Genomic DNA, 56,513 nt, shown 5'->3' with positions numbered 1-56,513 from the left:
GTGTTGCTCGACGAACAGCGTCGGCCCCGGGTGCAAACCCCAGATCATCAGGCCACCGAGCATCACCGCCGCAGTCGCCGAACCGGGAATGCCCAGGGTCAGCATCGGCAGCAGGGCACTGGTGCCGGCCGCGTGGTCAGCGGTTTCCGGGGCGATCACACCTTCGAGTTCGCCTTTGCCGAAGTTGTCGCGGTTTTTCGAGAAACGCCGCGCCAGGCTGTAGCTCATGAACGACGCGGCAGTCGGTCCGCCAGGGGTGATGCCCATCCAGCAGCCAACCAGGGTGCTGCGCACAATCGTCCACCAGTAACGCGGCAATTTGGCCCAGGTGCGCAGGATCACCATCGGCGTGATCCGCGCATGTTCGCCGCGGAACACCAGCCCCTCTTCCACGGTGCAGAGGATTTCGCCGATGCCGAACAGGCCGATCACCGCCACTTCAAAGCTGATGCCGGTCATCAGGATTGGCTGGTCGAAGGTCAGGCGCAGGTTGCCGGACACGGTGTCCATGCCGACGGCGGCCATGGCGAAACCGATCATCATCGCCACCACGGTTTTCAGCGGCGGGTTCTTGCTCATGCCGATGAAGGTGCAGAACGCCAACAGGTACACCGCGAAGAACTCCGGCGAACTGAACGACATGGCGAACGCGGCGATTTTGGTCGACAGGAACGTCAGCAACAACACCCCGGCCAACGCACCCAGCAACGCCGAACTGAACGCGGCGGTCAGGGCTTCGGCGGCGCGGCCTTCGCGGGCCATCGGGTAACCGTCGAAGGTGGTTGCCACCGATGAGGGCTCACCGGGGATGTTGAACAGGATCGAGGTGATCGAACCGCCGAACAGCGCGCCCCAGTACATGCACGACAGCAGAATGATCGCCGACACCGGCGACATGGTGAACGTCAGCGGCAGCAGCAACGCCACCCCATTGGGGGCACCGAGACCGGGCAGTACGCCGACCAGAATGCCCAGCAGCACGCCGATTACCATCAGGCCGATATGGCCCGGCGTGAGGATCAGGTTCATGCCTTGCAGCAGGGAATCGAACTCGCTCATTTGAAATTTCTCCCGGCCAGGGCAATCCAGTCGCCCATTGGGCCGGCATCCAGCGGCACTTTGAACCACAGCGCGAAAATCAGGTAACTGGCCAGCACCGCGCCCAGGGACACGCTACCGATCATCCATTTGCCGTAAGGCTTGGCGCGGACCTTGTCACGCCACATGAACCAGGCAATGAAGCAGGCCGAAGCGACGTAGATGCCGGTGAACGGCATCGCACCGACGAATAGCGCGATGGGCACGAACACCGACAGCACTTGCCTGAACGCACTGCGGCTGACGAATGAAATGCTCAGGGCTTGCCAGCGCACCAGGGTCAACACGCCGTTGGCCACACTGGCGGCGCTCAACATCAGGCCAATGTAGAAGGGAAAGTAACCCGGCTCGGGGCCGGCATCACCCCAGCCGATACCTTGCTCAACGCTGCCGTACATCACCACCGCGCCGATCAGCGTGGTGAAGAGTGTCAGGCCGAGTTCGACCCAGCGTGTACCGACCAGCGGTGGTGAATCCGAAGAATGGGACATGAAAGCACCTCCAGAGGTGACGGCCGTACGCAGGGCGGGCGGCCGTGAGCAACTCAGTTTTTCAGCCAGCCGGCCTCTTTGAACACCGGCGTGACGCGGGCGGTGTCTTTTTCGATGTAGGCGGTCAGCGGCTCACCCTCGAGGAAGGTTGGCACCAGAGCGTTCTGCTTCACGTAAGCCTTGAACTCATCGGTCTGGGTGACTTTGCGCATCAACTCGACATAGAACGCGCGCTGCTCGGCGGTGACGTCGCCGGGCATGAACACGGTGCGCGGGAAGCGGTACTGATCAATGCCCAGGCCTTGTTCGTGACAGGTCGGGACGTCGGCCCAGGATTTGTCGCCGGCGACTTTATCGGTATAGCCCATGCGCTCCTTACTGAACACGCAGAGCGGCTCGACCTGATCGCCACGCCATTGGCTGATGCTCTCGCTTGGATTGTTGACGTTGGCGGCGATGTGCTTGCCGGCCAGTTGCGTCGCGGCTTCGCTGCCGCTCTTGAACGGGATGTACACCAGTTTGCTGTTGTTGGTCTGGTTCAGCAGCAGGGTCAGGGTCTGGTCGACGTCCTTGGACTGGCTGCCGCCCATGCGCAGGTTCGACGGGTCGGCCTTGACCGCTTCGTAGAAGCTTTTCGCGTCTTTCCATGGCGCACCCTTGTAGCTCCAGAGAATGAAGTCATCCTCGGCTACTGCGGCAATCGGGGTCAGCTCCTGCCATTCGTAGCCGAGTTTGGACACCAGCGGCAACAGGTAGATGTTGTTGGTGCCGATCACCAGTTTGTCGGCATCGCCCTTGCTCATTTTCAGGTCGAGAAAGGCTTCGGCGCCGTTGCCACCGCCCTTGTTGAGGACGATGGTATTCACGTCGAGCAGCTTGTGCGTGGTGATGATCGACTGGATCAGGCGACCGAGCTGGTCGGTACCGCCACCGGGACCACCGGCGACGACGATTTCGACGTTCTTGTCCGGTTGCCAGGCGGCGTTGGCGAGAGCGGGAAGGGTACCGGCGGCGATCAGTGCGCAGCCAAGAAACAGACGGGAGGTGCGACGGACGAATGCATTTCGCATGATGGAAGAGCCTCGTATTCATGTTCTTGTAATTGTTATGAGCGGCTTGTTTGCGTGGTAAAGCCGCAAGCCTGGCCCGAGTGTGTGAAGGTGCGGGCACGGCGTCTAGTCAAAACAATACATACACCGATAGCCTGGGGTTATAGCTCGGCAAATAGCTAACTACTGTAGGAGCGAGCTTGCTCGCGATGGACTCAAGGGCACCGCGTTAATTCAGGAACCACGTGTTTTCGTTGAAGACCATCGCGAGCAGGCTCGCTCCTACAGAAAAGCATGCGTGGCAACGTTGAAAGGTCGTTGAAAGCAGGGCATGACATAACCCGAGGCTATCGCCTGATTTCAAGTTTTGATTAGACGGTTATCAGCAAGCCTTCGATAGTGCTTATCAACGTCTGCATCTCCACAAAAATAATAAACGAGGCATGCACCATGGTTCGTCCCAGTGCTTCCCTGCATCTGCCCGGCGCAGTTGCCCAGCCTAACGAAGCGGCCATGCCGGTGGCCGGTACCGCCAAAGCCAGCAGCGTGCGCTGGCGGATCTTCGCGATCATCTTCGCGCTGACCATGGTCAACCTGATCGACCGGGTGTCGCTGTCCATTGCGATGCCGACCATCGCCCATGAGTATTCCCTGTCACCGAGCCTGCAAGGGCTGATCCTCAGCAGCTTTTTCTGGGCCTACGCACTGTTGCAGATTCCCGGCGGCTGGCTGATCGACCGCTTCGGCGCGCATCGGGTCATCAGTTGGTCCACCGGGTTGTGGGGCACGTTTCAGGTGCTGGCGGCGTTCGCCACCGGCGGCTTGTCTTTGTTGTTTGCCCGGGTTGCACTGGGCGCCGCCGAAGCACCGCTGTTCCCGTCGGGCGGCAAGCTGATTTCCCTGTGGCTGGCCCCGAGCGAGCGCAGTCGCGGCGCGGTATTGATGGACAGCGGCAGCCCGTTGGGCGTGGCCCTTGGCGGGTTGATCATTGCCTGGCTGATAGCCTCGCTGGACTCCTGGCGCCTGGCCTTCGTGATCGCCGGCATCGCCACCCTGGTGCTGGCCTGGCTGGCACGGCGTTATCTGCGCGATGACCCGGCCGGTCACCCGCAAGTCAATGCGGCGGAGCTTGAGAAAATCAACGCCGGCCGTGCAACGCCCGCCGCCGAAGCGGCCCGGGCGCCGGTCAAGGGGCTGGGTATTGCGCCACGCTCGCTCAGCGGTTTGCTGATCGGACGGGCAAGTTGGGCGATGGTGTATTTCGGCCTGCTGACCTGGGGCCCGAGTTACCTGGCCCAGGCCCGGGGTTTCGATATCAAGGGGATTGGTGCGGCGACCTTCGTGATTTTTGTCTGCGGTGCACTGGGTTCGTTGACCGGTGGTTTCCTCTGTGATGGCTTGATTCGCAAAGGCGTGAGTCGCGCGGTGGCGGTCAAGAGCCTGCTGGCGTTTTCCGGGCTGGTGGCCCTCGGCGCATTCCTGTTGCTGCCGACGTTGAGCAATCCTTTTGCGGCGGTGGCGCTGCTGGCCATGACCGCGTTCTTCCTGATGTGGGGCAGCCTCTACTGGAGCTTCCCGGCGCTGCTGGCGGCGCCGGCGCGGGTCGGTTTGATCGGCGGCGTGATGAACATGGCCGGCAGCTGCGGCGGCATCGCGGTGCCTATCCTGGTGGGGGTGATTCTGCAGGCGACCGGTGGCTTCGCCCCGGTACTCGGGTTCTTCGCGGCGTGCTCGGCAGTCTTCGTGCTCGCGACCTTGTTCATCAGCCTGGATGAGGTGCGCCATGACTAATGCCTTGTGGAACGGCCCGATCATCGACGCCCATCATCACTTCTGGGACCCGACCGTCAACGACCACCCATGGCTTGCCCCCGAGGCCAACATACCCTTTCGCTACGGAGACTACAGCGCGATCAAGCGCCGCTATTTTCCCGAGGATTACTTCGCCGATGCGGGTTCCCATAACGTCGTGCAAACGGTGTACGTCGAGACCGAGTGGAACCCGCAGGACCCGATTGGCGAAACCCGTTTCATCGAGCAACTGGCCGCCCGCTACGGCGTGCCCAATGCGGTCGTGGCGCAAGCCTGGCTCGATCATCCGGACGCTATCGATGTGCTCACCGAACAGGCGCGTTTCAAGCATGTGCGCAGCGTGCGCCACAAACCCGGTGGCCCGATCGCGCCGGCGCAGGTGGGGCACATGCGCAGCCTGATGAGTGACGAACACTGGCGCCGCAGTTACGCCGCGCTCGAAGGGCTGGGGCTGCATTTCGATTTGCAGACGCCCTGGTGGAACCTGCACGAGGCCGAACGCCTGGCCCGGGATTTTCCTGGTATCACGCTGATTCTCAACCACGCCGGTTTGCCCAATGACCGTAGCGCCGAAGGCCTGGCGGGCTGGCGTCTGGCGCTGGCGCGGCTGGCGCAGTGGCCGAACGTGCAGGTGAAGATTTCCGGCCTGGGGCAGGGTGGCCAGCGCTGGCGCGCCAAGGACAACACCTGGATCGTGCGCGAGGTGATCGCCATGTTCGGCAGCCACCGGGCGATGTTCGCCAGCAACTTCCCCGTGGACAGCCTGTGCGGCTCGTTCGATGACATCTACAGCGGTTTCAAATCCATCGTCGCCGATCTGCCGACAGCCGATCAGGAGCGACTTTTCTACAGCAACGCGCAGCGGGTCTATCGCTGCGAGCCTTGCGCCAACGACCGGGCGCAGCCTGAACCCTTGAGGAGTGAAGCATGAGCAAATCCACCATCGCGATGGTCCTGGGGGACCCGGCGGGCATCGGCCCTGAGCTGATTGCGCGCCTGCTGGGCGAGCCTGAAGTGCGTGCCCAGGCCAATGTGATCCTGATCGCCGACGAAGCGGAAATGCGTCGCGGCATGCGCATTGCCGGGATGGAATTTCCCTATCGTCGCGTCGAGTCCCTGGAGCAGCTGGCATTCGTCGATGACACGCCGCTGTTCTATGACTTTCGCGGTGACACTATCGGTGAGTTTGCGCGTAGCGAGGCCAGCGTCATCGGTGGCCGCTACAGCCTCGACACCCTGGAAAAGGCCCTGCGTCTGACCGAAGCGGGCATCACCGACGCGGTGTTGTTCGGGCCATTGAACAAGACTTCACTGCACATGGCCGGCATGGCCCACAGCGATGAGCTGCACTGGTTCGCCGAGCTGCTGGATTTCCATGGACCGTTCTGCGAATTCAACGTGCTCGACAATCTCTGGACTTCGCGGGTGACCTCCCATGTGGCCCTGGCCGATGTGCCGGGCCTGCTCAGCCAGCAACGGGTGGTCGAAGCGATTCAACTGATCGACACCGCGCTCAAGCGCAACGGGCTGGAAAAGCCGCGCATCGGCGTCTGCGGGCTGAATCCGCATAACGGAGATAACGGTTCGTTCGGTCGCGAGGAACTGGACATCATCGGCCCGGCGGTGCGTTCGGCGCAGGCACTGGGGATCGCGGCGGACGGGCCTTATCCGGCCGACACGATCTTCCTCAAGGTCCAGGGCGATGCCAGTGCCTTTGACGCGGTCGTCACGATGTACCACGACCAGGGCCAGATCGCGATCAAGCTGATGGGCTTCTCCCGTGGCGTCACGGTGCAGGGCGGACTGCCGATCCCGATCACCACCCCGGCCCATGGCACCGCCTTCGATATCGCCGGGCAGGGCAAGGCCAACGTCGGCGCGATTCGCCAGGCGTTCGAGATCGCGTGCCGGATGGGGCGCAACCGCCACTGATCCCGGATTTCTAAAACAACAACAATCCCCTGTGGGAGCGGGCTTGCTCGCGAATGCGGTGGGTCAGACGACCGATACGTCGACTGACCCACCGCATTCGCGAGCAAGCCCGCTCCCACTTTTGTTTTGTGTCACCCGATAACCCGAAACGCACAATAACCGAATTCAGCTATCACTCCAGGTTATCGCCGGATACGCATAAGTGATTATCCGCAGCCCTTGGCCGCTGGCTAAAGTCGCTCCATCGAATGCGCAAGACAGCCGCCCGAGCGGCAGTGCGCAGCGACTCACAATGACAAGAAGCCGGCAGCGCAAGGAAACTGTATTCATGAAAATCAAAGCGATCCGTACCCGCGTTTTCGAGTGGAAAGGCAAGGTCGTGCCACCCCAGGCGCACTTCTGCACCAACGCCAGCGACATCCTGTTCGAGCGCGGCGACGCCATGGGCTCGTTCCGTTTCCACGGCTGGCTGGTGGTGGAAGTCGAGACCGACACCGGTCTCGTCGGCATCGGTAACTGCGCCCTGGCGCCGCGCGTGGCCAAGGAAATCATCGACACCTACCTGGCGCCGATCGCCATTGGCGAAGACCCGTTCGACAACGAATACATCTGGCAGAAAATGTACCGCCAGAGCCACGCCTGGGGCCGCAAGGGCATCGGCATGGCGGCGATCTCGGCCATCGACATTGCGATCTGGGACATCATGGGCAAAGCAGTGAACAAGCCGGTGTTCAAGCTGCTCGGCGGGCGCACCAAGGAAAAGATCTGGACCTACGCGTCCAAGCTCTACGCCAACGACAACCTCGACCTGTTCCTTGAAGAAGCCCAAGGCTACCTGAGCCAGGGGTTCACCGCGCTGAAGATGCGTTTCGGCTACGGCCCGAAGGACGGTCCGGCTGGCATGCGCCGCAACATCGAACAAGTGCGCGCCCTGCGTGAGCTGGCCGGCCCCGACGTCGACATCATGCTCGAGTGCTACATGGGCTGGACCCTCGAGTATGCCCGGCGCATGTTGCCGAAACTGGCCGAGTTCGAACCGCGCTGGCTCGAAGAACCGGTGATCGCCGACGACATCGAAGGCTACATCGAGCTGAAGAAGATGGGGATCATGCCGATCTCCGGCGGCGAGCACGAATTCACTTCCTACGGCTTCAAGGACCTGCTGGAACGCCGCGCCGTCGACGTGATCCAGTACGACACCAACCGCGTCGGCGGCATCACCGCCGCGCGCAAGATCAACGCCATGGCCGAGGCTTGGTCGGTGCCGGTCATCCCGCATGCCGGGCAGATGCACAACTACCACCTGACCATGTCCACTACGGCTTCGCCTATGGCCGAGTTCTTCCCGGTGTTCGATGTCGAAGTCGGCAACGAGCTCTTCTACTACGTGTTCAAGGGCGAGCCGCAACCGGTCAACGGCTACATCCAGCTGGATGACAACAAGCCGGGCCTGGGCCTGGAAATCTCCGATGAGTACCTGAGCGATTTCAACATTATCGAGTGACCGTCCGGCGCCGCTCTCTCGCGGCGCCCACCACGACTTTTCGGAGGGCCGACATGCGCCTGATTCAGTTTGAAAACACCGACGGGCAACGCCAGGTTGGCGTGGTTGAGGGCACTCGCGTCCAGGTACTGCGCGATACCCGCAGTACCCGTGAACTGGCCCTGGCCGCCATCCGTGCCCAGTGCAGCCTGCAAGAAGAAATCGCCCGGCGCGGCAGCGAACCCGGTCCGGATTACGCGCAGCTATTGCAGCAACACAAGGTCCTGCCGCCGCTGGACCACGAAGACCCCGCCCATTGCCTGATCAGCGGCACCGGCCTGACCCATCTGGGCAGCGCCGCGACGCGGGACAAAATGCACCAGCACGACGGTGAAGTCGAAGCCGGCATGACCGACACCATGCGCATGTTCAAGTGGGGGTTGGAGGGCGGCAAACCGGCGGCGGAGCAGGTCGGCGCGCAACCGGAGTGGTTCTACAAGGGCGACGGCAGCATCGTCGTGCGTCCCGGTGCGGACTTCCCGGTGCCGCCGTTTGCCGAGGACGCCGGTGAGGAGCCGGAACTGACCGGCCTGTATGTGATCGGCGACGACGGCCAGCCGTACCGTGTCGGTTACGCGCTGGGTAACGAGTTCTCCGACCACGTCATGGAGCGGCGCAACTACCTGTATCTCGCTCATTCGAAACTGCGTTGCTGCTCCTTCGGCCCGGAGCTGCGCGTCGGTGAGTTGCCCAGACATCTGGTCGGCACCAGCCGCATCACGCGCAACGGCCAGACGATCTGGGAAAAAGAGTTTCTCAGCGGCGAAGACAACATGTGCCACAGCCTGGCCAATCTCGAATTTCATCACTTCAAGTACGCGCAGTTTTTGCGTCCCGGCGATGTTCACGTGCACTACTTCGGTACTGCCACGCTGTCGTTTGCCGACGGTGTGAAGACCCAGCCGGGGGACAGCTTCCAGATCAGTCTCGATGAGTTCGGTGCGCCTTTGGTCAACGGCATCGGCGAGAGCGCCCAGCCGCTGGCTATCGGTCAGGTACGCACACTCTGACCCCTGCAGGTCTTTAACCGATCAAGGAATCCACATGAGCCTGTTTCCTGGACACAACTACATCGGCGGCCGCCGCAGCGCCAACGGCACGTTGCAGCTGCAAAGCCTCGACGCCACCACCGGCGAACCCTTGCCCGGAACGTTCTTCCAGGCCAGCGAAGCCGAAGTGGATGCCGCTGCCAAGGCGGCGGCTGCGGCATACCCGACCTACCGTAACCTGAGTGCGGAAAAACGCGCGCGGTTTCTCGACGCCATCGCCGATGAAATCGACGGGTTGGGCGATGAGTTTGTCGCCACCGTGTGTCGCGAGACAGCGTTGCCGGCCGGGCGTATTCAAGGTGAGCGTGGCCGCACCAGCGGCCAGTTGCGCCTGTTTGCCAAGGTGCTTCGTCGCGGCGACTTCTATGGTGCGCGCATCGATCGCGCATTGCCGGATCGCCAGCCGCTGCCGCGTCCGGATCTGCGTCAGTACCGCATCGCCCTGGGGCCGGTGGCGGTGTTCGGCGCGAGCAACTTCCCGCTGGCCTTTTCCACCGCCGGTGGCGATACCGCCTCGGCACTGGCCGCCGGTTGCCCGGTGGTGTTCAAGGCCCACAGCGGGCACATGGCAACCGCACAGTGGGTGGCTGACGCGATCATCCGTGCCGCGGAAAAAACCGATATGCCAGCCGGTGTGTTCAACATGATCTACGGCGGTGGTGTCGGCGAATGGCTGGTGAAGCATCCGGCGATTCAGGCGGTGGGCTTCACCGGTTCGCTCAAGGGCGGCAACGCCCTGAGCCACATGGCTGCAAACCGGCCGCAGCCGATCCCGGTGTTCGCCGAGATGTCGAGCATCAATCCGGTGTTCCTGCTGCCGCAAGCCCTCGAGGTGCGCGGTGAGCAGATCGCGGCGCAATTGGCAGGTTCCGTCACCCTGGGCTGTGGCCAGTTCTGCACCAATCCCGGGTTGGTCATTGGTGTGCGCTCGCCGCAGTTCAGTGCTTTTCTTGAGGTTTTTTTGCGCCCACATGAACCAGCAGCCGGCGCAAACCATGCTCAATGCCGGCACGCTGGCCAGCTACAACCGGGGCCTTGGCGAATTGCACGAACATCCGGGCCTGAGCCATCTGGCGGGCCGGCCGCAACAGGGCAATCAGGCGCAGCCGCAGGTGTTCAAGGCCGATGCCAGCCTGTTGCTCAAGGGCGATCAATTACTGCAGGAGGAAGTGTTCGGGCCCACCACCATCGTCATCGAGGTCGAGGATCGGGCGCAGTTGGCGGCAGCATTGCAGGGCTTGCGCGGGCAATTGACCGCGACCTTGATTGGCGAGGCCGACGAACTGCTGGAGTACCGCTGGCTGGCGGAACTGTTGCAAGAGAAGGTCGGACGGATCCTGCTCAACGGCTATCCGACCGGGGTCGAAGTTTGCGAGTCCATGGTGCATGGCGGGCCGTATCCGGCGACATCCGACTCGCGGGGCACTTCGGTCGGCACCCTGGCGATCGATCGCTTCCTGCGGCCGGTGTGCTTCCAGAATTATCCGGATGCGCTGCTGCCCGAGGCGTTGCAGAACGGCAATCCGCTGGGGATTCGGCGGCTGGTGGATGGGGAGGTGAGTGATTCAGCCTTGTAGTGCCTGATCTGCCGCTTTCGCGAGCAGGCTCGCTCCCACAAGGGATCTTCGGTGAACACATGATTTGTGAGCCCCCCGGATCAAATGTGGGAGCGAGCCTGCTCGCGAAGGCGTTATCGGCAACGCAACAATTCTACCGCTCAGCCACCAAGCTCGGCTTCACCGCAGCCGGCTTCAACACCAGCCACAACGCCAGCGCAATCAACACCCCACCATAGATATGCGCCATCGACAGCGGCTCATCGAGAAACAGCGCCCCCCACAACACGCCAAACAGCGGGATCAGGAAGGTCGTGGTCATCGATTTCACCGGACCGATCGAGCTCAGCAGCCGGAAGTAAATAATGTAGGCAAACGCCGTGCAGCCCAGCCCCAACCCCAGCAACGACAGCCACACGCTCCAGCCGCCCCAGCTCGCCGGTGGCTGGCTGATCACGCTGTAGCCAAACAGCGGCAACAGGAACAAGGTCGCGCCGAGCATGCTGCCCAGCGCCGACAAACGGCTATCGAGACCGCCGGCCTGATCGAGCCAGCGGCGGGCCAGGAATCCGGCAAATCCGTAGCACGTGGTGGCGAGCAGGCAGGCGACGGCCCCCATCAGCAGTGCCATATCGAACGCCACCGGACCGGCACGGGTCAGCACGCCCACGCCGAACAATCCCAGGAACACGCCGCCGAGCTTGGCGCCAGTGAGCCTTTCATGGAAAAACAGGCCGCCGATCAGCACGCCCATCAAGGGTGTCGTGGCATTGAAAATCGACGAATAACCGGCAGGCAGCACCTGCGCGGCAACGGAGTACAGGGTCGCCGGGATGCCGGAATTGATCACCCCGAGCAGCATCACGGTCTTGAGTTTGCCCTTGAAATCCCAGCTGATGCGCATCAGGCCAAGAATCACCAGCAACCCGACGGCGGCAATCGATACGCGGAAAAACGCGGTGGGCAGGGAGCCGATCACTGGGGCGATGATGCGCATGAACAGAAAACTCGCACCCCAAATGGCCGCCAGGGACAGTAAACGGAAAATATCGACGGGGTTCACAGCGCGGTCCTTCCATGATGAAGGGGCGAAAGTGTTGCTGAGTGCGTGATCGATGGCAACCGAAAACCGGGCATTGAACTCTTCAGGGTGTCGATGACGCGGCGCCTGGAAAATTACGCTTCTCCTGCACCCGCTTCACTGGCTAAGCTCAAGCCTCCCGAATTCCCGCAGAGGTCTCACCATGCCGCAGCAATGGCCAGCCGCCGACATCGCCCGCTTGATCCTCGATGGCTTTGACGATTACCGCGAGCATTTCCGGCAGATCACCGACGGTGCCCGGGCCCGCTTCGAACAGGCCCGGTGGCAAGAGACACAATCGGCGTCGGCAGCGCGGATCAATCTGTACGAAGATAAAGTCAGTGAAACGGTGGAGCGACTGCGCACCGCGTTTGACGCCGAAACCCTGGACGTCAGTTGCTGGCCACTGGTGAAAAGTGCCTACATCAGCCTGATCGACCTGCGCTTCGACGATGAATTGTCCGAGACCTGGTACAACTCGATCTTCTGCGGGCTGTTCAGCCATGACCTGATCAGCGACGGCTGCATGTTCATCCATACCACCCGGCCGAGCCTGCGCCGGGCAAGGGCCGCGCAAACCCGCACCTACAAGCCGCAAGGCCAATTGTCGGCGATGCTTGCCAGCATCTTCGCCGACTACCGCTTCAGCGAGGATTACGCCGACCTGTCCGGTGACTTGAAGCGCCTCGAAGCGCAACTGCGCGAGAACCTGCCGGACTGGGTGTGCAAGGACCCGGAGCTGAGCGTCGAGCTGTTTTCCTCGGTGCTGTACCGCAATAAAGGTGCGTACCTTGTGGGGCGCATCTACACCGCCGACGAGCAATGGCCGCTGGCAATTCCCTTGCTGCACCTGGAAGGTCGCGGCATCCAGATCGATGCGCTGATCACCGACGAAGCAGACGTGTCGATCATTTTCTCCTTCACCCGCTCGTATTTCATGGTGGATGTGCCGGTGCCGGCGGAGTTCATCGGCTTCCTGCGGCGCATCCTGCCGGGCAAGCACATCGCCGAACTGTACACCTCGATCGGCTTCTACAAGCACGGCAAGTCGGAGTTCTACCGGGCGCTGATCAATCACCTGGCCAACACCGACGACCAGTTCATCATGGCCCCCGGCGTGCGCGGCATGGTCATGAGCGTGTTCACCCTGCCGGGGTTCAACACCGTGTTCAAAATCATCAAGGACCGTTTCTCGCCGTCGAAAAACGTCGACCGCGCCACGGTGATCGAAAAGTACCGCCTGGTGAAAAGCGTCGACCGGGTGGGGCGCATGGCCGATACCCAGGAGTTCGCCGACTTCCGTTTCCCGCTGATCAAGTTCGACCCGGCGTGCCTGGAGGAACTGCTTGACGTCGCGCCGTCCACGGTGTCGGTCGAAGGCGACACGGTGCTGATCCGTCACTGCTGGACCGAACGGCGCATGACCCCGCTTAACCTGTACCTGGAAAACGCCAACGAAGCGCAGGTGCGCGAAGCACTGGAAGATTACGGCCTGGCGATCAAGCAACTGGCGGCGGCCAACATCTTTCCCGGTGACATGCTGCTGAAGAACTTTGGCGTCACCCGTCACGGCCGGGTGGTGTTCTACGACTACGACGAAATCTGCTTTCTCACCGAGGCCAACTTCCGCCACATTCCACAACCGCGCACGCCGGAAGACGAGATGGCGTCCGAACCCTGGTACTCGATCGGGCCGCTGGATGTGTTCCCGGAAGAGTTTCCGCCGTTCCTGTTTGCCGACTCGGGGCAGCGCAAGTTGTTCGATCAGTTGCATGGCGAGTTGTACAACGCCGATTACTGGAAAAGCCTGCAGGAGGCGATTCGGGCGGGGAAGGTGATTGATGTGTTTCCGTATCGGCGCAAGGGCCTCGATAACGAGTAGTTCTCTGCGATTGCTTCGCAATCGATCGCGAGCAAGCTCGCTCCCACATTTGACCGTGGCGTGCCCCGATTTTGTGGTCGCTATAGATCCAGTGTGGGAGCGAGCCTGCTCGCGATCGGCCGCGCAGCGGTCGTAAAATCTGCGACAATCGCCACCCTGCGCCACTAGACGACTGAATTGCGTACCCGATGACCGACGAATCGCCCTCCATCGACAAACTGCTGAAAAACCTCGATCACGCCATGCTCGCCGACCGCCACCGGCTGCGGCGGCAGTTGCTTGAGCTGCGCAAGAAACCCGATGAGGCCAAACTGGGCCAGTGGGTGGCGCGCATGCAGGCGTCCTGTGACCAGGTGCTGGCGCGCCGCGCCAGCCTGCCGGTGATTCGTTACGACGACAGTTTGCCGATTGCCGCCAAGCGCGACGAAATCAAGAAGGCGCTGGAAAAGCATCAGGTGCTGATCATCGCCGGCGAGACCGGCTCGGGTAAAACCACCCAGTTACCGAAGATCTGCCTGGAAATCGGTCGCGGCCAGCATGGCTTGATCGGTCACACCCAGCCACGGCGGATCGCCGCGCGCAGCGTGGCCAGCCGGGTCGCCGAAGAGCTGGGCACGCCGTTGGGCGCACTGGTCGGCTATCAGGTGCGCTTCGAGGACCAGAGCGATTCCAATACCCTGATCAAACTGATGACCGACGGCATCCTGCTGGCGGAAACCCAGAACGACCGCTATCTGGAACGCTACGACACGATCATCGTCGACGAAGCCCACGAACGCAGCCTCAACATCGACTTCCTTCTCGGCTACCTGAAAACCCTGCTGCCGCGCCGTCCCGACCTGAAGGTCATCATCACCTCGGCGACCATCGACCTTGAGCGTTTCTCCAAGCATTTCGACGATGCTCCGATTGTCGAGGTGTCCGGCCGTACGTTCCCGGTGGACACCTGGTATCGCCCGCTGACCCTGGAGCAGGACGAAGAGGGTAACCGCGTCGAGGACGACCTGACGGTGGATCAGGCGATTCTCGCCACCCTCGACGAAATCGCCGCTTATGAGCGCAGTGAACGCCGCAGTCCCGGTGACGTGCTGGTGTTCCTGCCCGGTGAGCGCGAGATTCGCGACGCCGCCGACATGCTGCGCAAGGCCCAGCTCAAGCACACCGAAATCCTGCCGTTGTACGCGCGCCTGTCGCCGGCCGAGCAGCAGCGGATTTTCCAGTCGCACCCGGGGCGTCGCGTGGTGCTGGCGACCAACGTCGCGGAAACCTCGCTGACGGTGCCGGGCATCCGCTACGTGATCGACAGCGGCACCGCGCGCATCAGCCGCTACAGCTACCGGGCCAAGGTCCAGCGCCTGCCGATCGAAGCCGTTTCCCAGGCCAGCGCCAACCAGCGCAAGGGCCGTTGTGGACGGGTCGAGCCGGGTATTTGCGTGCGCCTGTACAGCGAAGAGGATTTCCTCGGTCGCCCGGAATTCACCGATCCGGAAATCCTGCGGACCAACCTCGCGGCGGTCATTTTGCAGATGTTGCACCTGCGCCTTGGCGAGGTCAGCGCGTTCCCGTTCATCGAACCGCCGGATGGCAAGGCCATCAGCGACGGTTACAACCTGCTGCAGGAACTCTCGGCAGTGGATCGCAACAGCCAGTTGACCCCGCTCGGTCGCCAATTGGCGCGGCTGCCGGTGGACCCGCGCATGGGGCGCATGTTGCTGGAGGCGGCGAAGCTCGGCAGTTTGCAGGAAGTGCTGATCGTCGCCAGCGCCATGTCGATCCAGGACCCGCGCGAACGTCCGCCGGAGCGTCAGCAAGCGGCGGATCAGGCCCACGCCCAGTGGAAAGACGCCGACTCGGACTTCGCCGGTCTGGTCAACCTGTGGCGCGGATTCGAAGAGCAACGCCAGGCGCTGACCGCCAACCCGCTGCGCAACTGGTGCCGCAAGAATTTCCTGAATTACCTGCGCCTGCGCGAATGGCGCGACTCCCATCGCCAGTTGAGTCTGATCTGCCGCGACATGCAGCTGAGCCTCAATAAAGAGCCGGCGGATTACCCGAAACTGCACAAAGCGGTGCTGGTGGGTTTGCTCAGCCAGATCGGCCAGAAAACCGAAGAGGGCGATTACCTCGGCGCGCGTCAGCGGCGGTTCTGGATTCATCCGTCGTCGGGTATCGGCAAGAAGCGTCCGCAGTGGCTGATGACCGCCGAACTGGTGGAAACCACCAAGCTCTACGCGCGCATGGTGGCGAAGATCGACGCCGACTGGATCGAACCGCTCGCCGGGCACCTGATCAAGAAAAACCACTTCGAACCGCACTGGGAGAAGAAGCGCGGCCAGGTGGTTGCGTTCGAGCAGATCACCCTGTTCGGGTTGATCGTGGTAGGGCGGCGGCCGGTGCATTACGGCCCGGTGGATCCGGTGGTTTCGCGCGAATTGTTTATCCGCGAAGCGCTGGTGCGCGGTGAGATTCAGTCCAAAGCCAAGTGTTTGACCGCCAACAAGCAGTTGCTGGAACAACTCGACGAACTGGAGGCCAAGGCCCGCCGTCGCGACATCCTGGCGGATGAAGAAACCCTGTACGCCTTCTACGACGCGCGCCTGCCGGCGGAGATCCATCAGACAGCGACCTTCGACAGCTGGTACCGGATCAACAGTCAGAAAGATCCGCAGCTGTTGATCATGCGCGAAGAAGACGTGCTGGCCCGTGAAGCCAGTGAGGTCACCGCACAGCATTACCCGGATACGCTGCACATCGGTGATCTGGAGTTGGCCCTCAGCTACCACTTCGAGCCGAATCATCCACGGGACGGCGTGACCCTGCGCGTGCCGGCACCGCTGTTGCCGATGCTGCCACCGGAGCGCCTGGACTGGCTGGTGCCGGGTGTCATCGAAGCCAAGTGCATTGCCCTGGTGCGCAACCTGCCCAAGGCCCTGCGCAAGAACTTCGTGCCGGTGCCGGACTTCGTCAAGGCTGCCTTGCAGCGCATGACCTTTGCCGAGGGCTCGCTGCCCCAGGCCCTGGGTCGCGAGTTGCTGCGCATGACCGGAGCGCGGGTCAGCGATGAAGCCTGGGCCGAGGCGGCACAGCAAGTCGAAAGCCATCTGCGGATGAACCTGGAGATCGTCGACGGCCAGGGCAAGTTCCTCGGTGAGGGGCGCGATCTGGCCGAACTGACGGCGCGTTTCGCCGAGGCCAGCCAGGCCGCGTTGGCGGTGCCGCAAACCGCGAAGAGCCAGCAACCGGTTGAGCCGAAAGTCTTCGCCGCCGTGGCCGAGAAAACCCAGCAGAAGATCGCCGGACTGTCGATGACGGTTTATCCGGCACTGGTGGAAGAGGCGGGCACGGTCAAGGAAGGGCGTTTCTCGACCCCGGCCGAGGCCGAGTTCCAGCATCGCCGTGCCCTGCAACGCTTGCTGATGCAGCAACTGGCCGAGTCGGCAAAGTTCCTGCGCGGCAAGTTGCCGGGCCTGACCGAGCTGGGCCTGCTGTACCGCGACATGGGGCGTGTCGATGCGCTGGTGGAAGACATTCTGCTGGCCAGCCTCGACAGTTGCATTCTCGAAGGCGAAGACCCGCTGCCACGCGATGGCGCCGGATTGGCGTCCCTGGCCGAACGCAAGCGTGGCGCCTGGACCGAGCACGCCGAGCGTGTGGCGAAGCTGACCCTGGAAATCCTCAAGCTCTGGCATGGCCTGCAAAAACGCTTCAAGGGCAAGATCGACCTGGCACAGGCCGTGGCCCTGAACGACATCAAGCAGCAACTCAGCCACCTGGTCTATCCGGGGTTTGTCCGGGAAACACCGATGCAGTGGCTCAAGGAGTTGCCGCGTTACCTCAAGGCCATTGAGCAGCGTTTCGAAAAAATCGCTGCCCAGGTGCAGCGCGACCGGGTCTGGAGCGGCGAATTGAGCGGCCTGTGGACGCAATACCAGACTCGCGCCAGCAAACATGCCCAGGAAGGCAAGCGCGATCCGCAGCTGGAGTTGTATCGCTGGTGGCTGGAGGAATACCGGGTTTCGCTGTTTGCGCAACAACTGGGAACCAAGGTGCCGATCTCCGACAAGCGCCTGAACAAGCAGTGGAGCCAGGTCGAACCCTAGACCTGAGACCACTGCAATACCCTGTGGGAGCGAGCTTGCTCGCGATGGGGGCATCACATTCAACATCTATGTTGCCTGTCAGGCCGCAATCGCGAGCAAGCTCGCTCCCACAGTTTTGCATGGCCCGCAGGTAGGGTTCATCCAGCAAAAAGGCGCCAAAACCCAATGTTTATGGCAAACTTCGCGCCTATAAATGCCGGCCCCGCGGTTTTGAGCCTTCACGGTCGCGGGCAGGTCGGAATAAAGCGATGCCAGGTTTGCGTCCCCGGACGGGAATAGACCCTTTGTGTGTTGGTACGACGGTACCAATACTTTCTGCCTGAACAGATTAGAGACACGACCATGCATAACGTCGTCATCAGTGGCACCGGCCTGTACACCCCGGCCAACAGCATTTCCAATGAAGAGCTGGTCCAGTCTTTCAATACTTACGTCGCGCAATTCAACGCCGACAATGCCGACGCCATCGCACGCGGTGAAGTGCAGGCGTTGACCGAGTCCAGCGCCGCATTCATCGAAAAAGCCTCCGGCATCAAGAGCCGCTTTGTCATGGACAAGGACGGCATTCTCGACCCGCAACGCATGGCCCCGCGCCTGCCGGAGCGCTCCAACGACGAATGGTCGGTGCTGTGCCAGATGGCCATCGGCGCGGCCGAACAAGCCCTGCAGCGTGCCGGCAAGACTGCAGCGGATATCGATGGCGTGATCGTCGCCTGCTCCAACCTGCAACGTGCCTACCCGGCCATTGCCATCGAAGTCCAGGAAGCGCTGGGCATCCAGGGTTTCGGTTTCGACATGAACGTGGCGTGCTCCTCGGCGACCTTTGGTATCCAGACTGCCGCCAACAGCGTGCAACTGGGCCAGGCCCGCGCGGTCCTGATGGTCAACCCGGAAGTCTGCACCGGCCACCTGAACTTCCGTGACCGCGACAGCCACTTCATCTTCGGCGATGCCGCCACCGCGGTGATCATCGAGCGTGCCGACCTGGCGACGTCCAAGTATCAGTTCGACATCGTCAGCACCAAGCTGCTGACCAAGTTCTCCAACAACATCCGCAACAACTTCGGCTTCCTCAACCGCGCGGCGGAAGAGGGCATCGACGCCAAGGACAAACTGTTCGTGCAGGAAGGCCGCAAGGTGTTCAAGGAAGTCTGCCCGATGGTGGCCGAGCTGATCGCTGAGCATCTGCAACAGAACCAGCTCAACATCAGCGACGTGAAGCGCTTCTGGCTGCACCAGGCCAACCTCAGCATGAACCACCTGATCGTCAAGAAACTGCTGGGCCGCGATGCGACCGAACAGGAAGCCCCGGTGATTCTCGACACCTACGCCAACACCAGTTCCGCCGGTTCCGTGATTGCGTTCCACAAGAACCAGGACGATCTGGCCGCCGGTTCGCTGGCCGTGCTCAGCTCGTTCGGCGCCGGTTATTCGATTGGTAGCGTGTTGCTGCGCAAGCGCTGATTCTGCGATCTTTTTTTGCGTGGGCTTTTGTGGCGAGGGGGCTTGCCCCCGTTCGGCGACGCAGTCGACGTAGAGCTGGCTGATACGGTATGTCTGTCAAATCGCAGTGAGCGGGTTTGGGATCGCTTCGCGATCCAACGGGGCGGTGCGGCGGTCCGACAAGCCCCCTCGCCACAAATGAATATGTGCAGGCGGGGAATTGAAAACAGTCTCGCGTTGATGCATCGGAGGATGATGGGGACCGATACATCAACGCCAGGCTGTAAAAGGGGCCCGGACTTCCTTGCCCGAGTCGTGTAGCGGGGTGAATCAGAACTTGGCTTCGGCATCCAGTTGCAGGGTGTTGATGTCCGAATCCTTCTTGTTGATGTTGGCGTTGGTCTGGTCCGAGGTCGCCATGTAGTAGGTCGCGCCCAGGGCAAAATTCTTGTCCAGGTCGTAGCTCACTTTCAGCTTGCTGCCGCGCGAACCGGTGAAGCCGTTGGCGAAGTCGGAGTCGGTGAAGGCGCCCACCACAGAGTTACGCTGCACGTCGCGGTAGTTGTAGTCCACGTTGAAACCGTAGAGCTTGGACTTCACACCGGCCAGCCAGCCAGTGTCCTGGTCGTTGCTGGCATCGGCGTTGTTCACGTACTGACCGTAGATCGACAGCGGTACTGGCAGGTTGCTGAAGTCCAGCTGACCAAAGCCTTCGTACAGTTTGAACTGTTCGCCCGGGCTGTTGCCGTTGACGGCCAGTGCGCATGGCGTAGTAACGGTACCCGAGGTCGGGCAGGCGCTGCTGTCATCGTTGTCGTAGGCATAGAGACTGCCGCCCAAGGTCATTTTCATGCTGTCGGTGATGGCGAAGCGCGCACCCAACTGGCCGGCGTACAGACGCAGGTCGTGCTTGAATTGCACGCCTTCGCCATCGACGTTGTCCTTGAGGGTGTAGTGACCGGCGCTACCGAACAGCTCGGTGCTGCCGCTCAACGGGTATTTGTAGGTGACGGCCAGACCTTCCGGGTTGATGTCGCTATCCCAGATGATGTCGCCCATGCTCACCCATTGTTGCGGCATCTTGCCGCCAACCAGGTGCAGGTTCTTGATCGCGTCCGGGTGGTAGTCGATGTAACCCTGATCCAGCCAGATCTGCTTCTTGTCGAAGTAGTTGTTCAGGTCCTGGTTGGTCGAGCGAGCGTCGTCGTTGCTGCCGGTGGCGATACGGATACCGGTGTCGACCTGCGGGTTGATTTCGCTGTAGGCACCCAGGCGGGCACGAATGCGCTGACGATCCTGGTCCTTGTTGTTTGGCACGCCATCGTTGTGGACGTTTTCCTGACGAAAGCGCACATCGCCCTTGAACTGGGTCTTTGCCGCCCATGCAAGCTTCTGGTCGAAGGCGCTCAGTGTGTCGGTTTTCTTCGCGGTGGCCGCGATTTGCTCGTTGGTCTCTTGCTGAGCCTGACGGGCAATCTGCTGTTCTTTCTGATCCCTGGCCAGCTCGGCTTGCAATTCGCTGTACTGCGCGTTGGTGATCGAGCCGTTAGCCTTGAGCATGTCGAGCAGTTTGGCGTCGACTGCGGCACTGGCCGGAACACTCATGGCCAGCAACAGGCCACCGCACAAGGCCGCCGCAGTTTTCGTGGAAGCAAGACGCATATCAATCTCCGAAGATGAGAGGGGATGACAGAGCCATCCGGGACACAACCGACCGTAAGGGCGGAAAACTGTGGCCGGGTATAACCCGGCGCTCTAAAAACAGGCGCCATTATTGCGATGGTTTATTACAGAGCAGTGGCAATGTGATGTCGTGTCGATGACGATACAAAGCTGCCGTGAACTATTGAGTTAGAGCACTGTCGTCGCTTTGCCCGTGTGCAATGTGGAGCGATAGGCGATACTCGCGGGGCTTTCACGCCATGAAGAGTGAGGACGGTGATGCCGTTGCAACGCCTGCAAAAACTGTCAGAAATCGCCCCGCAGACCTGGGATGCAATGGTGCCGGAGAACCAGCCTTTTCTGCGTCACGCTTTTTTGAGTGCACTGGAAGACAGCGGCAGTGTCGGCCCCCATTCCGGCTGGCAGCCCGAGCATCTGCTGCACGTTGAAGGTGATCGCCTGATCGCCGCGCTACCGGCTTATCGCAAGTGGCATTCCTACGGCGAGTACGTGTTCGATCACGCCTGGGCCGATGCCTGCGAACGCGCCGGCATCGATTACTACCCCAAGCTGTTGAGCGCGGTGCCGTTCAGTCCGGTCACCGGGCCGCGACTGTTAGCGGCCACGGTCGAAGACGGTTTCGAACTGTTGAAAAGCTTGCCGGGCTATCTTGAACTCGAAGGGCTTTCCAGCGCCCACATCAATTTCACCGATCCATTCACCGATGCGGCATTGAGCGAGCAGCCCGGCTGGTTGCAGCGCGTTGGCTGTCAGTATCACTGGCAGAATCGCGGTTATCGGGATTTCCAGGACTTCCTCGACGTGCTCAATTCGCGCAAGCGCAAACAGATGCGCAAGGAGCGCGAGCAGGTGGCCGGGCAGGGTTTCGAGTTCGAATGGCTAGAGGGGCGGGAGTTGAGTCAGGCGCAATGGGATTTCGTCTATGCCTGCTACGCCAATACCTACGCGGTGCGCCGGCAAAGGCCGTATCTGACGCGGGAGTTTTTCAGCCTGTTGGCCGAACGCATGCCAGAGTCGATTCGCGTGGTGCTGGCCAGGCAGGGTTCACGGCCGGTGGCGATGGCGTTCAGTCTGGTGGGGGGCGACAGCTTTTATGGCCGTTACTGGGGATGCCTGGCGGAGTTCGATCGCCTGCATTTCGAGACCTGCTTCTACCAGGGGATGGACTACGCCATCGCCAACGGTTTCCAGCGTTTCGATGCCGGTGCGCAAGGCGAGCACAAACTGATTCGTGGATTCGAGCCTGTCATCACCCATTCCTGGCACTACCTGCGGCATCCGGGGTTGAAGGCGGCGGTAAAAGACTTTCTGGAGCAAGAGCGGCTGGGGGTGCTGGCTTATGCTGAGGATGCGAAGTCAGCCTTGCCTTATCGACAAGGCTGATCTTCACCCTATGGCGTGTCAGTTGTCTTCCTTGCCCAGCCAGCGATACAGCACACCGCCGGCGACTGCACCGAGTAGCGGTGCGACCCAGAACATCCACAGTTGTTGAATCGCCCAGCCGCCGACGATCAGCGCCGGGCCGGTGCTGCGCGCCGGGTTGACCGAGGTGTTGGTGACCGGGATCGAGATCAGGTGGATCAGCGTCAGCCCCAGGCCGATGGCAATCGGCGCCAGTCCTGCCGGTGCACGTTTATCGGTGGCGCCGAGGATGATCAGGATGAACATTGCGGTCATCACCAGTTCACAGACAAACCCGGCCGCCATTGAATAGCCGCCAGGCGAGTGTTCGCCGTAGCCGTTGGACGCAAGACCTCCTGCCAGTTCGAAACCGGGTTTGCCGCTGGCAATGAAGTACAGCAGGGCGGCTGCAATCACGCCGCCAATGACCTGGGCAATGATGTAGGCCGGCAATTCCTTCGCCGGAAACCGCCCGCCGACCACCAGGCCGAGGGATACCGCAGGATTGAGATGACAGCCGGAAATATGGCCGATGGCGAAGGCCATGGTCAGTACGGTCAGGCCAAACGCGAAGGACACCCCGAGCAAGCCGATCCCCACCTCTGGAAAAGCCGCCGCCAACACCGCACTGCCGCAACCGCCCAATACCAGCCAGAACGTACCTACCAACTCAGTCGCCGAACGTTTTAACAGAGACATAAGAGAGTGCCCTTTCGAGATTATGCTGCCTTGAGCATCCAGCCGATGGACTGCAGAACCATCTCCAGAACGTTGAAGTGAGTACAGCACGGTTTTTTCAGAATTCCAGCAGGCATGAAAAACCGCCAGGCCCCGTGTTTTATGGGGCCTGGCGGTTTTTCAATCTTCGGTGTAACGCTTATCCCTGTGGGAGCGAGCTTGCTCGCGATAGCGGTGGATCAGACGCCATTTCTGTCGACTGACACTCCGTCATCGCGAGCAAGCTCGCTCCCACAGGGGAGGGGTGTGTTGTTCAGGGAATCAATCGATCCCGACAAACCCGCCGGTCTGGTGTTGCCACAACCGCGCATACAAGCCTCCATGGGCGAGCAATTCGGCGTGGGTTCCGGTTTCGGCGATCTTGCCGTTTTCCAGCACCACCAGCCGGTCCATCCGGGCGATGGTCGAGAGCCGGTGAGCGATGGCGATCACGGTTTTGCCCTGCATCAGGGTTTCGAGACTTTCCTGGATCGCCGCTTCGACTTCCGAATCCAGCGCCGAGGTGGCCTCGTCCATGATCAGGATCGGCGCGTCCTTGAGCAGCACACGGGCAATGGCGATGCGCTGGCGCTGGCCGCCGGAAAGTTTCACCCCGCGCTCACCGACATGGGCATCGAAACCGGTACGGCCTTCGGCGTCGGACAGCAAAGGAATGAAACCGTCAGCCCGGGCCTTGTGCACCGCTTCCCAGAGTTGGGCATCGGTGGCGTCGGGTTTGCCGTACAGCAGGTTGTCACGGATCGAGCGGTGCAGCAGCGAGGTGTCCTGGGTGATCATGCCGATGCGTTCGCGCAGGCTTTCCTGGCTGACGTCGGCGATGTTCTGGCCGTCGATCAGGATGCGTCCGCCTTCGACGTCGTACAGGCGCAGCAGCAGGTTGACCAAGGTCGATTTGCCCGCGCCGGACGGGCCGATCAGGCCGATTTTCTCGCCAGCCTTGATGGTCAGGTTGAGGCCGCCGATGATCCCGCTCTTCTTGCCGTAGTGGAAGTCCACTTGCTCGAAACGCACTTCGCCACGGGCCACCGCCAGGGGTTTGGCCTGGTCGCGGTCGGTGACGCTGACCGGTTGCGAAATGGTCTGCAGGCCATCCTGCACCATGCCGATGTTTTCGAAGATGCCGGTTACCACCCACATGATCCAGCCGGACATGTTGACGATGCGGATCACCAGGCCGGTGGCCAGGGCGATTGCCCCCACGCTGATCAGCGACTGCGTCCACAGCCACAGGGCCAGGCCTGTGGTGCAGACGATCAGCAGGCCGTTCATGCTGGTGATGACCACGTCCATGCTGGTGACCACGCGGCCGGCCAGTTGGGCTTTTTCGGTCTGTTCCTTGATCGCTTCGCGGGCGTATTGCTGCTCGAAGTGGGTGTGGGCGAACAGCTTCAGGGTGGTGATGTTGGTGTAGCCGTCGACAATGCGCCCCATGAGTTTGGAGCGCGCATCGGACGCCACCACCGAGCGATCCTTGACCCGTGGCACGAAGTACCAGAGGGCGCCGATGAAGGCGAAGATCCACGTCAGCAGCGGGATTATCAGGCGCCAGTCGGCTTCGGCGAACAGCACCAGCGAACTGATGGCGTAGATCAGCACATGCCACAACGCATCCACCGCTTGCACGGCGGAGTCACGTAGTGAGTTGCCGGTTTGCATGATGCGCTGGGCGATGCGCCCGGCGAAGTCGTTCTGGAAGAAGTTCAGGCTCTGCTTGAGCACGTAGCTGTGGTTCTGCCAGCGGATCATGCTGGTCATGCTGGGGCTCAGGGTCTGGTGCACCAACAGGTCATGCAGGCCCACGAATATGGGGCGCAGCACCAGCGCCACCACCACCATCCAGGTCAGTTCGAGGGCGTGCTCGCGAAACAGATTGGCGTTCGGCGTGCCTTGGGCCAGGTCGATGATGCGACTCAGGTAGCTGAACAGCGCCACCTCGATCAATGCACCAATCAGGCCGACGATCAACAGGGCGGCGAAGCTCGGCCAGACCTGCTTGAGGTAGTAGGTATAAAAAGGGAATACACGATCCGGCGGGGACGCCGTTGGTGCTTCACGGAAAACGTCGATCAGTTTTTCAAAGCGGCGATAAAGCATGGGTCGTTCGCCCGCGAGCGGGCTCTCCTTTTAACGTTTTGAGCGTTGCCGGCAAACACCGGCAACGGCTCGGACATCCTTGTCCAGCTTAGTCTCAGTCGATGCGCTTGGCCGACTTGATGAACACCGGGTCGGCCGGCACGTCCTTCATGCCGCTACGAACGGTGGTTGGCGAATTGACGATGATGTCGACCACGTCCATGCCTTTGACCACTTTGCCGAACACAGCGTAGCCGTCACCCTGGTCAAGGAAGTCGTTGTCCTTGACGTTGATGAAGAACTGGCTGGTGGCCGAGTCAGGCACGGAGGTACGGGCCATGGACAAGGTGCCACGAACGTTGACCAGGCCGTTGTTGTGTTCGTTCTTGATCGGCGCCTTGGTGTCTTTTTGCTGCATGGCCTGGGTGAAACCACCGCCCTGAACCATGAAACCTGGGATCACACGGTGGAAAATCGTGTTGTTGTAGAAGCCGCTGTCGACGTATTCAAGGAAGTTCTTGGTACTGATCGGCGCCTTGACCGGGTCCAGTTCGATTTCGATCTGGCCGTTGGTGGTTTCCAGCAAAACGTGCGGCGCCTTGGCGGGCGTTGCGGCCATCAGGTTGGCGGCAAACAGGACGGTGCCAGCGGCGAGGGCGATTTTTTTCAGCATGGGTCAGTGATCCTGAGTGGTGGTATCGACTGCGGTCAGAAAATCCAGCAGCGTTTGGTTGAAGTGTTCCGGCTGGTCCAGTGGCGTGGCGTGGCGTGAATCGGCGATTACCACCAGCCGCGCATCGGGCAGCAGTTTTACGTAGTTTTCCTTCAGCGCCACCGGTGTGTAGTCGCGGTCGGCACTGACGATGAGGGTTGGACAGGTGACCTTGGAAAGTCGTTCCTGGACCCCCCAGCCAACAATGGCATTGAAGCTGGCGAGATAAGCATGTTTGTCGTTTTTTGCCCAGCGCTCGGCCATTTTTTGTCGCAAGTCGGCCTGTTCGGGTTTCGGGAACAACTTGCTGCCCAATGCCTTGCCGATGGTGCGCAGGCTGAGTGCGTGCATCAGGCTCCAGCGCTTGAACCACTGCCAGTAATCGTCGCGGCTGCGCAGTTTGACCTCTGGCGCACTGTTGACGATGCACAGGCTCTTGAGCAGTTGCGGCTGGTCCACACCCAGCTGGAAGCCGATCATGCCGCCCATGGACAAGCCGACGTAGTGTGTCGGGCCGAGATTGAGGTGCTCGATCAGTGCGATCAGGTCGGCGCTGAAACCGGCAATGCTGTAGCGCTCCCGGGGTTTGTCCGAACGGCCGTGACCGCGTACATCCGGGACGATCACCCGGTAGCGGGTGGCCAGTGCCGGGATCTGCTTTTCCCAGTCCAGGGTGCTGGAACCGAGGCCGTGGACCAGCAGCAGCGGCGTGCCGTGGCCATACTCCTCATAGTGCAGGTTGCAACCTTCGTGTTCGAAATAGGCCATGCATACACTCCGTGTCAGGCTTGTTCGGGGGCGGCGAACGGGGCGTCCAGTGGTGCGGTGTCAAAGGTGCGCAGCAGTTCGATGAGAATCTGCGTGGCAGGTCCCAGTGGTTTGTCCTTGTTCGAATACAGGTAAAAGCTCGGGTTGCGGCTGCCGCCCTGATCCAACGGTAGCAGCTTGAGCGTACCTTCCTTCAGTTCCCGTTCGATCAGGTGCCGGGGCAACCAGGCAAAACCCAGGCCGCTGCTGACGAAGGTCGCGGCGGTGGCCAGGCTGCCGACGGTCCAGCGTTGTTCGGCCCCGAGCCAGCCGACGTCCCGAGGTTGCTGGCGGCCCGAGTCGCGGATCACCACTTGCATCTGGCTTTCCAGGTCCTGGAAGCTCAGTTCGCGGTTGAGGCGGTGCAGGGGATGCTCGGGGTGGGCGACCGCAACGAACTCGACGTCGCTCAATTCCGCGCCCAGGTAACCGGGAATACTGAAGCCCGTGATGGCCAGGTCGGCCACGCCTTCGAGCAGGACTTCCTCCACGCCCGACAGCACTTCTTCACGCAGGCGCACCCGGCAGCCACGGCTTTGCGGCATGAACGCGGTCAAGGCGCGGACGAGGCGGGCGCTTGGGTAAGCGGCATCGACCACCAGGCGCACTTCGGCTTCCCAGCCCTGTTCCATGTGATGGGCCAGGTCTTCGAGTTGGCTGGCCTGTTTCACCAGTTGCCGGGAGCGGCGCAACAGCACGCCGCCGGCTTCGGTCAGCACGGCTTTGCGTCCGTCGATGCGCAGCAGCGGCACGCCGAGCTGATCCTGCATGCGTGCCACGGTGTAGCTGACCGATGATTGCGAGCGATGCAGCGCCTCGGCGGCCTGGGCGAAACCACCGTGATCGACCACGGCTTGCAGCGTTCGCCATTGATCAAGGGTCACGCGGGGCGCTTTCATGTTGAGCTCCTCTTGTCCTAAGCTGGCAGCCCTTACTGGAGGCTGCTGAATGAAAAAAATCTGTTGTGTGCTGCTGGCGCTGCTGCCGTTGACGGCGATGGCTTACCCGATCGATGTGAAGAAAGACCTCAACGGCATGAAGATCGATTACCAGACCTACGACACGGATAGCGACATCGGCTCCATCCAGGTGGCCAACTACGGCGACGTCGATGCAAGCTGCAAGGCCGTCTTCATCAATGGCCCGGAAGCACCGCGTACCCGCAAGATCGACGTACCGGCCGGCAAGCACAAAAATGCCACCGCCAAATTCAGCCGCAACATCATCAAGCTGCGTATCGAGCTGACCTGCACCCCGAAATGACCTCGATTTTCTGTGGGAGCGAGCCTGCTCGCGAAGGCAATGTGTCATTCAACGTTGATGTCGACTGATACGGCCTATTCGCGAGCAGGCTCGCTCCCACAGGCGCAGGCTTTGCTTATAAACGAATTTATTGATGGGTTATAGCAGTTATTTGCGCTTTTTCATCGATATGACTCTGTTTAACCTTCACTCCATCGACCTACAGCATTCTCAGATGGAGGCTACATCCCATGTCCCGCGTTCTGATCATCGAAAGCAGTGCACGTCAGCAAGACTCGGTTTCCCGTCAACTGACCCAGACGTTCATCAGCCAGTGGAAAGCCGCTCACCCGAATGACCAGATCACTGTCCGGGACCTGGCCGTCAATCCGGTGCCACACCTGGATATCAACCTGCTGGGTGGCTGGATGAAACCCGCCGAGCAGCGCAGCGACATCGAACAGGCGTCCCTGGAACGCTCCAACCAGCTGACCGACGAATTGCTCGCCGCCGATGTGCTGGTCATGGCCGCGCCCATGTACAACTTTGCGATCCCCAGCACGCTCAAAGCCTGGCTTGACCACGTGCTGCGTGCCGGCGTGACCTTCAAGTACACCGAAACCGGTCCCCAGGGCCTGCTCAGCGGCAAGCGCGCCTATGTGTTGACGGCTCGTGGTGGCATCTATGCCGGCAGCACCGCCGATCACCAGGAACCGTACCTGCGTCAGGTCATGGGCTTCATCGGCATCCACGACGTGACGTTCATCCACGCCGAAGGCATGAACCTGGGCGGTGACTTCCAGGAGAAAGGCCTGAACCAGGCGAACGCCAGGCTTGCGCAAGTGGCCTGATCCATTAATCGCCAGATAATCGCTGGATGGTCTAGTGACCTGGCGCACCCCTTCAAGCCTGTACGCGCATCGAACCTCCCTTCGCACTTGTTGCTCCTGAGTGCTCTGGCCCGATTGAACGCTTTAGCGAGATCGGGCTTTTTTTTGCCTGTGATTTAACAAGGACCTAAAAAACCTGTGGGAGCGAGCTTGCTCGCGATGACTGAGTGTCAGTCGACAATGATGTTGACTGATCCGCCGCTATCGCGAGCAAGCTCGCTCCCACAATGGATTTTTGTATTGTTTGGGTGTTCGCGATCAGTAGCAAAACCCGCTATCGTCGCCGCCATTCAAAACGAGGCGAGCATGGGCTATCTACTTTTTGTCACGCTGATCCAGGCGTTTTCCTTCAGTTTGATCGGTGAATACCTGGCCGGTCATGTCGACAGTTACTTCGCGGTGCTGGTGCGTGTGCTCCTGGCAGGGCTGGTGTTCATCCCGCTGACCCGCTGGCGCTCGGTGGAGCCGGCGTTCATGCGCGGCATGCTGCTGATCGGTGCCTTGCAGTTCGGCGTGACCTACGTCTGCCTGTACCTGAGCTTTCGCGTACTGACGGTGCCGGAAGTGCTGCTGTTCACCATCCTCACGCCGCTGCACGTGACCCTGATCGAAGATGCACTGAATCGTCGCTTCAACCCCTGGGCCCTGGTCGCGGCGCTGGTGGCGGTGGCGGGGGCGGCGGTGATTCGCTTTGACCGGATCAACCCGGATTTCTTCATGGGTTTCCTGCTGCTGCAACTGGCCAACTTCACCTACGCCGCCGGGCAGGTGCTCTACAAACACCTGGTCGCCCGCCACCCGAGCGATCTGCCGCATTACCGACGTTTCGGCTACTTCTACCTTGGCGCATTGGCGGTGGCATTACCGGCGTTTCTGTTGTTCGGCAAACAGAACTTCCTGCCCGAAGCGCCTTTGCAATGGGGCGTGCTGCTGTTCCTCGGTCTGGTCTCGACTGCGCTGGGTTTGTATTGGTGGAACAAGGGGGCGTGCATGGTAAATGGCGGGACCCTGGCGGTGATGAACAACCTGCATGTGCCCGTGGGGTTGCTGATCAATCTGCTGATCTGGAACCAGCATGAAGAACTGGGGCGATTGTTGCTCGGCGGTTCGGTGATTTTGCTGGCGGTGTGGATCAGTCGGTTGGGCGCGCGATCTGCTCTGTTACTGCGTAACGATACCGAGATGCGCTGACCGCCTCCGGAGGATCAACACCTGAAGATCAATCAGCGCTTCAGGTGTTGTCGTTTTATTGGGGGGAGCTTGTTGGGACAGCGCATGCGCGTTTCTCGCGTATCTTGACCCGTCTGGATATCGGTTTTTCAATGAGGTTGAAACTCAATGCCGAAATCGCAGCAATCAACCCAAGAATCATTGCCAGCGTGGTGAGGTGGCTGAGGTTTAGAGCTTGTTGGATTTTTATCATGTAGGACATCACCAGTACATGACACAGGTAGGTCGAGTATGACCAATCGCCCAGTTTATTGATCAGTTCGATTCTAGAGAAGAAACGTTCTTGAGATAGCGCAGCAAGTAAAATGGCAGCGCAAGGTAGTCCCGATTTCCATGGTGAGTGAACCGTCTGACCGTAGTGGATAATAACTCCGAGGGCGGCCACTGCCATTATCAGTGCTGGAGCCAAGGGGATACGTTGTACAAGGTTTCTTTGGTATGCGTACGCAATGATTATTCCGAATGTAAATTCAAACACTATGGGGTTGTGGTAGAAAACAAAGTCGCCGCCAAGGCGCGGCAGCACCTTGTATAGCAGGAAAATGCCAAGAATGATCGTGGGTACTCTGAACTTCTCAGGGGAAAACAGGCTGCCCAGAAAGACGGCGTAAAATACCATCTCATAGTTGAGTGTCCATCCAACCGTCATCAATGGATAAAAACCGATTCCCGATGGGTTCTGTGCGGGGATAAAAAACAGGCTTTTGAGCAGGAATACGGGTTCATAGAGTGTCAGTGGTACCGAACCGGGTAAAAAAATCAATGTCACTGCAGTGATACAGGTAAACATCCAATATGCGGGGGCAATTCTTGCTAATCGATGGCGGACGAATGTTGCAGGGGAAATTTTTTTGCCGGTAGCGGAAAGGTAAATCACAAAGCCACTGATGACAAAAAACAAATCGACGCCGATGGCACCATACCGTTGCATCGAAACGGACACCGGATCGGTTAGTTGAAAGTTATGGACTAACTGCATGTAATGGTGGAAGACCACTATCCATGCAGCGAGCGCACGTAATGTTTGAATGGAATTGAGCATTGTTCGATGCATCTGCCAAAGGGATCGAGTATACCGATATAGCCTTGGTGTCGCCTACGTTTGCTGATGGGCAGGTCGCGCGTGGCGGGTACAGCATTTCATAGCGTCTTTTTCAGTTCGGGTAGATGGCTCGCACCCAGCACTGCCGGCAATATCCCCGCACGTAGATCCGTCCCGCTCGGTTGCTGATACAGGCTCAACCCGAACTCCGGCAGCACCGCCAGCAGGTAGTCGAAAATATCTCCCTGGATCCGCTCGTAGTCGGCCCACGCCGTGGTGCGGGTAAAGCAGTAGATTTCCAGTGGAATGCCCTGGGCCGTGGTCTGCATCTGGCGGACCATGCAGGTCATGTTCGGCTGGATCCCCGGATGACTCTTCAGGTAGGCCAGCGCATAGGCGCGCAAAGTGCCGATGTTGGTCATCCGCCGGCGGTTGGCCGACATGGCCGCAACGTTGCCCTGGGCCTCGTTCCAGGCCTTGAGTTCTGCCTGTTTGCGGGTCATGTAGTCGGTGAGCAAGTGCACCTGGGACAGCTTCTGTTCCTCGTCGTCGCGCAGGAAGCGCACGCCGCTGGCGTCGATGAACAGGCTGCGCTTGATCCGGCGGCCACCGGAAGCCTGCATGCCGCGCCAGTTCTTGAACGACTCGGACATCAGGCGCCAGGTCGGAATCGATACGATGGTCTTGTCGAAGTTCTGCACCTTGACCGTGTGCAAGGTGATGTCCACCACATCGCCGTCGGCGCCCACCTGGGGCATTTCGATCCAGTCGCCGACCCGCAGCATGTCGTTGCTGGTCAATTGCACGCTGGCGACGAACGACAGCAGCGTGTCCTTGTAGACCAACAGAATCACCGCCGACATGGCACCCAGGCCCGAAAGCAGCAACAGCGGCGAGCGGTCGATCAAGGTCGCGACGATGATGATCGCGCCAAACACGTACAGCACCATTTTCGCCAGTTGCACATAGCCCTTGATCGAGCGGGTGCGGGCGTGTTCGGTGCGGGCGTAGATGTCCAGCAGGGCATTGAGCAGGGCGCTGACCGCCAGCAGCAGAAACAGGAAGGTGAAGGACAGGGCGACGTTGCCGAGGAAATTCAGACTGGTCTTGCTCAGGTCCGGCACCAGATTGAGGCCGAACTGGATTACCAGCGAAGGCGTGATCTGGGCCAGGCGATGAAACACCTTGTTCTGTAGAAAATCATTGACCCAGTGCAGGGCCGGCTGGCGGCTGAGCATTTTTGCCGCGTGCAGTATGAGGTAGCGCGCCACCCGTCCGAGGAACAGCGCAATGGCCAGCAACAGCAGCAGCGCCAGGCTGGAATGTAAGAGCGGGTGCTGGTCGAGGGCACCCCAAAGATCCAGGACGTTGATCCAGAGCTGTTTGATATCCATGGTCAAAACGATTCTTCTGTAGGGTGCGAGAGGCGATTAGAGCATTTAAGACGCTTTGTATTGCGTTTTGGGAAAAACAAGGCAACAAAAAACCAACTGTTTACCGCCATTTGCATAAAGAAACTCGGCCTGAGCGCTCGAAACCGTTACCCTATGCAGCTGTTTTTTTGCATTTCTTCGAGGTAGCACCCGTGTTTTCCCAATTCGCCCTGCACGAACGCCTGCTCAAAGCCGTGGCCGAGCTGAAATTTGTCGAGCCAACGCCTGTGCAAGCCGCGGCCATTCCGCTGGCGCTCCAAGGGCGTGACCTGCGGGTGACGGCGCAAACCGGTAGCGGCAAAACCGCCGCATTCGTTTTGCCCATCCTCAACCGTCTGATCGGCCCGGCGAAAATCCGCGTCAGCATCAAGACCCTGATCCTGCTGCCGACCCGCGAACTGGCCCAGCAGACGCTGAAGGAAGTTGAACGCTTCTCGCAGTTCACCTTCATCAAGTCCGGACTGATCACCGGCGGCGAAGACTTCAAGGTCCAGGCCGCGATGCTGCGCAAGGTGCCGGACATCCTGATCGGTACGCCGGGCCGGATGATCGAGCAACTTAACGCCGGTAACCTCGACCTCAAGGAAGTCGAAGTACTGGTGCTCGACGAAGCCGACCGCATGCTCGACATGGGCTTCGCCGAAGACGTGCAGCGTCTGGTGGACGAATGTACCAACCGTCAGCAGACCATGCTGTTCTCCGCTACCACCGGTGGCTCGGGCCTGCGCGAGATGATCGCCAAGGTCCTGAACAACCCTGAGCACCTGCAGCTCAACGCGGTCAGCCAGCTGAACGACACCACTCGCCAGCAGATCATCACCGCTGACCACAACCAGCACAAAGAACAGATCGTCAACTGGCTGCTGGCCAACGAGACCTACCAGAAAGCCATCGTCTTCACCAACACCCGGGCCATGGCCGACCGTATCTACGGCCGCCTGGTGGCGCAGGAATACAAAGCGTTCGTGCTGCACGGCGAGAAAGACCAGAAGGATCGCAAACTGGCGATCGACCGCCTGAAGCAGGGCGGCGTGAAAATCCTCGTGGCCACCGACGTCGCCGCTCGCGGCCTGGACGTTGACGGCCTGGACCTGGTGATCAACTTCGACATGCCGCGCAGTGGCGACGAGTATGTGCACCGTATCGGTCGTACCGGCCGCGCCGGTAACGATGGCCTGGCCATCTCGCTGATCTGCCACGGCGACTGGAACCTGATGTCGAGCATCGAGCGCTACCTCAAGCAGAGCTTCGAGCGCCGCACCATCAAGGAAGTCAAAGGCACCTACGGCGGACCGAAGAAGGTCAAGGCCTCGGGCAAGGCCGTCGGCGTGAAGAAGAAAAAGACCGACGCCAAGGGCGACAAGAAGAAAACTGCCGCCAAGACCCCGACCAAGCGCAAGAGCGCCAACCGACCGAAGAGCGACTCCCTGGTCAGCAAGGACGGCATGGCGCCGCTCAAGCGCCGCAAGCCGGAAGCGCCAGCGGCTGAGTAAGTCGCTGTACGCGACCCAGGAAAAACCCGGACAGTGTCCGGGTTTTTTTATTCCTGGCGTCTATCAGCCTTCGGTTTTCTTCTCGGCAGAGCCCAACTCCTTCAAGCGCTGGTCGATCAACTGGCACTTGTCCGGCAAGTCTTTGGAGGCAGTGCCCAGATCCATTTTTTGCAACTCGTCATTGATCTCCTTGGCCTTGGTCGGATTCTGCTCGGTGAGCCTGGCCACTTGCTGGGCCAGTTGTTCGCGTTTGGCGGTGGCTTCCTCGGGAGTGCAGGCCCAGGCGGGCAGGGCACAAGCGAGGGCAGCGGCGAGAGTGAGCGTCTTCAGCAGTGGTTTCATGGGCAGGGGCCTCAGCTCCGGTCAAGGCGGGTTATCCGGTTGAGCGCTGGCCCCTGGGGAAAGTTCAGTCTGTGATATTTGCGTTGGTTGTCAGGGCCACTTCGCGGGCAAGCCCACGGGTTTTGTGAGCAACACAGAAAACTGTGGGAGCGGGCTTGCCCGCGAAGGCCGCGCCTAGGTGTCTGGGGCTAACCACTGTGGCAGCAACTCGACTTCGCCTGTTCCTCATATTTGTCATGGTGGCGCACCCATTCCATGATCTCCTCCTCATTGCGGCCCTTGGGCGTCAGGTCGAGGTAGTTGTAGGCGCCGACCAGCATGTCCAGGCCGCGGGCATAGGTGGAGTAGGTGTGGAAGATTTCGCCGGCTTCATTGCGATAAAACACGCTGAGACCAGGGAGTTCTTCCTCGGCGCCGTCGGTTTTTTCGTAGTTATACGTAGCCTTTCCTGCGGCGACCTCTTCGGCCCGGGCACAGACGCCAAAGTCGTAGTTGAAGTCGCATCCTGCCGACGACACCCAGTCGAACTTCCAGCCCATGCGCCGCTTGAACGCCTGGAATTCATCGAAGGGTGCGTGGGAAACCGCCACCACTGCAATGTCGTGGTGGGCCAGGTGCTGGTTGGCGCCGTCGATGTGATCGCTGAGGTACGAGCAGCCGGGGCAGCCCTCGTCCCAGCCCTCGGCGAACATGAAGTGGTAGATGACCAACTGACTGCGGTCGCCGAACAGGTCCGCCAGTTTCAGTTCGCCATTGGCCCCCTGGAAATGGTAGTCCTTGTCGATTTTCACCCAGGGCAGGGCGCGGCGTTCGGCGCTGAGTTTGTCCCGTTCCCTGGTGAAGGCTTTCTCGTGGATCAGGTGTTGTTTGCGGGCAGCGAGCCATTCTTCCCGCGACACGACGGGGTGATTCTGGATGTTCATGTTGTTTTCTCCTGCGTGGGGCTGGGAGGTGACCTACACAGACTAGTCGTTTGGCTTGGGTGGAATTCGACATGCCGCCGGTCGGTCGTCAGCGAAAGGCTGTCTGAACGGCTGCCGGGCGCACCGGTCACAACCTGTAAGGCCCGTTCAATTGCACGGGCATCCATCGAACGGACACCGGAGGTTGAATCAGGATGACGACTTACAACTGGGACTTGATTGAGCGCTTGCTGCATGAAGCGCAAAACAGCGCGGGCCACAACTTCACGCCGCGGCCTTACGCCGAACAGCATGCGGCGCAGAAGGCCGCGGAAGGCGAGTCGATAGATAATCTTGATCACTTGAAAACGGTGGCTGGCGAGTACGAAAAGCTGCTGCTGATGCGTGGCTATATCGCGCCGCGACCGGAGGACGAAGGGGGTACGGGTGCCAATTACATTTTGACGGCGCGGGGTTCGTGCTTATTGAGTCTGCTCGACAGCAGTATTCTCGGTAATGATCACCCGCGGCAGGTGCTCGATGAACAGGAGGATGCGCTGGATGAGATGACGTTTGATCAGGTGGCGTCGAAGGCGCAGATTGCCTGATGTACGTGTACACCCTGTGGGAGTCAGTTCCCACAGGGGGGGGGCGCTTAGCCTTGTTTCGCCGCTTTCAGGCACTTCAGATCACTGAAGTCCTTTCTCACACCCTCGATTTTCTTCAGTAATCGTTCACGCTGGCTCGGTGTGCTTGCAGCCATGAGGTCTACGAACAGCGAACGTGCCTGGGCCTCGGTGTTGGCAAAGGCCTGACGATAGGCGGGTGTCCACAAACTCTCGCGATTGATCAGAAGTGTCTCGATTCGTTGTGGGAATTGTGGACTCTGGCGTTGCGCAACGGCCGCGCTGAACTGTTTCTGCCAATGGACACGATTGGCCAGCCACTGCGTATTCTGATCACCCAAGGCCCTGGACCATGTGGTGACCCGCTGTTGCTGGGTGTTGTTCAGTGGGCCGAGCCAGTCGTTCAGGCGTTTCTCCATGCGCGCGCTGCGCTCCTTGATCTGTTGGTCGAGGGTGGGCTTGAGGTATTCCGCCTGGCGTTTGCGCCGGTCCTTGGCGAAGGCATCGTTCATTTCGGCGACTTGCTTGTCATCCAGCCCTTGCAGCAACTCGATGGCCGACGGGGTGATTTCCCGCGCGGTCTCGGCGATCGCCTGTTCGGCTTCTTGGGCGCGGGCCTGCAAGGCGGCATCGGTGACCTGGTTGGTCGCGATCATGGTTTGCAGGCGGTCCAGCCAGTCGAGATAGCCGGGCAGTTGGGTGGTGCAGTGCCAGCTCAGGTGTTCCTTCAAGCGTTCGTCCAGCCAGCTTTTCTGCTCGCCGTTCATGTCCAGGTAGTCGCTGAGCGTCCACGGGATGATCACATCGAGATTGCGGTAGGCCAGGCCCACGCGGCTGCACGCACCGAGGGCGAGGGTAACGGCCAACACAACGGCGATATGTTTGAGCCAGCGGGACATGGGCGAATCCTTGCGAAAGCCAGTCTTCGGGGTCTGATTCTCTTGTGAACCCAGGAGGGGGCCGGCAGTTCAGCCGATCAATAGAACGCGTGTTCGGCCTTGAGCGTCACCAGCCCGTCGCATTGGTTGTTGTGCCCGGCATAAGCCGAGCAACCGCTGCCGCTCAGGCTGGAGTCACTGTAGATCAGGTCGAGGTCGATGCCCATGAACGGGCGGGACAATTTCAGCGACCAATCGGTAAAGCTGCCTACATACCCGCCATCCACCGCCACTGGCGTATTGAATTGGTGGGTGGTGTATTTCAGGCTGATGCCGACACCGAACGGTTGATTGCCGCTCAAGTCAGCGAATAGCGTGTTGTTCTGTTTGTCCGGGTCGTTGCTGAAGGCGATGCCGAAACGGCTGCCGAGCAAGGTCAGGCCGCCGAACAGTTCCTGGCTGTCAGGGCTGGTGACTTCGGGGTAGCTGTAGCGGATCAGGCCCACTTCGTAGCCGAGGGTTTGGTCGAAGGGTTGTTTAAAGCCTGCGTAGGAATCGATCTCGAGGTCTTTCCCCGGGCTGATGCCCATGCTGGGTGACCATTGGCCCACGTAGAAACCGCTGTCGTGGCTCAGGTCCAGGCCTCCGTGGAACGAACCGACAGCCGAGGGTTTGACCAGGCCTTGGGCCATGCTGCGGGTGGGGGTAGTGCCGAGTTTGAGATCGAAGGCACCCAGTTCACGCTGAAAGATTTGTGCGTGTGCTGCGGAGCAAACCAACAGACCGCCGAGCAATGCCGATAAACAGGAAGGTTTGAACATGCGTCACTCCATGAACAGCGAGGGCAGGCTGGTGAGCCCGCTGAAACGCTTGATCCAGACGCGTGCAAGGATACCGGCGAATGATCGGCAGCGAAGGCCGTTCGTCGATTTCCATGGATTTGAAGGGGTGTCGGACGGGATGACGAGGGTTCCAGTCCAAGCGCTTCGAGGCTCAAAGCGCTTTGGGACCAGGTGACGCGAGGGGGTTACTTTTTGCCCAGGGTGATCTGCTTGGACGGGCCGAACGTCTGGCCGCTGACGCCTTTGGCAATTTGCTGGATTTCACCGCCGGACTTGAGGAACGCTGCGATCTGGCTGTTGATCGACTCGCTGGTTTCAACGGCTGGAGCTGGCTTTGCTTTGCTGGTGGATGCTTTTACGCGCATGGCGGCCATTAACCTGTAGAAAATTAACTTGGCCAGGCATCGTACAGGAATTACCTGATAATTGCTTGGCAAATATCCCCTCGCAATAATCATGAGATCTGGGTAATCAGTCCTCGGACAATATTCGAAATATGCGCCTAAGCCGCTGTTTTAAATAAGAACATTGCCTTGAAAAATGCCGAGTTACGCTTGTCTGGGCATGGCGTGAATGCCCGGATCGGTCTGACGAGCGGCCAGGCATGCGATGAAAGCCCGTGAAAATCAAGGCTTTCAGAGGATTTCTCGCGCCACCGGGCCGGGGGGGCGAACGCGGCGCTTAAAACCGGGTAGAATGCCGCCCACGCAATGAGGGTATTGGACATGGCTTTAGTCGGGCGTTACAACAGTTTGCAAGTGGTTAAACACACTAACTTCGGTTTATATCTGGACGGTGGCGCGGATGGCGAAATCCTTCTGCCAAATCGTTATATTCCAAAAGATATTCCTAGCGAAGATGAAGACTGGCTCAACGTTTTTATATATCTGGACAGCGATGACAAACTCATCGCCACTACTGAAAAACCGAAAGTTCAAGTGGGTGAATTCGCCAGTTTGAAAGTTGTTGAAGTCAACAGCATCGGCGTATTCCTGGACTGGGGCTTGCCCAAGGACCTGTTGCTGCCGTTCTCCGAAGAGAAGCGTCAGATGACGGCGGGCGAGTACGTGGTGGTACACGTCTACCTCGACAAGCACACCCGCCGCATCACCGCGACCGCGCGCCTGGACCGCTACCTGGACAAGACCCCGGCCAACTACACGGCTGGTCAGGAAGTGGACTTGCTGGTGGCCGAAGCCACGGACATGGGCTTCAAGGCCATCATCAACAACAAGCATTGGGGCCTGATCCACAAGAACGAAATCTTCAAGTTCATGCGCGCCGGTAAAGAAGAAAAGGGTTTCATCAAGGAAGTTCGCGCCGACGGCAAGATCAGCCTGAGCCTGCAGCCGGTCGGCCAGGAAGCGGCCACCAGCCTGAACTCGAAGATCCTCGCCAGGTTGCGTGAAAACAACGGCACCCTGGCCGTGAGCGACAAGAGCGATCCGGCGTTGATCAGCAGTCTGTTCGGTGTCAGCAAGGGCAACTTCAAGAAGGCCATTGGCGCGTTGTACAAGAATGGCCAGATTGTCATTCATGCCGATCGTATCGAACTTAGCTGATCCCACTCTGCCTTGTAGGAGCTGCCGAAGGCTGCGATCTTTTGATCCTTGAAATCAGGATCGCAGCCTGCGGCAGCTCCTACGGGGGCATTTTCCGGTCTTCTGGTTGATAATCGACAACACGATTTTTCGCCCCGGTAGTTTCTTTTCAACGAAATGACCGGGGTTTGCTTTTACTGCCGAGTCTTTGCCATGGATTGTGTCTTCGAGGTGTTCCGGTGAGCGCCACCCGGCGCAGTACCGACGGGTTTGCCCTGCAAGTGATGGTCGGATTGTGCCTGGTCTGGGGCGTTCAGCAGGTGATGATCAAGTGGGCGGCGGCCGATATCGCGCCGGTGATGCAGGCGGCCGGACGTTCCGGCATGTCGGCGTTGCTGGTCGGGCTGCTGATCTGCTGGAAGGGCGGCTGGAACCAGGTGAGTACGACCTGGCGCGGCGGTCTGCTGGCCGGCGCCTTGTTCGGCCTGGAGTTCTTCTTCATTTCCGAAGGCCTGCAGCTGACCACGGCGGCGCACATGTCGGTGTTCCTCTACACCGCGCCGATCTTCACGGCATTGGGTGTGCACTGGTTATTGCCCAGTGAGCGTTTGCGACCCCTGCAATGGCTGGGGATTGTCCTGGCCTTTATCGGGATTGCCATCGCGTTTGCCGGCGGGGTGTCCTGGGACAATCTTGATTACCGGATGTTGATGGGCGATGCCTTGGGGGTGCTGGCGGGGGCCGCCTGGGGCGCGACCACGGTGGTGGTGCGCGCCTCGCGCCTGTCGGAAGCACCGGTGACCCTGACGCTGTTCTATCAGTTGATTGTCGGTTTTTTCGGTTTGCTGTTGATCGCGCTGCTCAGCGGCCAGATCACCCATGTCAGCCTGACCACCGTGGCGGTCACCAGTGTGCTGTTTCAGGGCGTGGTGGTGTCGTTCTTCAGTTACCTGGTCTGGTTCTGGCTGTTGCGCCGTTACCTGGCGGCGAACCTCGCGGTGTTTTCGTTCATGACGCCGTTGTTTGGCGTCACCTTTGGTGTCGTGCTGCTGGGCGAGAAACTGAGCCTGAACTTCATTCTCGGCGCCGTGTTGGTGTTGGCGGGCATCACCTTTGTCAGCGCTGAGCAGTGGCTGCGCCGTCGTTTGCGCAAAGCTCTGGGGCAGCACTGACCGGCGCGAGCAACAGACCGCCGGCGATCAGCAAGCCGCAGCCGGCGACCACCAGTGCCGGCTGCAAGCCGCCACAGAAATGACTGCTGAGCGCCGCCAGCAATGGCCCGCTGAGCTGGCCCACGGCAAAGCAGGCCGTCAGCAGGCCGGCATTGCGTTGGGTGGCATGGGGGGCCAGTTCCCGGGATCGCTGGATCACCAGTTGCATGCAGGCCAGGAACGGCGTGCCGCACAGGATCACACCCAATGCCAGCCCCGGACCGTTGGCCAGCAGGCAGGCAAACACGCCAGCGGCTTGCAGCCATAACGTTGCCATCAACCAGCGCCGCGTTGCGCCCGCTTTTTGGCGACGCAGACTCACCAGCACCACACCCGTAGCCGCTGCAAGACCGAAGCACGGCCAGAACAGGTCGGCCTGCCATTGACCATGGAATTGCGCATTGGCCATTTGCGACAGAAAGGTCGCCGGGATGATGTAGCCCAACCCGTACAAGCCGTAGATCAAGCCCAGGCGAGCGATGCCTTGAGTGCCCGATGCGCTGGCGCCGGGTGCAGCGGTCGCGATTGCGCTCGCTTGCGGCAGGAACGGCAGAATCCCCAGCAGCATCGCCAGCCCTGCGCCAGCGTACACCAGCCACAAGGTGGCGGAACTCTGGCTCAGCAGATTTGAGCCCAGGGCCAACAAACCTGTGAGAAAAATCCCCAGGCCCGGTCCGGCGAAGACCAGAGCGCCGAGCCGGGGACGACCGGCCGCTGCCGCGAGCGGCTGGCTCAGTGCGGTGATCATCACCAACACCCAGGCGCTGGCCACGCCGGTGCCGAAGCGCAGCAGCAGGTGCGACCAGAACCCATTGGCCCAGAACGACGCCAGGGTCAGCAACACGCAGAGCCACAACCCGCCCAGCAGGCGCCGGCGCACTTGCGCGGGACGCCGGGAATACATGGCGTCCACCGCGCCGATGAAATAACCGAAGTAGTTGGCGGCGGCAATCAGCCCGGCGGCGGTCAGGTCGATCTGACCTTCGCTGAGCAGGTGTGGCAGTTGCGGCGTCAGGGCAAAACGGCCGATGCCCATGGCCATCATCAGGGCAACGAAACTGGCGGATAAGCGAATCAGGGGAGACATGGTCTGGATACCGTTCAGAGGATCGATGACCGTCAGGCTAGGGCTGATTGACTTTCTTTAAAAATGAATAATAGTGAGTAACTTGTTCTTTTTCGGAGAATAACGTGGAGTTCAGCCAATTACGCATCTTCCAGGCGGTGGCGGAGGAAGGGTCCATAACCCGGGCCGCCGAACGGCTGCATCGAGTGCCGTCGAACCTGTCGACCCGGCTCAAACAGCTGGAAGAGCAACTGGGTGTAGAGCTGTTCCTGCGCGAGCGTCAGCGCTTGCAGCTGTCGCCTGCGGGAAAAGTCCTGCTGGACTACACCGCCAGGTTGTTTGCCTTGCGCGACGAAGCCAGCGCGGCTGTGCAGGGCGGGCAACCGGCGGGCGACTTCGTGCTCGGCACCATGTACAGCACGGCCGCTATTCACCTGCCGGGGCTGTTGGCGCGCTATCACCGCTTGTATCCGGCGGTGAACCTGCAAGTGCAATCCGGTCCCAGCGGTGAATTGCTCGAAGGCCTGCTCACCGGTCGACTCGATGCGGCGCTGGTGGATGGCCCTATGGAGCTGGCCGGGCTCGACGGTGTGCCCTTGTGCGACGAGCGCCTGGTGCTGATCAGCGAGGCCGATCATCCGCCCGTGCGCAGCGCGCTGGATGTGGAAGGTCGCGCGGTGTTCACCTTTCGCCAGGGCTGCTCCTATCGCATGCGCCTGGAGGCCTGGTTCGCCCATGACCATGCGGCGATGGGCCGGGCGATGGAGATCGAGTCCTATCCGGGAATGCTTGCGTGTGTGATTGCCGGTTCCGGTGTGGCGCTGATGTCGGAGTCGATGCTTGCCAGCCTGCCGGGCCGCGAGAGTGTGGCCGTGCATCCGTTGGCCGAACCGTTTGCCAGCGCGACCACCTGGCTGATGTGGCGCAAGGGCATGGTCGGGGCCAACCTGAATGCCTGGATCGAGCAGCAACAGGCGGTTTTTCCGCAGGCAAAGGTGCAGGCGCAGGAAATTGCCTGAACGCCGGCTGATTGTGATGGATTCAGTAACAGATCATTGCGACTTTGCACGAGCATTGCGTAGGACTTCGGACTATTATCAGTGCGAAGGGGCTACAGAATTTTGGCCGCTCGGCACTACCCTGAAGGGGGCACCATGAAAGAGAAAATCCAAAACTGGCTGCATGACCTGGGCGTGGCGCTCGGCCTGATCGAACCGCCTATGCAGCCCGTACCTGTTCGTACTGACGACGAGCAGCGTCGACCACGCCGCAGGTAAGCGCTGAAGCGCTCACGCGATTACGGCCTGTATCGTGCGAGCGCTGTGGTTCGAGGGCACTATTCTGAGGCGACAATAGTATTTCACCACTCATTTATCATGCGTGGTGTTTCACCGTTTGAAGCACTTTCTTAACTTCTTTTCGGACACATTAGTCCTTCGGGAAAATACGCATAGTGCCAAAGTTGCGTTCCTCATCGTCGATCGGGCTATTGTCGGCATACCTACCCGAGACTTCAAACGTTCCTAACTGAGCGGCAGAGACCTGAAAGTACACTTCATTTTTGCTGCTACGCTGGAGCGCATAACGATACCCTGGGGCCTCTTCATCTTGTCCTGTAAATTGAAAACCATACAGTCCAGAGTAAACGTCAACGTTATCACCGTTCAAAAACACCCAATCTCCCGCCTTGACTTCGTTCGGCAGGATAGGAGCAGGTGGGTGAATTCCTTTTTTTGAATCTTCCATCTCAACACCTCATTCTAAAAAAGAATAGAGCCGGTACCCTTTGAGTTCGAGTCGGCATTTCTAAAGTAGTCTTCGACGGAAAAGCCAGGCTACTGTCAGAAATAACAGTTCCGATGAGTGGTGATTTGAAAGTCACGAACACTTGAGTCAGGTGTATTTGGCTATCATTTAATGCCTGCTGATCTGAATCAGAAAACGGCTGATGTCATTGGCCGTTTTTGCGCTATTGAGCATCTGATCTTCCTCGTCAGTAAACGCCGTCACACCCAGTTCATCTTCCAGATGGAAGATCAGCTCTTCGATATCTTTTTTGTCCAATCCCAACTGCGTCAGGCTGGCGTTGTCGTCGAAGTCATCCCGACCTTCCAGCAGGCGGCTGATGTAGCGATGTACGACAGCACGAAGGGCGGCTTCTTTCATGATCGTTCTTCGAGGAGGTGGGAGCAGTTCTCCCTGCCGGTGCATTCCCTGCCGTTGAGTACAGCAGGCTTTAGCCGTGTGAGCGTTGCCATTCGTCAATCATGCCGCGCAAATGCTCTCCGGAAAAACTGCCGAAATGCCCGCCATGCACCGTGCGGATCGGCAGCGCATGCAGGCGTAGCAGGCTGCGTGCGTAGTCCTCGAGATTGGAATGGTAGGCGTCTTCGATCAGCGGCCCGTCGTAGATGATGTCGCCGCTGAACAAGGTCTCGGTGGCGGCTTCGTACAGGCAGATGCCACCCGGCGAGTGTCCCGGCGTGTGCACGACCTGCAACACGCGGTTGCCCAGGTCCAGCACATCTCCATCTTCGACAAACCCCGTGGCCGGCGCGGCCTTGACCCGGTACTCGGCGTAGCACAGCGGGCAATCGGGGTGCGCCTCGAACATGTCGTCGCCGACAAAGGCTTTGCTCAAGTCGTTGTTGCCATCCGGCGCGGCCAGAATGTCCGCCTCGGCCGGATGCACCAGGCGCTCGGCGAATTCGTGATGACCGGCGATGTGATCGAAATGGCAGTGGCTGGCCACGGCCACCAGCGGCCGCTCGGTGATCCACGGCAGTTGTTCGCGCAGGCTGACCAGGCCCGAGCCGCTGTCCAGCAGCAGGTCCTTGTCACGGCCCTGGATATGCCAGAGGTTGCAGCGGTAGAAAGGCCGGATGTACGGCTCGTGAATCAAGCGGATACCGTCGCTGAGATGTTTGACTTCGAACCACTGGTCGCGGCTGACGATCTTCATAGGCAGTTTCCTTCAGACGAAAAAAAACGAGTGTGGCAACCGACGCCACACTCGTCGAAGAAAGCATCGAGTCGTTATGTTTCAGCTTAGGCGGCGCTCGCCACCACAGCCGTGCGACGGGACAACAGGCTGACCAGCACGAAGCTCACCAGGCCTACACCGAGGCTGTAGTAGATCGGGGTGTTGGCATCCAGGCCGTCCTTGAACATGAACAGCAGCGCGGTGGCGAAGCCCATGCCCATGCTGGCGATGGCGCCGGCGGTGGTGGCGCGTTTCCAGAAGATCGCGCCCATCAGCGGGATCAGCATGCCGCCTACCAACAGGTTGTAGGCCAGGGTCAGGGCGCTGATCACGTCGTTCACCACCAGGGCGATACCCAGCACCACAATACCGGTCAGCATAGTGACCAGGCGGTTGAGGCCCAGGCTCGACTGTTTGCCGCCACGCAGTTTCGGCAACAGGTCTTCGGTCAGGGTAGTGGCAGCGGCCAGCAGGCCGGCGCTGGCGGTGGACATCATGGCGGCCAGTGCGGCAGCGATCACCAGGCCACGGATACCGTCCGGCAGGGACAGTTTGACGATGGCGGCGAAGGCGTTGTTGACGTTGTCCAGATCCGGGATCAGTACGTGTGCAGCCATGCCGATCAGGGCGCAGGCCAGACCGTAGAGGATGCAGTAGATACCGGCAGCGGTACCGGCAACCTGAGCCACTTTGGCGGTCTTGACGGTGAACACCCGTTGCCAGATGTCCTGACCGATCAGGATGCCGAAGAAGTAGATCATGAAGTAGGTGATGATGGTGTCCCAACCGATGGTGGTGAAGCTGAAGCTCGCCGCCGGCAGTTTCGTTACCAGTTCATCCCAGCCGCCGACGCGGTACATGCAGATTGGCAGGAGGATGAACATCAGGCCCACGGTCTTGATCACGAACTGGACGATATCGGTCAGGGTCAGGGACCACATGCCGCCAATGGCCGAGTAGATCACCACGACGCCACCGCCCAGCAATACCGAGATCCAGAACGGCAGGCCGAACAACACTTGCAGAACGGTGCCGATCGCCAGGATCGAGGTCACGCCGATCATCAGCGCGTAGGCCAGCATGATCACCGCGCTCGCGGAGCGAGCCATCGGGTTGTAGCGTTTTTCCAGCACCTGGGTAACGGTGTAGATCTTCAGTTTCAGCAGCGGTTTGGCGAGGAGCAGGTTCAGCGCCACGATCCCGCAACCCAGCGCGGCACACAGCCAGAAACCGGAGATGCCATGCACGTAGCCCAGACGCACGGTGCCCACGGTGGACGCGCCGCCCAGAACGGTGGCAGCCATGGTGCCCATGTACAGGCTTGGGCCGAGGTTACGACCGGCCACCAAAAAGTCTTCGTTGGTCTTGGCCTTGCGCATGCCGTAATAGCCGAGCAGCAGCATCGCGGCGGCGTAGATGAGTACAACGAATAAATCCAAAGCCATTATGGCGTGTCTCCGATTGTCTTTTTTATGTGAAACAAAGGCGTTTCTGTGGGGCTGCTTTCTGTGGGAGCGAGCCTGCTCGCGAAGGCATTCGGTCAGTCACATCGATGTTGAATGTGCCGCCGTCTTCGCGAGCAGGCTCGCTCCCACAAGTGGATCTGTGTCAGGCGGGCTGACGTATTTCAGGTTTTGCAACGGCGCTGGCACCGCGGCTACGAACATCGTTCGGGCCGAACACTTCGCGTGATTCCGGGAACAGGCTCAGCAGCACCAGGTACACCAGCGAGGCCAGGCCCAGGGTCACGGGCAGGCTGATATCGATACCACCGGCCAATTCGCCCAGTGGCCCGACAAACTGACCCGGCAGGTTCACGAAGCACAGGCCGACGGCCGCGCTCGGGATCCAGGCACCCAGGCCACGCCAGTTCCAGCCGTGGGTGAACCAGTAACGGCCACCTTTCTCGCCGCGGGTGAACACTTGCAGGTCATCCGGGCAGTAGAAGCCGCGACGCACCAGCAGGCCGATGATCATGATCACCATCCAGGGGGTGGTGCAGGTGATGATCAGCACGGCGAAGGTCGACACGCTCTGCACCAGGTTGGCCGCGAAGCGCCCGATGAAGATGAAGGCAATCGACATCACACCGATCAGCAGCGTGGCCTTGACCCGCGACAGTACCCGTGGGAATACGCTGGACATGTCCAGGCCGGTGCCGTACAGCGAAGTGGTGCCGGTGGACATGCCGCCGATCACCGCGATCAGGCACACCGGCAGGAAGAACCAGCTCGGCGATACCGCCAGCAGGCCACCGACATAGTTGTTGGCCGCGATGTAGTCCGGTGCCTTGATCGCTACGATGGTGGCGGTGGTCAGGCCGAACAGGAACGGGATGAACGTTGCGATCTGCGAAATCACCACCGCCGCCATGATGCGGCGCTTGGAGGTGTCACGCGGAATGTAGCGCGACCAGTCGCCGAGGAACGCACCGAAGGAAATCGGGTTGCTCATGGCCACCAGTGCTGCACCGATGAAGGCGGCCCAGAAACCGGGTTGGCCCATGTTGACGCTACCGGCGTAGTTCGCATCGAAAGGACCTGCGAAGGCGAAGATCCCCAGCAGGAACAGCAGGCTGGCACTCCAAACCGCGATCTTGTTGACCCACAGCAGGAAACGGAAACCATAGATGCACACCGTCAGCACCAGGATCGCGAACAGACCGTAGGCCAGGCCCAGGGTCAGATCGGTTTCCGGCAGACCGACCAGGCGTTTGGCCCCACCGATCAGCGCATCACCCGAACTCCACACCGAGAGCGAGAAGAAGGCGATGGCGGTCAACAGCGACAGGAACGAACCGACGATCCGCCCATGCACGCCGAAGTGAGCACCGGAAGACACGGCGTTGTTGGTGCCATTGATCGGGCCGAACAGGCCCATTGGCGCGAGGATCAGCGAACCCAGCAACACGCCCAGCACAATCGCCCAGACGCCCGCCTGGAAAGACAGGCCGAACAGGACCGGGAAACTGCCGAGAACGGCGGTTGCAAAGGTGTTGGAACCACCGAAGATCATCCGGAACAAGTCCGTCGGGCCTGCGGTGCGTTCGTTGTCCGGGATCTGTTCGACCCCGTGGGTTTCAATTTGCGTAAGGCTTTGGTCTTTGTTGTTGTTATTCATGATCTGCTCCGATCATAAAGGCGCGCTCATCGTGCGTGAGCGTCACCTGTTTGGCTAAGGGGGTGGCAGCCCTTCCGGCAAGGCGGATAAGTGTTCGTGACAGGCCAGCCATAGGCCTTGTTGTTCTTGGCCAGACGCTTGTTTCTTGAAAACAATCGTCTCGCGCTCCTGGCTAAAGTGCTGCTCCCCTTGCATGCGCAGCTCGGTGGCTACGTCATGGATGAAAATCGCCACATCACCCTGCAGGCTGACGAAAGCGTTGCTCGAGGTGCACGAGAGCACCTCGAAGCCATCCTCGGCGCGCCAGCCGTCCCACATCGCCTGATAGGCGTCGCGCGACAGCAGGGGCTTTTCGAGGGTGTAGAAGACGAAGCTGGCTTCAAAGCTGAAAGCGCCGAAGTAGGCTTCGCGATCGTTACGGGCAAAAGCTGACACCAGGTCGGCGGCGGCTTTCAGAACCTGATCGCGTTCATTCATGACCAACCCTCAGCGGTGGACTACGCCAGGCAGTACGCAGAGCATTTCGTACAGCAGGTTGGCGGCCAGCAGCGAGGTGTTGCCGGTGGTGTCGTAAGCGGGCGAGACTTCTACCAGATCGCAACCGACCAGGTCGAGGCCTTGGCAGCCACGAACGATCTCGATCGCCTGGATGGTGGTCAGGCCGCCGATTTCCGGGGTGCCGGTGCCTGGTGCCCAGGCCGGGTCGATACCGTCGATGTCGAAGCTGAGGTAGACAGGACCGCCACCGACTTTCTCGCGGACTTCAGCCATCAATGGCTCCAGCGATTTGTGCCAGCACTCTTCGGCCTGAACTACACGGAAGCCCTGGTTGCGGCTCCAGTTGAAGTCGTCAGCGGTGTAGCCCTGGGCGCGCAGGCCGATCTGCACCACGCGGTCCGGATCAATCAGGCCTTCTTCAACGGCGCGACGGAACGTGGTGCCGTGGGCGATTTTCTCGCCGAACATGTGATCGTTCACGTCAGCGTGAGCGTCGATGTGCACCAGGCCGACCTTGCCGTGCTTCTTGTGGATGGCACGCAGGATCGGCAGGGTGATGGTGTGGTCGCCGCCCAGGGTCAGGGGGATCACGTCGTGTTCGAGGATGTTGTCGTAGGACTCTTCGATGATCCGCACGGCATCGAGCAGGTTGAAGGTGTTGATCGCGATGTCGCCGATGTCGGCAACCGACAGCGAATCGAACGGTGCAGCGCCAGTGGCCATGTTGTACGGGCGAATCATCACCGATTCAGCACGGATTTCGCGAGGCCCGAAACGGGTGCCAGGGCGCAGCGAGGTACCGATGTCCAGCGGCACGCCAACGAAGGCAGCGTCCAGACCGGCAGCGGTATTCAAGTGGGGGAGTCGCATCATGGTGGCGATGCCGCCGAAGCGCGGCATTTCGTTGCCGCCCAGTGGTTGGTGAAGAATCTTGTCCACGGGTAGGGCCTCATCGTCGTTGTTTTATTTATGTGGTTGCGCCGTTCACGGAAGTACGGGCGCACCTTGTGGCAACGATTCTGCGAAATGTAGTGGCCGGGAAGAATCGCTACGGGCAAATACTTAGTTCAGATTTTTCTAAACTAATGACGAGGACGGCGATAGACTTGTTGCCTCATCCTTCAAAGTGATGAGTTGTACAGTACCTGTGGGAGCGAGCTTGCTCGCGATAGCGGTGGGTCAGTCAACATCAATATTGACTGACCCACCGCTATCGCGAGCAAGCTCGCTCCCACAATGATCTTCATTACCTTCAGCGGTGTGCGTTACCCCGAGATCGGAGCATTTCCATGGCCAACGCTTTACCCGACCTGAAACTATTGCGCATCTTCGTCAGCGTGGTGCGTCACCAGGGCTTTGCCAACGCCCAGCAGGAGCTCAACCTCTCGACGTCAGCCATCAGCACCTACATGAGCCAGCTCGAAGCGGCCCTGGGCCTGGTGCTTTGCCATCGCGGTCGTGGCGGGTTCAGCCTGACCAGCAAGGGTGAGTTGTTCCATCAGGAAACCCTGCGTCTGTTGGGCGAACTCGAAGGCTTCGAGCAGTACGCCGCCGCCCTCAAGGGCGAGTTGCGTGGCACCTTGAACCTCGGGGTGATCGACTCCACCGTCAGCGACAAGGCCCTGCCGTTCGCCGAGGCCATCGGTGCCTACAGCCAGGAACACCCGGCCGTGCACTTGCACCTGTCGGTCATGAGCCCTTACGAACTGCAGCTCGGCGTGCAGGACAACCGTCTCGACCTGGCCATCGGTGCGTTTTCCACGCGCATGAGCGGTCTGGTCTATATGCCGCTGTACCGTGAACAACACTGGCTGTACTGCAGTACGCGGCATCCGCTGTTCAACGAGCGGCGCATTCCCGAGCAGGTCATCACCCAGCAGCGCATGGTCGGCCGCGGCTACTGGAGCCAGGCCGAACTGGCGCGTCACGGCTTCAAGCACAGCGCCGCGACCGTGGAAAGTATGGAAGCCCAGTTGATTCTGGTGCTGTCGGGCGCCTACATCGGCTACCTGCCGGAGCACTACGCCCAGGCTTGGGCCGACAAGGGCGACTTGCGGGTGCTGCTGCCGGCGACCTTTGGTTATCAGGCGCCGTTCTCGATGATCGTGCGCCGGGGCCGTAGCCGCGAGCCGCTGATCCAGACGTTCCGTGATTTGCTTAAAGCCCAACTGAATCAGGCCTGAGAAGATGTCCAGAATCCAATGCCCACGCTGCCTGCGTCCGCAATCTCATTGCCTGTGCCCGTTGATCCCGAGCCTCGAAAGCCGCACCCGGGTTTTGCTGTTGCAGCATCCGAGCGAAGTGAACCATGCACTCAATACAGCGCGGTTGGCAGCGTTGGGCTTGAACAATGCCGAGTTGATCGTGGGCGAGGTGTTCGAGGATTTGCCGGTGTTGTTGAATCGTCCGGGATATACGGCGCGGTTGTTGTTTCCGGGCGAAGAAGCGCAGCCGATGAAAGCCTATGGCTGCTCTGATGAATCGATGTTGCTGGTCGTCCCGGATGGCACCTGGCGCAAGGCGCGCAAGATGCTGCACCTCAATCCGCTGCTGGCGGCGTTGCCGAGGGTGACGCTGGCCGAAGGCGGTGTGTCCCGTTACCGGCTGCGCAAGGCACCGGGGCCGGGGGCGCTGTCGACCGTGGAGGCGATTGTGCAGGCGCTGGAAACCCTCGAAGCGCCGACTTCGTTTGCGCCGTTGTTAAAGCCGTTTGAAGCGTTGATCGAGGGGCAGATTGCGGCGATGGGGGAGGAGGTTTACCAGCGTAATCATTCTGAAAAATGATCGGTGGTCTTGCTGGCCTCATCGCGAGCAAGCTCGCTCCCACAGGTTTTGTGGTGTTTGCAGATTTTGTGTACGACGCGGACATTGTGGGAGCGAGCTTGCTCGCGATGACGGCAGCAAGATCACAACAGACTTTGAGGAGGGCCTACCTTTCCCGCATCGCCTCGGTCCGCGCCTTGAGCACCGGCTTAAGCAGGTAATCCAGCACCGTTTTCTCCCCGGTAATAATGTCCACCGTTGCCACCATCCCCGGGATGATCAGCAGTGGTTTCACATCCCCGCCCAGATGGTTTTTGTCGGTGCGCACCTGAATCAGATAAAAGCTGTTGCCCTTGTCGTCGGTGATGGTGTCGGCGCCGATCAGCTCCAGCTTGGCGCTCAGGCCGCCGTAAATGGTGTAGTCGTAGGCACTGAACTTGACCATGGCTTTCTGGCCCGGATGCAGGAATGCAACGTCCTGCGGGCGGACCTTGGCTTCGATCAGCAGATTGTCTTCCAGCGGCACGATTTCCACCATGTCACTGCCGGGCTGGACCACACCACCGATGGTGTTGACCTTCAACACCTTGATGATGCCGTGCACTGGCGAGACCACGGTGGTGCGAGTCACGCGGTCGTCGATGGCAATGCTCGATGCCGTGATTTTCGACAGTTCTGTGCGTTTCTCGTTCAGCTCTTTGGCCGCTTCCGAGCGGAAGGTCTGTTCCGACTCGTCGATCTTGCTTTTGATCTCGTTGATCGCCGATTCCGCTCGGGGGATCGCCAGGGTGGTGGCGTTCAGCGAGCCGCGAATCTCCACGGCGCTGCGTTTGAGGCGCAGGATTTCCACCGGTGACACGGCACCGGTGCCCACCAGCGGCGTGGACATGTTCATCTCTTGTTGCAGGAGCGCCAGACTGGAACTGAATTGACCCTGTTTCGAGCGGAACTCTGCCAGTTCCTGGGTCTTTTGCCGAAGTTGTTCGGACAGTGTGCGCTGCTCGCTCGCGAGTCGACGTTGCCGTTGCTCGTACAGCGAACGCTCGTCTTCGGCCACTTGCGGCGCCTTGGCGATCACTTCTTCTGACAGCTTGAACGGCCGGCCTTCGGCTTCGGCCGAGAGCCGTTCGACCTGCGCGGTCAAGGCGTAGCGATCGGCTTCGCTTTCGCCCTTGTTCGACAGGTAGCGCGTGTCATCCAGGCGCAGCAAGGTGTCGCCCTTGTTCACCATCTGCCCTTCGCGCACAAAGATTTCGGTGACGATGCCGCCCTCGAGGTTCTGGATTACCTGGACCTTGCTCGACGGAATCGCCTTGCCTTCGCCCATGGTCACTTCCTGCAACACGGCGAACTTGGCCCAGACCAGTGCGCAGATCAGCAGTGCAGCGGTCAGCCACACGGTGATCCGTGACCAGCGCGGCGAGTCCTGCAACGAGGCGCCGGCGGTTTCCGGCATGAATTCGACTTCGGCGCTTTTGCCGAAGCTGTTGAAGTAGCCACGTCCTTTCGTTGTTACAGGCAGGTCAGCAGACATGGCCAACTCCTAGACGGCCGCAGAGCCGACACGGCCCTTGCGCAGTGCATCGATGACTGCTTCTTTCGGCCCGTCGGCGACGATCCGTCCGTTGTCCAGCACCACCAGCCGATCCACCAGGCTCAGCATCGAGGTGCGGTGAGTCACCAGCAGCACGGTTTTGCCCTGGACCCAGCCGTGGAGTTTTTGCCGTAGAACGTCTTCGCTGCTGTTGTCCATGGCGCTGGTCGGTTCGTCGAGCAGCAGGATCGGCGGGTCGAGCAACAAGGCCCGGGCGAGCAAAACCGCCTGGCGCTGACCACCGGACAGCAACTGTCCGCGCTCGCCCACGGGCCGGTCGAAGCCTTGCGGGTGTTGCCGGGCCAGTTCGGTGACGCCGGTGAGTTCGGCCACTTCGAGCATGCGTGAGTCACTGATGTAGCGCGCGCCAAGGGTCAGGTTATCGCGCAGGCTGCCGGCCAGCAGCGGCAAGTCATGAGCGACGTAACCGATCTGATGGCGCAGGTCGGCGACGTCGAGCTGTCGCAAGTCCAGGCCATCGAGCAATAGCTGGCCTTCCTCCGGTTCGTAGAAACCCATCACCAGCCGCGCCAGGGTGCTTTTACCCGAGCCGCTGCGACCGATCACGCCGATTCGCTCACCGGGTTTCACGCTGAAACTGACGTTGGCCAGCGCCGGGGCATTCTGGCCGTTGTAGTGGAAGGTCACACTGACAACATCCAGCGCCCCTTGCAGTTGCGTGCGCTCCAATGGCCGTTGTTTGGCGTCGCGCTCCTGGGGCAGGCCCATCAGCGCGTCGGTGCTTTTCATGGTCAGTTGCGCTTGCTGGTAGCGGGTGATCAGGCCGGCGATCTGTCCCAGTGGCGCCAGTACCCGACTGCCGAGCATGTAGCTGGCCACCAGGGCACCGACGCTGAGATTGCCGGCGATGATGCTGTAGACCCCGGCGACGATGGTCGCCATGCCCGACAGTTGCTGGATGAACAGCGTGCCGTTGGTGGCCAGGGCCGAGAGGTTGCGCGCATGGCTGTCGAGGCGGGTGAGGGCGCCGTGGGTGCTTTCCCATTTGTGCTGGCGTTCGCTTTCGGCGCTGCAGGCCTTGAGGGTTTCCAGGCCGCTGAGGGTTTCGATCAGCAACGCCTGGCGTTCGGCACCGAGGCTGAGGCTTTTCTGTACGGTGTCGCGCAGGCGTACCTGGATCACCATGGCGAAAATGATGGTGATGGGAAACGCCAGAATCGGAATCACCACCAGCCAGCCACCGAGCAGGCCGATCACCAGCAGCATCAGCAGGCAGAAGGGCAGGTCGATCAGGCTGGTGAGAGTCACGGCGGTGAGAAACTCCCGCAGGCCCTGAAAGTCATGAATGCTTTGGGCAAAACCACCGATGGTCGCCGGCCGTGCTTTCATCGCCATGCCGGTGATGCGCTCGAACAGGGTGGCCGACAGGATCACGTCGGTTTTCTTGCCGGCGGTATCCAGCAGGTGCGCGCGAACGACTCGCAGCACCAGTTCGAAAGCGGTGCCGATCAGCAGACCGATCGCCAGCACCCACAAGGTCGAAGTGGCCTGGTTCGGCACTACGCGGTCGTAGGTCTGCATCACGAACAGCGGCACCATCAGACCCAGCAGGTTGATCAGGAAACTCGCGAGGATCGCGTCGCTGTACAGCCATTTCGACAGCTTCAGCGTATCGCGGAACCAAGCATGGACCCGAGGCATCAGCGGCGAGCGCAAGTCTTCGAGTTCGTGGCGTGGCCGGGCAAACAGCGCCTGGCCACTGTAGTGTTCGGCCAGCTCTTCAGGGCTGAGCCATTGTTCGCCGCCGTCGGCTTCGCTGGGCAGGATCAGCACCTTGCCGTCATCGGCATAACGACGCAGGACGGCCGTGCGGCCGTTGTTGAGCAACAGCAGCACGGGCAGGTTGAGCGGCGAGATGTCCTTGAGGTCACGGCGCAGCAGGCGCGCCTGCAAACCGGCCCGGGCCGCTGCACGGGGCAGCAAGTCCAGGCTGAGGCGTTGGTGGGCCATGGGGAGCCCGGCACTGAGGCTGGCGCGACTGACCGTCGCGCCGTGGAGTTTGCAGAGGATCAGCAGACCATCCAGAAGCGGGTCATCGAAGCTCAGGCGCGGATCGACACCGGTGTTGCCGGGTTCCATGCTGGTCATTGAACCCTCCCATGTACTACTTCATTTCAGGCAGACGAGCTTCGTTTTTCACTTCGGTCTGGGCAATCGCGTCGGCGGGCAGTACGACCCGTTGTTTGCTCAACAACTGGCCCATGTTCGCCAGGATGCGGTACATCGAAAACTCTTCGGTGTAGCGCACTTCGGTGTAGCGGCGGTTGGCGTTGTAGAGTTCGTTTTCGCTGTCGAGCAGGTCAAGCAGGGTCCGCTGGCCGAGGCCGAACTGATCCTGATAGGCAATGCGTACGCGCTTGCTGGTGTCGGCGTATTCACGGGCGGTCGGGGTTTGTTTCTTGGCATTGACCATGGCGTTCCAGGCCAGGTGAATATTTTCGTTGAGCTGGCGCAGGGCATTGTTGCGGATGTCCATGGCCTGGTTGATCTTGTGCGCGTCGGAGGCCAGGCGCGCCTTGTCGCTGCCGCCGCGGAACAGGTTGTAATTCATCACCACGCCGACCCGCCACTCGTTGTCGTGGCCTTCGTCACCCTGCACGTTGTTGTTCGCGCCCACTGCCGCCTCGGCGTCAAGGCGTGGGTAGAAGGGCGACTTGGCAACTTCGTACTGGCTTTCGGCCGATTGCACGTCGGCCTGGGCGGATTTCAGGTAAGGGTTGTTTTCCACCATGCTCTGCTGGGCTTCGGGCAGGGAGGTTGGGACTTCGCCGCGAATCGACGGCGGGGTTTCGAGTTCATCGGGCATACGCCCGACAACGGCGTAAAAGTTCGACTCGGCGTCAGCCAGATCGACTTCGGCGGTGTCGAGGTTGTTTTCTGCCAGTGCCCGGCGAGCGCTGGACTGGTCGGCATCGGCGTTGCTACCCACGCCACGCTGGGTGCGCAGGCCGATCTGGTCGTTGACCCGCAAGTGCGCTTGCAGGTTGTTCTTGGCCAGGGTCACCAGTTCGCGGCGCTTGAGCACTTCGAGATAGACCTCGGTGGTGCGCAGGGCCAGATCCTGAGCCGTACCCTGAGCGTAATAGGCTCGCGAGTTGACCACGCCTTTGGTGCGATCGACTTCATTGGCGGTGTTGAACCCGTCAAAAAGCATTTGCCGCAGGCGCAATTCCGACTGGGTGTAGTTGAGAATTTCGGTGTGGTGATTGCCGAGCGCCCGGGTATTGGTGTTATCGCTATACCCGCGCCCGTAAGCAGCGTTCAGATCTACCGATGGATAAAAGCCCCCTTTCGCGACCTTCACGTCTTCGTCAGCCGACAGACGGCTGTCCACCCGCGAAGCCAGTTCCGGGTGCGTCGCGATGGTGCTCTGGATTGCTTCGGTCAGCGTCATGGCCTGAGCCTGGGACGAGCAGGCCATGGCCAAAAGAACCGCGCTGCAGAGGGGGGTTAATAGGCGCATGTACATCTCCCTGATTCCTGATGGTGCTTATCAGTCGCCAATTATTTGACGGCATTTATAGGTAAAGTTGTTTCATGTCCTTAACAAAAGAGCTAAGAACATTCTGGAGCGTAGCTAAGAAATTTTTTTCATAACGGCTATGCAAAAAAAAACTTATGCGCTCTACAAAATCCAGCACATTGTTCAAGTCGAAAGCCTTGGTTTTACTAGCTTTAGGGCACCCATCGGGGTTTGAGGAAAGTTCCAATCCACTTATTGAAATAGAGCGGAGAAGTGCTGGAGGGGAGGGATGCGAGCGATCTGGTGGCGACGTTTTTTTGTCACTTGAGTGCTTCGAGATCGTTACGCATTGCTCACAGGCAACGTTGTTGCGAACGGGGATCCGATGCCATTGATTGCAGAAGGATTTTCCCGAAATCGTAAACAGCGCCGTGAGCGACTGGCTGGGCGAGATCGTTGCCGGGTACACGGCTTACTCAAGTAAACCGACACCCGGAACACGATCCGCCAGGCAACCCGCTCGAGCCATGAGCACGTTCTTCGCACAAACAAGGTGCCGACAGCGGTTGGCAGCGGAGGAAGTGCACATGGCAACGCTCATCGGAATCGTCAGTAAGGTCATCGGTCAAGTCTTCGCGGTTGCGAGCGACGGCACCCGGCGTGCTTTGGTCGAAGGGGACAAGCTGTTCGCTGGCGACCAACTGAGTACCGGCGCTGAAGGCGCGGTAGCGGTGCATCTGCAAAATGGCCAGGAACTGACCCTCGGGCGCGGCAGCAGCATGCAGATGACCCCGCAATTGCTCGCCAATCAGATTCCCCATGTGGACTTGTCCGAGGCGGTGACGCCGAGCCAGGCGCAACTGACGGATGTCGAACAGCTGCA

49 protein-coding genes and 1 pseudogene (2 of these 50 cut by a window edge) are annotated in these 56,513 nt (G+C 60.3%); 22 read left to right on the top strand and 28 right to left on the bottom strand.

The window, feature by feature from the left end; translation table 11 throughout:
• The 3 genes in view from PPUTUW4_RS20290 to PPUTUW4_RS20280 are tightly spaced (at most 53 nt apart) and all read right to left on the bottom strand, a layout consistent with a single transcriptional unit that may run on beyond the window.
• Positions 1 to 1,059: the 5' portion of a tripartite tricarboxylate transporter permease gene (locus PPUTUW4_RS20290; protein ID WP_015096356.1), read on the bottom strand. The gene continues 471 nt to the left of window position 1, outside the view; 1,059 of the gene's 1,530 nt are visible here — the first part of the coding sequence; it begins with the start codon at positions 1,057 to 1,059; its stop codon lies off the left edge, out of view.
• Positions 1,056 to 1,589, bottom strand: a complete 534-nt coding sequence (locus PPUTUW4_RS20285; RefSeq protein WP_015096355.1) for a tripartite tricarboxylate transporter TctB family protein — start codon at positions 1,587 to 1,589, stop codon at positions 1,056 to 1,058. Before PPUTUW4_RS20285 ends, PPUTUW4_RS20290 begins: the two co-directional genes overlap by 4 nt.
• A gap of 53 nt (positions 1,590 to 1,642) precedes the next feature.
• A complete protein-coding gene (locus PPUTUW4_RS20280; RefSeq protein ID WP_007972451.1) occupies positions 1,643 to 2,659 on the bottom strand; it encodes a tripartite tricarboxylate transporter substrate binding protein in 1,017 nt (338 codons plus the stop codon).
• A gap of 492 nt (positions 2,660 to 3,151) precedes the next feature.
• Between PPUTUW4_RS20280 and PPUTUW4_RS20275 the strand changes: the two genes are divergently transcribed.
• The 6 genes and pseudogenes from PPUTUW4_RS20275 (at position 3,152) to PPUTUW4_RS20250 (ending at position 10,551) form a co-directional block, all read left to right on the top strand.
• Complete coding sequence (locus tag PPUTUW4_RS20275) at positions 3,152 to 4,429, top strand: MFS transporter (RefSeq protein WP_162139267.1); 1,278 nt, start codon at positions 3,152 to 3,154, stop codon at positions 4,427 to 4,429.
• On the top strand, positions 4,422 to 5,381 hold the full coding sequence (locus PPUTUW4_RS20270) for an amidohydrolase (RefSeq protein WP_015096353.1): 960 nt from the start codon (positions 4,422 to 4,424) through the stop codon (positions 5,379 to 5,381). The genes PPUTUW4_RS20275 and PPUTUW4_RS20270 overlap by 8 nt, the downstream gene beginning before the upstream one ends.
• Positions 5,378 to 6,382, top strand: coding sequence for a 4-hydroxythreonine-4-phosphate dehydrogenase PdxA (locus tag PPUTUW4_RS20265; RefSeq protein WP_007972457.1), 1,005 nt, complete (start codon positions 5,378 to 5,380; stop codon positions 6,380 to 6,382). Before PPUTUW4_RS20270 ends, PPUTUW4_RS20265 begins: the two co-directional genes overlap by 4 nt.
• A gap of 328 nt (positions 6,383 to 6,710) precedes the next feature.
• The gene (locus PPUTUW4_RS20260) at positions 6,711 to 7,886 is read left to right on the top strand and encodes an L-rhamnonate dehydratase (RefSeq protein ID WP_015096352.1); all 1,176 of its coding nucleotides are present in this window, start codon (positions 6,711 to 6,713) and stop codon (positions 7,884 to 7,886) included.
• A gap of 53 nt (positions 7,887 to 7,939) precedes the next feature.
• A complete protein-coding gene (gene araD1 / locus PPUTUW4_RS20255) occupies positions 7,940 to 8,935 on the top strand; it encodes an AraD1 family protein (protein ID WP_015096351.1) in 996 nt (331 codons plus the stop codon).
• A 34-nt stretch (positions 8,936 to 8,969) separates the two neighbouring features.
• Positions 8,970 to 10,551, top strand: a pseudogene (locus tag PPUTUW4_RS20250) (aldehyde dehydrogenase (NADP(+))).
• A gap of 133 nt (positions 10,552 to 10,684) precedes the next feature.
• Here PPUTUW4_RS20250 and PPUTUW4_RS20245 read toward each other — a convergent pair.
• On the bottom strand, positions 10,685 to 11,593 hold the full coding sequence (locus tag PPUTUW4_RS20245) for a DMT family transporter (RefSeq protein WP_015096349.1): 909 nt from the start codon (positions 11,591 to 11,593) through the stop codon (positions 10,685 to 10,687).
• Positions 11,594 to 11,774: 181 nt separating this feature from the next.
• On the opposite strand from PPUTUW4_RS20245, the gene aceK reads away from it, so the two are divergent.
• The 3 genes from aceK to PPUTUW4_RS20230 all read left to right on the top strand — a co-directional run bounded on the left by aceK (position 11,775) and on the right by PPUTUW4_RS20230 (position 19,057).
• Positions 11,775 to 13,493, top strand: a complete 1,719-nt coding sequence (gene aceK / locus PPUTUW4_RS20240) for a bifunctional isocitrate dehydrogenase kinase/phosphatase (RefSeq protein ID WP_015096348.1) — start codon at positions 11,775 to 11,777, stop codon at positions 13,491 to 13,493.
• A gap of 188 nt (positions 13,494 to 13,681) precedes the next feature.
• A complete protein-coding gene (hrpA, locus tag PPUTUW4_RS20235; protein ID WP_015096347.1) occupies positions 13,682 to 17,593 on the top strand; it encodes an ATP-dependent RNA helicase HrpA in 3,912 nt (1,303 codons plus the stop codon).
• A gap of 342 nt (positions 17,594 to 17,935) precedes the next feature.
• Complete coding sequence (locus PPUTUW4_RS20230) at positions 17,936 to 19,057, top strand: beta-ketoacyl-ACP synthase III (RefSeq protein WP_015096346.1); 1,122 nt, start codon at positions 17,936 to 17,938, stop codon at positions 19,055 to 19,057.
• Between the two features lie 309 nt (positions 19,058 to 19,366).
• On the opposite strand, the gene PPUTUW4_RS20225 is transcribed toward PPUTUW4_RS20230, so the two are convergent.
• Positions 19,367 to 20,698 carry a putative porin gene (locus PPUTUW4_RS20225; RefSeq protein WP_015096345.1) on the bottom strand — a complete coding sequence of 444 codons (1,332 nt, stop codon included), beginning with the start codon at positions 20,696 to 20,698 and terminating at the stop codon, positions 19,367 to 19,369.
• Between the two features lie 279 nt (positions 20,699 to 20,977).
• Here PPUTUW4_RS20225 and PPUTUW4_RS20220 point away from each other — a divergent pair, with 279 nt between their 5' ends.
• Complete coding sequence (locus tag PPUTUW4_RS20220; RefSeq protein WP_015096344.1) at positions 20,978 to 22,102, top strand: GNAT family N-acetyltransferase; 1,125 nt, start codon at positions 20,978 to 20,980, stop codon at positions 22,100 to 22,102.
• Positions 22,103 to 22,120: 18 nt separating this feature from the next.
• Here PPUTUW4_RS20220 and aqpZ read toward each other — a convergent pair whose 3' ends face one another.
• The 5 genes from aqpZ to PPUTUW4_RS20195 form a co-directional block, all read right to left on the bottom strand.
• Positions 22,121 to 22,819: an aquaporin Z gene (gene aqpZ, locus PPUTUW4_RS20215; protein ID WP_015096343.1), complete on the bottom strand. Its 699-nt coding sequence runs from the start codon at positions 22,817 to 22,819 to the stop codon at positions 22,121 to 22,123.
• 300 nt (positions 22,820 to 23,119) lie between these two features.
• Positions 23,120 to 24,952 carry an ABC transporter ATP-binding protein gene (locus PPUTUW4_RS20210; protein WP_015096342.1) on the bottom strand — a complete coding sequence of 611 codons (1,833 nt, stop codon included), beginning with the start codon at positions 24,950 to 24,952 and terminating at the stop codon, positions 23,120 to 23,122.
• Positions 24,953 to 25,046: 94 nt separating this feature from the next.
• Positions 25,047 to 25,604 carry a peptidylprolyl isomerase A gene (locus PPUTUW4_RS20205; protein WP_007972474.1) on the bottom strand — a complete coding sequence of 186 codons (558 nt, stop codon included), beginning with the start codon at positions 25,602 to 25,604 and terminating at the stop codon, positions 25,047 to 25,049.
• Positions 25,605 to 25,607: 3 nt separating this feature from the next.
• Entirely contained in the window at positions 25,608 to 26,411 is an 804-nt protein-coding gene (locus tag PPUTUW4_RS20200; RefSeq protein ID WP_015096341.1) for an alpha/beta hydrolase, read from the bottom strand.
• A gap of 14 nt (positions 26,412 to 26,425) precedes the next feature.
• The gene (locus PPUTUW4_RS20195; protein WP_007972479.1) at positions 26,426 to 27,349 is read right to left on the bottom strand and encodes a LysR family transcriptional regulator; all 924 of its coding nucleotides are present in this window, start codon (positions 27,347 to 27,349) and stop codon (positions 26,426 to 26,428) included.
• A gap of 49 nt (positions 27,350 to 27,398) precedes the next feature.
• Here PPUTUW4_RS20195 and PPUTUW4_RS20190 point away from each other — a divergent pair, with 49 nt between their 5' ends.
• The 3 genes from PPUTUW4_RS20190 to PPUTUW4_RS20180 all read left to right on the top strand — a co-directional run bounded on the left by PPUTUW4_RS20190 (position 27,399) and on the right by PPUTUW4_RS20180 (position 29,773).
• Complete coding sequence (locus PPUTUW4_RS20190; protein ID WP_015096340.1) at positions 27,399 to 27,713, top strand: hypothetical protein; 315 nt, start codon at positions 27,399 to 27,401, stop codon at positions 27,711 to 27,713.
• 230 nt (positions 27,714 to 27,943) lie between these two features.
• Positions 27,944 to 28,543 carry an FMN-dependent NADH-azoreductase gene (locus PPUTUW4_RS20185; protein WP_015096339.1) on the top strand — a complete coding sequence of 200 codons (600 nt, stop codon included), beginning with the start codon at positions 27,944 to 27,946 and terminating at the stop codon, positions 28,541 to 28,543.
• Positions 28,544 to 28,888: 345 nt separating this feature from the next.
• Complete coding sequence (locus PPUTUW4_RS20180; RefSeq protein WP_015096338.1) at positions 28,889 to 29,773, top strand: carboxylate/amino acid/amine transporter; 885 nt, start codon at positions 28,889 to 28,891, stop codon at positions 29,771 to 29,773.
• 55 nt (positions 29,774 to 29,828) lie between these two features.
• On the opposite strand, the gene PPUTUW4_RS20175 is transcribed toward PPUTUW4_RS20180, so the two are convergent.
• Positions 29,829 to 30,854 carry an acyltransferase gene (locus tag PPUTUW4_RS20175; protein WP_015096337.1) on the bottom strand — a complete coding sequence of 342 codons (1,026 nt, stop codon included), beginning with the start codon at positions 30,852 to 30,854 and terminating at the stop codon, positions 29,829 to 29,831.
• A 98-nt stretch (positions 30,855 to 30,952) separates the two neighbouring features.
• Positions 30,953 to 32,248, bottom strand: a complete 1,296-nt coding sequence (locus tag PPUTUW4_RS20170) for a mechanosensitive ion channel family protein (protein ID WP_015096336.1) — start codon at positions 32,246 to 32,248, stop codon at positions 30,953 to 30,955.
• 191 nt (positions 32,249 to 32,439) lie between these two features.
• Between PPUTUW4_RS20170 and PPUTUW4_RS20165 the strand changes: the two genes are divergently transcribed.
• Positions 32,440 to 33,780: a DEAD/DEAH box helicase gene (locus tag PPUTUW4_RS20165; RefSeq protein WP_007972492.1), complete on the top strand. Its 1,341-nt coding sequence runs from the start codon at positions 32,440 to 32,442 to the stop codon at positions 33,778 to 33,780.
• Positions 33,781 to 33,843: 63 nt separating this feature from the next.
• Here PPUTUW4_RS20165 and PPUTUW4_RS20160 read toward each other — a convergent pair whose 3' ends face one another.
• Positions 33,844 to 34,122 carry a hypothetical protein gene (locus PPUTUW4_RS20160; protein WP_015096335.1) on the bottom strand — a complete coding sequence of 93 codons (279 nt, stop codon included), beginning with the start codon at positions 34,120 to 34,122 and terminating at the stop codon, positions 33,844 to 33,846.
• A gap of 188 nt (positions 34,123 to 34,310) precedes the next feature.
• Entirely contained in the window at positions 34,311 to 35,045 is a 735-nt protein-coding gene (locus PPUTUW4_RS20155; protein WP_015096334.1) for a thioredoxin family protein, read from the bottom strand.
• Between the two features lie 194 nt (positions 35,046 to 35,239).
• On the opposite strand from PPUTUW4_RS20155, the gene PPUTUW4_RS20150 reads away from it, so the two are divergent.
• Entirely contained in the window at positions 35,240 to 35,632 is a 393-nt protein-coding gene (locus PPUTUW4_RS20150; protein WP_015096333.1) for a hypothetical protein, read from the top strand.
• A gap of 47 nt (positions 35,633 to 35,679) precedes the next feature.
• Here the strand turns inward: PPUTUW4_RS20150 and PPUTUW4_RS20145 are convergent, their stop codons facing one another.
• From PPUTUW4_RS20145 to PPUTUW4_RS20130, 3 genes are all read right to left on the bottom strand, one after another.
• Positions 35,680 to 36,549 carry a DUF6279 family lipoprotein gene (locus PPUTUW4_RS20145; RefSeq protein ID WP_015096332.1) on the bottom strand — a complete coding sequence of 290 codons (870 nt, stop codon included), beginning with the start codon at positions 36,547 to 36,549 and terminating at the stop codon, positions 35,680 to 35,682.
• Positions 36,550 to 36,626: 77 nt separating this feature from the next.
• Positions 36,627 to 37,349 carry a TorF family putative porin gene (locus PPUTUW4_RS20140; RefSeq protein ID WP_015096331.1) on the bottom strand — a complete coding sequence of 241 codons (723 nt, stop codon included), beginning with the start codon at positions 37,347 to 37,349 and terminating at the stop codon, positions 36,627 to 36,629.
• Between the two features lie 206 nt (positions 37,350 to 37,555).
• Complete coding sequence (locus PPUTUW4_RS20130; RefSeq protein ID WP_015096330.1) at positions 37,556 to 37,744, bottom strand: hypothetical protein; 189 nt, start codon at positions 37,742 to 37,744, stop codon at positions 37,556 to 37,558.
• A gap of 351 nt (positions 37,745 to 38,095) precedes the next feature.
• Here PPUTUW4_RS20130 and PPUTUW4_RS20125 point away from each other — a divergent pair, with 351 nt between their 5' ends.
• A complete protein-coding gene (locus PPUTUW4_RS20125) occupies positions 38,096 to 38,932 on the top strand; it encodes a S1-like domain-containing RNA-binding protein (RefSeq protein WP_015096329.1) in 837 nt (278 codons plus the stop codon).
• A 218-nt stretch (positions 38,933 to 39,150) separates the two neighbouring features.
• On the top strand, positions 39,151 to 40,083 hold the full coding sequence (locus tag PPUTUW4_RS20120) for a DMT family transporter (RefSeq protein WP_015096328.1): 933 nt from the start codon (positions 39,151 to 39,153) through the stop codon (positions 40,081 to 40,083).
• Here PPUTUW4_RS20120 and PPUTUW4_RS20115 read toward each other — a convergent pair.
• Complete coding sequence (locus PPUTUW4_RS20115) at positions 40,028 to 41,209, bottom strand: MFS transporter (protein WP_015096327.1); 1,182 nt, start codon at positions 41,207 to 41,209, stop codon at positions 40,028 to 40,030. The two genes, PPUTUW4_RS20120 and PPUTUW4_RS20115, sit on opposite strands and share 56 nt — an antisense overlap.
• A gap of 104 nt (positions 41,210 to 41,313) precedes the next feature.
• Here PPUTUW4_RS20115 and PPUTUW4_RS20110 point away from each other — a divergent pair, with 104 nt between their 5' ends.
• Positions 41,314 to 42,207 carry a LysR family transcriptional regulator gene (locus PPUTUW4_RS20110; RefSeq protein ID WP_015096326.1) on the top strand — a complete coding sequence of 298 codons (894 nt, stop codon included), beginning with the start codon at positions 41,314 to 41,316 and terminating at the stop codon, positions 42,205 to 42,207.
• Between the two features lie 135 nt (positions 42,208 to 42,342).
• Positions 42,343 to 42,465: a PA1414 family protein gene (locus tag PPUTUW4_RS30520; protein ID WP_265102312.1), complete on the top strand. Its 123-nt coding sequence runs from the start codon at positions 42,343 to 42,345 to the stop codon at positions 42,463 to 42,465.
• Positions 42,466 to 42,616: 151 nt separating this feature from the next.
• On the opposite strand, the gene PPUTUW4_RS20105 is transcribed toward PPUTUW4_RS30520, so the two are convergent.
• The 7 genes from PPUTUW4_RS20105 to speB form a co-directional block, all read right to left on the bottom strand.
• Positions 42,617 to 42,934, bottom strand: a complete 318-nt coding sequence (locus tag PPUTUW4_RS20105; RefSeq protein WP_015096324.1) for a hypothetical protein — start codon at positions 42,932 to 42,934, stop codon at positions 42,617 to 42,619.
• 168 nt (positions 42,935 to 43,102) lie between these two features.
• Positions 43,103 to 43,354 carry a hypothetical protein gene (locus tag PPUTUW4_RS20100; RefSeq protein ID WP_015096323.1) on the bottom strand — a complete coding sequence of 84 codons (252 nt, stop codon included), beginning with the start codon at positions 43,352 to 43,354 and terminating at the stop codon, positions 43,103 to 43,105.
• Between the two features lie 70 nt (positions 43,355 to 43,424).
• Complete coding sequence (locus PPUTUW4_RS20095) at positions 43,425 to 44,150, bottom strand: MBL fold metallo-hydrolase (RefSeq protein ID WP_015096322.1); 726 nt, start codon at positions 44,148 to 44,150, stop codon at positions 43,425 to 43,427.
• A gap of 86 nt (positions 44,151 to 44,236) precedes the next feature.
• Positions 44,237 to 45,616 (bottom strand): sodium:solute symporter, encoded by a 1,380-nt coding sequence (locus PPUTUW4_RS20090; RefSeq protein ID WP_015096321.1) that lies wholly within the window; start codon positions 45,614 to 45,616, stop codon positions 44,237 to 44,239.
• Between the two features lie 163 nt (positions 45,617 to 45,779).
• Positions 45,780 to 47,291 (bottom strand): cytosine permease, encoded by a 1,512-nt coding sequence (locus tag PPUTUW4_RS20085; RefSeq protein ID WP_015096320.1) that lies wholly within the window; start codon positions 47,289 to 47,291, stop codon positions 45,780 to 45,782.
• Between the two features lie 54 nt (positions 47,292 to 47,345).
• The gene (locus tag PPUTUW4_RS20080; protein WP_015096319.1) at positions 47,346 to 47,768 is read right to left on the bottom strand and encodes a nuclear transport factor 2 family protein; all 423 of its coding nucleotides are present in this window, start codon (positions 47,766 to 47,768) and stop codon (positions 47,346 to 47,348) included.
• A 9-nt stretch (positions 47,769 to 47,777) separates the two neighbouring features.
• Positions 47,778 to 48,728 (bottom strand): agmatinase, encoded by a 951-nt coding sequence (gene speB, locus PPUTUW4_RS20075; RefSeq protein ID WP_007972517.1) that lies wholly within the window; start codon positions 48,726 to 48,728, stop codon positions 47,778 to 47,780.
• A 350-nt stretch (positions 48,729 to 49,078) separates the two neighbouring features.
• Here speB and PPUTUW4_RS20070 point away from each other — a divergent pair, with 350 nt between their 5' ends.
• On the top strand, positions 49,079 to 49,972 hold the full coding sequence (locus PPUTUW4_RS20070; RefSeq protein WP_007972518.1) for a LysR family transcriptional regulator: 894 nt from the start codon (positions 49,079 to 49,081) through the stop codon (positions 49,970 to 49,972).
• A 4-nt stretch (positions 49,973 to 49,976) separates the two neighbouring features.
• On the top strand, positions 49,977 to 50,573 hold the full coding sequence (locus PPUTUW4_RS20065; RefSeq protein ID WP_015096318.1) for a DTW domain-containing protein: 597 nt from the start codon (positions 49,977 to 49,979) through the stop codon (positions 50,571 to 50,573).
• A gap of 145 nt (positions 50,574 to 50,718) precedes the next feature.
• Here PPUTUW4_RS20065 and PPUTUW4_RS20060 read toward each other — a convergent pair whose 3' ends face one another.
• Genes PPUTUW4_RS20060 through PPUTUW4_RS20050 form a run of 3 tightly spaced genes read right to left on the bottom strand, consistent with a single transcriptional unit; the run spans position 50,719 to position 55,630 of the window.
• A complete protein-coding gene (locus tag PPUTUW4_RS20060) occupies positions 50,719 to 52,086 on the bottom strand; it encodes an HlyD family type I secretion periplasmic adaptor subunit (RefSeq protein ID WP_041474935.1) in 1,368 nt (455 codons plus the stop codon).
• Between the two features lie 9 nt (positions 52,087 to 52,095).
• Positions 52,096 to 54,255, bottom strand: coding sequence for a type I secretion system permease/ATPase (locus tag PPUTUW4_RS20055; RefSeq protein ID WP_015096316.1), 2,160 nt, complete (start codon positions 54,253 to 54,255; stop codon positions 52,096 to 52,098).
• Between the two features lie 16 nt (positions 54,256 to 54,271).
• Complete coding sequence (locus PPUTUW4_RS20050; protein ID WP_015096315.1) at positions 54,272 to 55,630, bottom strand: TolC family outer membrane protein; 1,359 nt, start codon at positions 55,628 to 55,630, stop codon at positions 54,272 to 54,274.
• 587 nt (positions 55,631 to 56,217) lie between these two features.
• On the opposite strand from PPUTUW4_RS20050, the gene PPUTUW4_RS20045 reads away from it, so the two are divergent.
• Positions 56,218 to 56,513: the beginning of a retention module-containing protein gene (locus PPUTUW4_RS20045; protein WP_015096314.1), read on the top strand. The gene runs 9,115 nt beyond the window's last position; only the first 296 of its 9,411 coding nucleotides appear in the window; its start codon is at positions 56,218 to 56,220; its stop codon lies beyond the right edge, outside the window.

This window comes from Pseudomonas sp. UW4, assembly GCF_000316175.1.
GTDB classification, from domain to species: domain Bacteria; phylum Pseudomonadota; class Gammaproteobacteria; order Pseudomonadales; family Pseudomonadaceae; genus Aquipseudomonas; species Aquipseudomonas laurylsulfatiphila.
The sequence above is the reverse complement of the archived record's forward strand: the minus strand, read 5'-3'. Positions and strand labels throughout refer to the sequence as shown.

Excerpts from the sequence above, each read along its gene's own strand:
- PPUTUW4_RS20070 (WP_007972518.1), top strand. The coding sequence starts at position 49,079 with ATGGCCAACGCTTTACCCGACCTGAAACTATTGCGCATCTTCGTCAGC.
- PPUTUW4_RS20225 (WP_015096345.1), bottom strand. The coding sequence starts at position 20,698 with ATGCGTCTTGCTTCCACGAAAACTGCGGCGGCCTTGTGCGGTGGCCTG.
- PPUTUW4_RS20275 (WP_162139267.1), top strand. The coding sequence starts at position 3,152 with ATGCCGGTGGCCGGTACCGCCAAAGCCAGCAGCGTGCGCTGGCGGATC.
- PPUTUW4_RS20180 (WP_015096338.1), top strand. The coding sequence starts at position 28,889 with ATGGGCTATCTACTTTTTGTCACGCTGATCCAGGCGTTTTCCTTCAGT.
- PPUTUW4_RS20170 (WP_015096336.1), bottom strand. The coding sequence starts at position 32,248 with ATGGATATCAAACAGCTCTGGATCAACGTCCTGGATCTTTGGGGTGCC.
- PPUTUW4_RS20155 (WP_015096334.1), bottom strand. The coding sequence starts at position 35,045 with ATGAACATCCAGAATCACCCCGTCGTGTCGCGGGAAGAATGGCTCGCT.
- PPUTUW4_RS20230 (WP_015096346.1), top strand. The coding sequence starts at position 17,936 with ATGCATAACGTCGTCATCAGTGGCACCGGCCTGTACACCCCGGCCAAC.
- PPUTUW4_RS20150 (WP_015096333.1), top strand. The coding sequence starts at position 35,240 with ATGACGACTTACAACTGGGACTTGATTGAGCGCTTGCTGCATGAAGCG.
- PPUTUW4_RS20090 (WP_015096321.1), bottom strand. The coding sequence starts at position 45,616 with ATGGCTTTGGATTTATTCGTTGTACTCATCTACGCCGCCGCGATGCTG.
- PPUTUW4_RS20080 (WP_015096319.1), bottom strand. The coding sequence starts at position 47,768 with ATGAATGAACGCGATCAGGTTCTGAAAGCCGCCGCCGACCTGGTGTCA.
- PPUTUW4_RS20195 (WP_007972479.1), bottom strand. The coding sequence starts at position 27,349 with ATGAAAGCGCCCCGCGTGACCCTTGATCAATGGCGAACGCTGCAAGCC.
- PPUTUW4_RS20095 (WP_015096322.1), bottom strand. The coding sequence starts at position 44,150 with ATGAAGATCGTCAGCCGCGACCAGTGGTTCGAAGTCAAACATCTCAGC.
- PPUTUW4_RS20175 (WP_015096337.1), bottom strand. The coding sequence starts at position 30,854 with ATGCTCAATTCCATTCAAACATTACGTGCGCTCGCTGCATGGATAGTG.
- PPUTUW4_RS20060 (WP_041474935.1), bottom strand. The coding sequence starts at position 52,086 with ATGTCTGCTGACCTGCCTGTAACAACGAAAGGACGTGGCTACTTCAAC.
- PPUTUW4_RS20220 (WP_015096344.1), top strand. The coding sequence starts at position 20,978 with ATGCCGTTGCAACGCCTGCAAAAACTGTCAGAAATCGCCCCGCAGACC.
- PPUTUW4_RS20265 (WP_007972457.1), top strand. The coding sequence starts at position 5,378 with ATGAGCAAATCCACCATCGCGATGGTCCTGGGGGACCCGGCGGGCATC.
- PPUTUW4_RS20130 (WP_015096330.1), bottom strand. The coding sequence starts at position 37,744 with ATGGCCGCCATGCGCGTAAAAGCATCCACCAGCAAAGCAAAGCCAGCT.
- PPUTUW4_RS20205 (WP_007972474.1), bottom strand. The coding sequence starts at position 25,604 with ATGCTGAAAAAAATCGCCCTCGCCGCTGGCACCGTCCTGTTTGCCGCC.
- hrpA (WP_015096347.1), top strand. The coding sequence starts at position 13,682 with ATGACCGACGAATCGCCCTCCATCGACAAACTGCTGAAAAACCTCGAT.
- PPUTUW4_RS20140 (WP_015096331.1), bottom strand. The coding sequence starts at position 37,349 with ATGTTCAAACCTTCCTGTTTATCGGCATTGCTCGGCGGTCTGTTGGTT.
- PPUTUW4_RS20105 (WP_015096324.1), bottom strand. The coding sequence starts at position 42,934 with ATGGAAGATTCAAAAAAAGGAATTCACCCACCTGCTCCTATCCTGCCG.
- PPUTUW4_RS30520 (WP_265102312.1), top strand. The coding sequence starts at position 42,343 with ATGAAAGAGAAAATCCAAAACTGGCTGCATGACCTGGGCGTGGCGCTC.
- PPUTUW4_RS20145 (WP_015096332.1), bottom strand. The coding sequence starts at position 36,549 with ATGTCCCGCTGGCTCAAACATATCGCCGTTGTGTTGGCCGTTACCCTC.
- PPUTUW4_RS20125 (WP_015096329.1), top strand. The coding sequence starts at position 38,096 with ATGGCTTTAGTCGGGCGTTACAACAGTTTGCAAGTGGTTAAACACACT.
- PPUTUW4_RS20065 (WP_015096318.1), top strand. The coding sequence starts at position 49,977 with ATGTCCAGAATCCAATGCCCACGCTGCCTGCGTCCGCAATCTCATTGC.
- PPUTUW4_RS20160 (WP_015096335.1), bottom strand. The coding sequence starts at position 34,122 with ATGAAACCACTGCTGAAGACGCTCACTCTCGCCGCTGCCCTCGCTTGT.
- PPUTUW4_RS20200 (WP_015096341.1), bottom strand. The coding sequence starts at position 26,411 with ATGGCCTATTTCGAACACGAAGGTTGCAACCTGCACTATGAGGAGTAT.
- PPUTUW4_RS20270 (WP_015096353.1), top strand. The coding sequence starts at position 4,422 with ATGACTAATGCCTTGTGGAACGGCCCGATCATCGACGCCCATCATCAC.
- PPUTUW4_RS20260 (WP_015096352.1), top strand. The coding sequence starts at position 6,711 with ATGAAAATCAAAGCGATCCGTACCCGCGTTTTCGAGTGGAAAGGCAAG.
- aceK (WP_015096348.1), top strand. The coding sequence starts at position 11,775 with ATGCCGCAGCAATGGCCAGCCGCCGACATCGCCCGCTTGATCCTCGAT.
- PPUTUW4_RS20055 (WP_015096316.1), bottom strand. The coding sequence starts at position 54,255 with ATGACCAGCATGGAACCCGGCAACACCGGTGTCGATCCGCGCCTGAGC.
- aqpZ (WP_015096343.1), bottom strand. The coding sequence starts at position 22,819 with ATGTCTCTGTTAAAACGTTCGGCGACTGAGTTGGTAGGTACGTTCTGG.
- PPUTUW4_RS20115 (WP_015096327.1), bottom strand. The coding sequence starts at position 41,209 with ATGTCTCCCCTGATTCGCTTATCCGCCAGTTTCGTTGCCCTGATGATG.
- PPUTUW4_RS20280 (WP_007972451.1), bottom strand. The coding sequence starts at position 2,659 with ATGCGAAATGCATTCGTCCGTCGCACCTCCCGTCTGTTTCTTGGCTGC.
- PPUTUW4_RS20100 (WP_015096323.1), bottom strand. The coding sequence starts at position 43,354 with ATGAAAGAAGCCGCCCTTCGTGCTGTCGTACATCGCTACATCAGCCGC.
- araD1 (WP_015096351.1), top strand. The coding sequence starts at position 7,940 with ATGCGCCTGATTCAGTTTGAAAACACCGACGGGCAACGCCAGGTTGGC.
- PPUTUW4_RS20085 (WP_015096320.1), bottom strand. The coding sequence starts at position 47,291 with ATGAATAACAACAACAAAGACCAAAGCCTTACGCAAATTGAAACCCAC.
- PPUTUW4_RS20050 (WP_015096315.1), bottom strand. The coding sequence starts at position 55,630 with ATGCGCCTATTAACCCCCCTCTGCAGCGCGGTTCTTTTGGCCATGGCC.
- PPUTUW4_RS20190 (WP_015096340.1), top strand. The coding sequence starts at position 27,399 with ATGAAAAAAATCTGTTGTGTGCTGCTGGCGCTGCTGCCGTTGACGGCG.
- PPUTUW4_RS20285 (WP_015096355.1), bottom strand. The coding sequence starts at position 1,589 with ATGTCCCATTCTTCGGATTCACCACCGCTGGTCGGTACACGCTGGGTC.
- PPUTUW4_RS20210 (WP_015096342.1), bottom strand. The coding sequence starts at position 24,952 with ATGCTTTATCGCCGCTTTGAAAAACTGATCGACGTTTTCCGTGAAGCA.
- PPUTUW4_RS20185 (WP_015096339.1), top strand. The coding sequence starts at position 27,944 with ATGTCCCGCGTTCTGATCATCGAAAGCAGTGCACGTCAGCAAGACTCG.